This is a genomic window from Niveibacterium sp. 24ML (genome assembly GCF_026586805.1).
Lineage (GTDB): Bacteria > Pseudomonadota > Gammaproteobacteria > Burkholderiales > Rhodocyclaceae > Niveibacterium.
Window position 1 is genome coordinate 1 of record NZ_JAPFHA010000014.1, and the last position, 57,362, is coordinate 57,362.

General features: G+C 62.5%; 53 protein-coding genes and 2 tRNA genes (1 of these 55 running past the window's edge). 18 read left to right on the top strand and 37 right to left on the bottom strand.

The features are described from left to right. The 8 genes from OPU71_RS12790 to OPU71_RS12825 form a co-directional block, all read right to left on the bottom strand. A tRNA-Glu gene (locus tag OPU71_RS12790) sits at positions 1-73 on the bottom strand. A 30-nt stretch (positions 74-103) separates the two neighbouring features. Next, a tRNA-Ala gene (locus tag OPU71_RS12795) sits at positions 104-179 on the bottom strand. A gap of 101 nt (positions 180-280) precedes the next feature. After that, complete coding sequence (locus OPU71_RS12800; RefSeq protein WP_267728385.1) at positions 281-1,687, bottom strand: FAD-binding oxidoreductase; 1,407 nt, start codon at positions 1,685-1,687, stop codon at positions 281-283. Positions 1,688-1,732: 45 nt separating this feature from the next. Further along, positions 1,733-3,076 (bottom strand): 30S ribosomal protein S12 methylthiotransferase RimO, encoded by a 1,344-nt coding sequence (gene rimO, locus OPU71_RS12805; protein ID WP_267728387.1) that lies wholly within the window; start codon positions 3,074-3,076, stop codon positions 1,733-1,735. Positions 3,077-3,191: 115 nt separating this feature from the next. Next, positions 3,192-3,776 (bottom strand): polyhydroxyalkanoate synthesis repressor PhaR, encoded by a 585-nt coding sequence (gene phaR / locus OPU71_RS12810; protein ID WP_267728388.1) that lies wholly within the window; start codon positions 3,774-3,776, stop codon positions 3,192-3,194. 120 nt (positions 3,777-3,896) lie between these two features. Then, positions 3,897-4,637: a beta-ketoacyl-ACP reductase gene (locus OPU71_RS12815; RefSeq protein WP_267728389.1), complete on the bottom strand. Its 741-nt coding sequence runs from the start codon at positions 4,635-4,637 to the stop codon at positions 3,897-3,899. A 90-nt stretch (positions 4,638-4,727) separates the two neighbouring features. Then, positions 4,728-5,468, bottom strand: a complete 741-nt coding sequence (phbB, locus tag OPU71_RS12820; protein ID WP_267728390.1) for an acetoacetyl-CoA reductase — start codon at positions 5,466-5,468, stop codon at positions 4,728-4,730. Between the two features lie 205 nt (positions 5,469-5,673). After that, entirely contained in the window at positions 5,674-7,413 is a 1,740-nt protein-coding gene (locus OPU71_RS12825) for a PHA/PHB synthase family protein (RefSeq protein ID WP_267728391.1), read from the bottom strand. 151 nt (positions 7,414-7,564) lie between these two features. Between OPU71_RS12825 and OPU71_RS12830 the strand changes: the two genes are divergently transcribed. Then, positions 7,565-7,777 (top strand): hypothetical protein, encoded by a 213-nt coding sequence (locus tag OPU71_RS12830; RefSeq protein ID WP_267728392.1) that lies wholly within the window; start codon positions 7,565-7,567, stop codon positions 7,775-7,777. On the opposite strand, the gene pgeF is transcribed toward OPU71_RS12830, so the two are convergent. Continuing rightward, positions 7,746-8,489, bottom strand: a complete 744-nt coding sequence (pgeF, locus tag OPU71_RS12835; protein ID WP_267728393.1) for a peptidoglycan editing factor PgeF — start codon at positions 8,487-8,489, stop codon at positions 7,746-7,748. The genes OPU71_RS12830 and pgeF overlap by 32 nt on opposite strands. After that, entirely contained in the window at positions 8,486-9,388 is a 903-nt protein-coding gene (locus OPU71_RS12840) for an RluA family pseudouridine synthase (protein WP_420712382.1), read from the bottom strand. The genes pgeF and OPU71_RS12840 overlap by 4 nt, the downstream gene beginning before the upstream one ends. A 76-nt stretch (positions 9,389-9,464) precedes the next feature. On the opposite strand from OPU71_RS12840, the gene OPU71_RS12845 reads away from it, so the two are divergent. Further along, positions 9,465-10,283 carry an outer membrane protein assembly factor BamD gene (locus OPU71_RS12845; protein WP_267728394.1) on the top strand — a complete coding sequence of 273 codons (819 nt, stop codon included), beginning with the start codon at positions 9,465-9,467 and terminating at the stop codon, positions 10,281-10,283. Between the two features lie 12 nt (positions 10,284-10,295). Then, complete coding sequence (locus tag OPU71_RS12850; RefSeq protein WP_267728396.1) at positions 10,296-10,811, top strand: DUF2946 family protein; 516 nt, start codon at positions 10,296-10,298, stop codon at positions 10,809-10,811. A 12-nt stretch (positions 10,812-10,823) separates the two neighbouring features. Here the strand turns inward: OPU71_RS12850 and OPU71_RS12855 are convergent, their stop codons facing one another. Both OPU71_RS12855 and OPU71_RS12860 read right to left on the bottom strand, forming a co-directional pair. Further along, positions 10,824-12,608 carry a M61 family metallopeptidase gene (locus tag OPU71_RS12855; RefSeq protein ID WP_267728397.1) on the bottom strand — a complete coding sequence of 595 codons (1,785 nt, stop codon included), beginning with the start codon at positions 12,606-12,608 and terminating at the stop codon, positions 10,824-10,826. A gap of 1 nt (position 12,609) precedes the next feature. Beyond that, positions 12,610-14,604, bottom strand: a complete 1,995-nt coding sequence (locus tag OPU71_RS12860; RefSeq protein WP_267728398.1) for a M3 family metallopeptidase — start codon at positions 14,602-14,604, stop codon at positions 12,610-12,612. A gap of 200 nt (positions 14,605-14,804) precedes the next feature. Between OPU71_RS12860 and aat the strand changes: the two genes are divergently transcribed. Together aat and OPU71_RS12870 are read left to right on the top strand one after the other, a co-directional pair. Further along, positions 14,805-15,527 (top strand): leucyl/phenylalanyl-tRNA--protein transferase, encoded by a 723-nt coding sequence (gene aat / locus OPU71_RS12865; protein WP_267728399.1) that lies wholly within the window; start codon positions 14,805-14,807, stop codon positions 15,525-15,527. Continuing rightward, complete coding sequence (locus OPU71_RS12870) at positions 15,524-16,270, top strand: arginyltransferase (protein WP_420712380.1); 747 nt, start codon at positions 15,524-15,526, stop codon at positions 16,268-16,270. Before aat ends, OPU71_RS12870 begins: the two co-directional genes overlap by 4 nt. A 9-nt stretch (positions 16,271-16,279) precedes the next feature. On the opposite strand, the gene OPU71_RS12875 is transcribed toward OPU71_RS12870, so the two are convergent. The 8 genes from OPU71_RS12875 to OPU71_RS12910 form a co-directional block, all read right to left on the bottom strand. Continuing rightward, complete coding sequence (locus OPU71_RS12875) at positions 16,280-17,347, bottom strand: lysophospholipid acyltransferase family protein (RefSeq protein ID WP_267728400.1); 1,068 nt, start codon at positions 17,345-17,347, stop codon at positions 16,280-16,282. Between the two features lie 29 nt (positions 17,348-17,376). Beyond that, entirely contained in the window at positions 17,377-18,450 is a 1,074-nt protein-coding gene (locus OPU71_RS12880) for a THxN family PEP-CTERM protein (RefSeq protein WP_267728401.1), read from the bottom strand. Between the two features lie 35 nt (positions 18,451-18,485). Next, entirely contained in the window at positions 18,486-20,510 is a 2,025-nt protein-coding gene (locus tag OPU71_RS12885; protein ID WP_267728402.1) for an ABC transporter ATP-binding protein, read from the bottom strand. Beyond that, the gene (locus tag OPU71_RS12890) at positions 20,507-21,964 is read right to left on the bottom strand and encodes an ABC transporter permease (protein ID WP_267728403.1); all 1,458 of its coding nucleotides are present in this window, start codon (positions 21,962-21,964) and stop codon (positions 20,507-20,509) included. Before OPU71_RS12890 ends, OPU71_RS12885 begins: the two co-directional genes overlap by 4 nt. Then, positions 21,961-22,938 (bottom strand): ABC transporter permease, encoded by a 978-nt coding sequence (locus OPU71_RS12895; protein WP_267728404.1) that lies wholly within the window; start codon positions 22,936-22,938, stop codon positions 21,961-21,963. Before OPU71_RS12895 ends, OPU71_RS12890 begins: the two co-directional genes overlap by 4 nt. Next, a complete protein-coding gene (locus OPU71_RS12900) occupies positions 22,935-25,139 on the bottom strand; it encodes an ABC transporter substrate-binding protein (RefSeq protein WP_267728405.1) in 2,205 nt (734 codons plus the stop codon). The genes OPU71_RS12895 and OPU71_RS12900 overlap by 4 nt, the downstream gene beginning before the upstream one ends. Positions 25,140-25,691: 552 nt before the next feature. Next, positions 25,692-26,171, bottom strand: coding sequence for an FKBP-type peptidyl-prolyl cis-trans isomerase (locus tag OPU71_RS12905; protein ID WP_267728406.1), 480 nt, complete (start codon positions 26,169-26,171; stop codon positions 25,692-25,694). Next, complete coding sequence (locus tag OPU71_RS12910) at positions 26,171-26,590, bottom strand: peroxiredoxin (protein ID WP_267728407.1); 420 nt, start codon at positions 26,588-26,590, stop codon at positions 26,171-26,173. Before OPU71_RS12910 ends, OPU71_RS12905 begins: the two co-directional genes overlap by 1 nt. Before the next feature lie 202 nt (positions 26,591-26,792). On the opposite strand from OPU71_RS12910, the gene OPU71_RS12915 reads away from it, so the two are divergent. The 6 genes from OPU71_RS12915 to panC all read left to right on the top strand — a co-directional run bounded on the left by OPU71_RS12915 (position 26,793) and on the right by panC (position 31,787). Continuing rightward, the gene (locus OPU71_RS12915; RefSeq protein ID WP_267728408.1) at positions 26,793-27,788 is read left to right on the top strand and encodes a zinc-dependent alcohol dehydrogenase family protein; all 996 of its coding nucleotides are present in this window, start codon (positions 26,793-26,795) and stop codon (positions 27,786-27,788) included. Between the two features lie 41 nt (positions 27,789-27,829). Beyond that, on the top strand, positions 27,830-28,432 hold the full coding sequence (gene lexA / locus OPU71_RS12920) for a transcriptional repressor LexA (RefSeq protein WP_267728410.1): 603 nt from the start codon (positions 27,830-27,832) through the stop codon (positions 28,430-28,432). Then, a complete protein-coding gene (locus OPU71_RS12925; protein ID WP_267728411.1) occupies positions 28,432-29,016 on the top strand; it encodes a hypothetical protein in 585 nt (194 codons plus the stop codon). Before lexA ends, OPU71_RS12925 begins: the two co-directional genes overlap by 1 nt. A 94-nt stretch (positions 29,017-29,110) precedes the next feature. Beyond that, positions 29,111-30,280: a M20 aminoacylase family protein gene (locus tag OPU71_RS12930; RefSeq protein WP_267728412.1), complete on the top strand. Its 1,170-nt coding sequence runs from the start codon at positions 29,111-29,113 to the stop codon at positions 30,278-30,280. Beyond that, entirely contained in the window at positions 30,277-30,906 is a 630-nt protein-coding gene (locus tag OPU71_RS12935) for a LysE family translocator (protein ID WP_267728413.1), read from the top strand. Before OPU71_RS12930 ends, OPU71_RS12935 begins: the two co-directional genes overlap by 4 nt. A gap of 56 nt (positions 30,907-30,962) precedes the next feature. Next, a complete protein-coding gene (panC, locus tag OPU71_RS12940) occupies positions 30,963-31,787 on the top strand; it encodes a pantoate--beta-alanine ligase (protein ID WP_267728414.1) in 825 nt (274 codons plus the stop codon). A gap of 451 nt (positions 31,788-32,238) precedes the next feature. Here panC and ppa read toward each other — a convergent pair whose 3' ends face one another. Further along, positions 32,239-32,769: an inorganic diphosphatase gene (gene ppa, locus OPU71_RS12945; RefSeq protein WP_267728415.1), complete on the bottom strand. Its 531-nt coding sequence runs from the start codon at positions 32,767-32,769 to the stop codon at positions 32,239-32,241. A 250-nt stretch (positions 32,770-33,019) separates the two neighbouring features. Between ppa and OPU71_RS12950 the strand changes: the two genes are divergently transcribed. Next, positions 33,020-35,077, top strand: coding sequence for a sodium-translocating pyrophosphatase (locus OPU71_RS12950; protein WP_267728416.1), 2,058 nt, complete (start codon positions 33,020-33,022; stop codon positions 35,075-35,077). A 77-nt stretch (positions 35,078-35,154) separates the two neighbouring features. Here OPU71_RS12950 and OPU71_RS12955 read toward each other — a convergent pair whose 3' ends face one another. The 4 genes from OPU71_RS12955 to hemN form a co-directional block, all read right to left on the bottom strand. Then, a complete protein-coding gene (locus OPU71_RS12955; RefSeq protein WP_267728487.1) occupies positions 35,155-35,349 on the bottom strand; it encodes a heavy-metal-associated domain-containing protein in 195 nt (64 codons plus the stop codon). 17 nt (positions 35,350-35,366) lie between these two features. Continuing rightward, complete coding sequence (locus OPU71_RS12960) at positions 35,367-35,792, bottom strand: universal stress protein (RefSeq protein ID WP_267728417.1); 426 nt, start codon at positions 35,790-35,792, stop codon at positions 35,367-35,369. A 14-nt stretch (positions 35,793-35,806) separates the two neighbouring features. Beyond that, a complete protein-coding gene (locus tag OPU71_RS12965) occupies positions 35,807-36,514 on the bottom strand; it encodes a sulfite exporter TauE/SafE family protein (RefSeq protein ID WP_267728418.1) in 708 nt (235 codons plus the stop codon). Positions 36,515-36,586: 72 nt separating this feature from the next. Further along, positions 36,587-37,981, bottom strand: coding sequence for an oxygen-independent coproporphyrinogen III oxidase (gene hemN / locus OPU71_RS12970; protein ID WP_267728419.1), 1,395 nt, complete (start codon positions 37,979-37,981; stop codon positions 36,587-36,589). A gap of 93 nt (positions 37,982-38,074) precedes the next feature. On the opposite strand from hemN, the gene fnr reads away from it, so the two are divergent. Next, entirely contained in the window at positions 38,075-38,815 is a 741-nt protein-coding gene (gene fnr, locus OPU71_RS12975; protein WP_267728420.1) for a fumarate/nitrate reduction transcriptional regulator Fnr, read from the top strand. A 3-nt stretch (positions 38,816-38,818) separates the two neighbouring features. Here the strand turns inward: fnr and OPU71_RS12980 are convergent, their stop codons facing one another. Together OPU71_RS12980 and OPU71_RS12985 are read right to left on the bottom strand one after the other, a co-directional pair. Continuing rightward, complete coding sequence (locus OPU71_RS12980; RefSeq protein WP_267728422.1) at positions 38,819-39,073, bottom strand: SirB2 family protein; 255 nt, start codon at positions 39,071-39,073, stop codon at positions 38,819-38,821. Positions 39,074-39,214: 141 nt separating this feature from the next. Continuing rightward, positions 39,215-40,948: a PHA/PHB synthase family protein gene (locus tag OPU71_RS12985; protein ID WP_267728423.1), complete on the bottom strand. Its 1,734-nt coding sequence runs from the start codon at positions 40,946-40,948 to the stop codon at positions 39,215-39,217. A gap of 154 nt (positions 40,949-41,102) precedes the next feature. Here OPU71_RS12985 and OPU71_RS12990 point away from each other — a divergent pair, with 154 nt between their 5' ends. Then, positions 41,103-41,546, top strand: coding sequence for a universal stress protein (locus OPU71_RS12990; protein ID WP_267728424.1), 444 nt, complete (start codon positions 41,103-41,105; stop codon positions 41,544-41,546). 49 nt (positions 41,547-41,595) lie between these two features. Here the strand turns inward: OPU71_RS12990 and OPU71_RS12995 are convergent, their stop codons facing one another. The 9 genes from OPU71_RS12995 to OPU71_RS13035 form a co-directional block, all read right to left on the bottom strand. Continuing rightward, positions 41,596-41,841 carry a hypothetical protein gene (locus OPU71_RS12995; protein WP_267728425.1) on the bottom strand — a complete coding sequence of 82 codons (246 nt, stop codon included), beginning with the start codon at positions 41,839-41,841 and terminating at the stop codon, positions 41,596-41,598. A gap of 158 nt (positions 41,842-41,999) precedes the next feature. Next, positions 42,000-42,500, bottom strand: coding sequence for a FixH family protein (locus OPU71_RS13000; protein WP_267728426.1), 501 nt, complete (start codon positions 42,498-42,500; stop codon positions 42,000-42,002). Between the two features lie 11 nt (positions 42,501-42,511). Beyond that, the gene (gene ccoG, locus OPU71_RS13005; protein WP_267728427.1) at positions 42,512-43,972 is read right to left on the bottom strand and encodes a cytochrome c oxidase accessory protein CcoG; all 1,461 of its coding nucleotides are present in this window, start codon (positions 43,970-43,972) and stop codon (positions 42,512-42,514) included. 116 nt (positions 43,973-44,088) lie between these two features. Then, entirely contained in the window at positions 44,089-45,000 is a 912-nt protein-coding gene (gene ccoP / locus OPU71_RS13010) for a cytochrome-c oxidase, cbb3-type subunit III (protein ID WP_267728428.1), read from the bottom strand. Positions 45,001-45,006: 6 nt separating this feature from the next. Continuing rightward, positions 45,007-45,186, bottom strand: coding sequence for a cbb3-type cytochrome oxidase subunit 3 (locus tag OPU71_RS13015; protein WP_267728430.1), 180 nt, complete (start codon positions 45,184-45,186; stop codon positions 45,007-45,009). 15 nt (positions 45,187-45,201) lie between these two features. After that, entirely contained in the window at positions 45,202-45,807 is a 606-nt protein-coding gene (gene ccoO / locus OPU71_RS13020) for a cytochrome-c oxidase, cbb3-type subunit II (RefSeq protein WP_420712383.1), read from the bottom strand. Positions 45,808-45,830: 23 nt separating this feature from the next. After that, positions 45,831-47,252, bottom strand: a complete 1,422-nt coding sequence (ccoN, locus tag OPU71_RS13025) for a cytochrome-c oxidase, cbb3-type subunit I (RefSeq protein ID WP_267728433.1) — start codon at positions 47,250-47,252, stop codon at positions 45,831-45,833. Between the two features lie 336 nt (positions 47,253-47,588). Next, positions 47,589-47,801, bottom strand: a complete 213-nt coding sequence (gene ccoS / locus OPU71_RS13030) for a cbb3-type cytochrome oxidase assembly protein CcoS (protein WP_267728435.1) — start codon at positions 47,799-47,801, stop codon at positions 47,589-47,591. A 1-nt stretch (position 47,802) separates the two neighbouring features. Next, on the bottom strand, positions 47,803-50,274 hold the full coding sequence (locus OPU71_RS13035; protein WP_267728436.1) for a heavy metal translocating P-type ATPase: 2,472 nt from the start codon (positions 50,272-50,274) through the stop codon (positions 47,803-47,805). A 120-nt stretch (positions 50,275-50,394) separates the two neighbouring features. Between OPU71_RS13035 and OPU71_RS13040 the strand changes: the two genes are divergently transcribed. The 3 genes from OPU71_RS13040 to OPU71_RS13050 are packed head-to-tail and all read left to right on the top strand — an operon-like array spanning position 50,395 to position 53,722. Continuing rightward, the gene (locus OPU71_RS13040; protein WP_267728437.1) at positions 50,395-50,928 is read left to right on the top strand and encodes a MarR family winged helix-turn-helix transcriptional regulator; all 534 of its coding nucleotides are present in this window, start codon (positions 50,395-50,397) and stop codon (positions 50,926-50,928) included. Beyond that, positions 50,925-52,178: an HlyD family efflux transporter periplasmic adaptor subunit gene (locus OPU71_RS13045; RefSeq protein WP_267728438.1), complete on the top strand. Its 1,254-nt coding sequence runs from the start codon at positions 50,925-50,927 to the stop codon at positions 52,176-52,178. Before OPU71_RS13040 ends, OPU71_RS13045 begins: the two co-directional genes overlap by 4 nt. Then, positions 52,175-53,722, top strand: a complete 1,548-nt coding sequence (locus OPU71_RS13050) for a DHA2 family efflux MFS transporter permease subunit (RefSeq protein ID WP_267728439.1) — start codon at positions 52,175-52,177, stop codon at positions 53,720-53,722. The genes OPU71_RS13045 and OPU71_RS13050 overlap by 4 nt, the downstream gene beginning before the upstream one ends. 12 nt (positions 53,723-53,734) lie before the next feature. On the opposite strand, the gene OPU71_RS13055 is transcribed toward OPU71_RS13050, so the two are convergent. Next, positions 53,735-54,484 (bottom strand): SDR family NAD(P)-dependent oxidoreductase, encoded by a 750-nt coding sequence (locus tag OPU71_RS13055; RefSeq protein WP_267728488.1) that lies wholly within the window; start codon positions 54,482-54,484, stop codon positions 53,735-53,737. Positions 54,485-54,657: 173 nt separating this feature from the next. Here OPU71_RS13055 and OPU71_RS13060 point away from each other — a divergent pair, with 173 nt between their 5' ends. After that, a protein-coding gene (locus OPU71_RS13060) for a PAS domain S-box protein (protein WP_267728440.1) crosses the window boundary here: on the top strand, positions 54,658-57,362 show its 5' portion. It continues 2,392 nt past the right edge of the window; only the first 2,705 of its 5,097 coding nucleotides appear in the window; it begins with the start codon at positions 54,658-54,660; its stop codon lies beyond the right edge, outside the window.

A 57,362-nucleotide genomic window follows, 5' to 3' on the forward strand; every position in this document is an offset into this window, starting at 1 on the left:
CGTCCCCACGGGGATTCGAACCCCGGTTATCGCCGTGAAAGGGCGGTGTCCTAGGCCTCTAGACGATGGGGACCCGGTACAACTTCTACTTTCGCAGCTTGTTTGGTGGAGGTAAGCGGGATCGAACCGCTGACCTCTTGCATGCCATGCAAGCGCTCTCCCAGCTGAGCTATACCCCCGCCGCGAAAGAGATGAGATATTAGACTACCCTTCCCGCTCCGTCAACCCCGTTTTTCACTCGCTGATCGGCCAACCGCGCCGGCGCATTCGCACTGCAGGCTCAGATGACCTTGCCCGGATTCATGAGGCCAGCCGGATCGAGCGCGCGCTTGATCCGCCGCATCAGATCAAGTTCAACATCGGATTTGTATCGGCGGATCTCTTCGCGCTTGAGCTGCCCGATGCCATGCTCGGCCGAAATGGAACCGCCCAGCGCATGCGCCAGGTCATGCACGATCCGCGTGACATCCTGCCGCACCGCCAAGAGCGCCGCGTTGTCGCCCTGATCGGGTTTGGAGCAGTTGTAGTGCAGATTGCCGTCGCCAACATGCCCGAACGCAACAATCCGGATGCCGGGAAACGCCTGGCGCAACGCACCATCTGCCGAGGCGAGAAACTCGGGAATGCGACTCACCGGTACCGACACATCATGCTTGACGCTGACACCCTCGTGGCGCTGGGCTTCCGAGGCGTTTTCACGTAACGACCACATTGCAACACGCTGCGTCTCAGACATGGCAATCGCCGCATCGAGAACCCGTCCGGATTCGATCGCATCGGCCAACACACGCTCAAGCAAAGATTCGAGGCCTGCTTCGGGCTGCGCGTCGGTCAGCTCGATCAGCAGTGACCACGGCGGCACCTCGCGCAAGGGATTTTGCGCCCCGGGGATGTGGCGCAGAACCAGCTCGAAGGTCTCGCGGCTCATCAGCTCGAAAGCACTCAGGCGCTCGCCGCAGCGCGCGCGGCATTCACCCAGCAAGGCGACTGCGGCATCCGCGCTTGGCAGCGCGATCCAGGCAGTGCACACACTCCGAGGTTGGGGGAAGAGTTTGAGCACCGCCCCCGTGATGACCCCGAGGGTGCCCTCTGCGCCAAGGAAGAGCTGCTTGAGGTCGTAGCCGGTGTTGTCCTTTCGCAACCCGCGCAAGCCATTCCAGACGCTGCCATCTGCGAGCACAACCTCCAGGCCCAGCGTCAGCTCGCGCGCATTGCCGTAGCGCAGGACCTGCACACCGCCGGCATTGGTCGAGAGATTGCCGCCGATCTGGCAGGAGCCTTCCGACGCAAGCGCCAGGGGAAAAAGGCGCCCTGCCGCCTGAGCGGCGGCCTGCACCTGCGCAAGCGTGCAGCCAGCCTCGACCGTGATGGTGTCGTTGGCAAGATCCAGCGCGCGGACACGATTCATCCGCCGCAGCGCCAATACAACTGCACAGCCGCTTTCATCGGGTGTCGCAGCGCCGCAGAGGCTGGTATTGCCGCCTTGCGGCACGACGGGCACGCCGAACTCGGCACAGACACGAAGCACCCCCGCCACTTCATCGGTGCTACCCGGCAGCACGACGGCAAGCGCGCGGCCGTGATAGCGACCGCGCCAGTCGTTCAGGTAGGGCACCTGATCGACCGGGTCAACAAGCACATGGCGCGCGCCAAGCGCTTCAATCAGGCGATCGAGGATGGGTTTCATGGTCACCAATGCAGAACGCCCCGGTACGGGGCGTTCGGAGCGGAATCAATCTGTAATGAGTTGCGCGTAAAGGTCGTGCACATCGACATCGGTGACCCGGACCTTGGCAAACTCGCCCACCTCCAGGTCGACACCGTCCGGAATGATCACGAGGCCGTCGATATCCGGCGCATCCGCCATCGAACGGGCAACGGCGCCATCTTCATCCACTTCATCAACCAGCACCGTGATCTCGCGATCGAGCATGCGCTCGAGACGCTGCGTCGAGATGTCCTCCTGATGCTGCATCAGGCGGTCGCGACGCTCCTCGCGAACTTCGTCCGGCACCTGGCCCGGCAAGGCGTTCGCAGTGGCGCCCTCGACCGGGGAATACGAGAAGCAGCCCACGCGGTCGAGCTGCGCCTCGGAGAGCCAGTCAAGCAGTTCGTTGAAGTCCTCTTCGGTCTCGCCCGGGAAGCCGGCGATGAAGGTGCTGCGGATCGTCAGATCGGGGCAGATCTCGCGCCAGCGACGAATCCGCTCAAGGGTGTTCTCGGCACTCGCTGGCCGCTTCATGGCCTTGAGCACCCGCTGGCTGGCGTGCTGGAACGGAATATCCAGATACGGCAGGATCTTCCCTTCGGCCATCAAAGGGATGATGTCGTCGACATGGGGGTACGGATAGACGTAGTGCAAACGCACCCACACCCCAAGATCGCCAAGCGCGTTGCAAAGGTCGTACATCTTTGTCTTGAGCGGGCGCCCACCCCAGAAGCCGGTGCGGTACTTCACGTCGACGCCGTAGGCGCTGGTGTCCTGGGAGACGACGAGGATCTCCTTGACCCCCGCATCGACCAGCGCCTCAGCTTCCTTCATGACCTCGCCAATCGGTCGTGACACCAGATCGCCGCGCATCGACGGGATGATGCAGAAGCTGCAGCGGTGATTGCAGCCTTCCGAGATCTTCAAATACGCATAGTGTTGCGGCGTCAGTCTGATCCCCTGCGGCGGAACCAGATCGATGAACGGATCATGCGGTTTGGGCAGGTGCTGATGCACCACACCCATCACTTCTTCGGTTGCATGCGGACCGGTGACAGCCAATACCTTGGGATGCACCTGCTCGACGATGCCCTGCCCGGCCGAATCCTTCTTGGCGCCAAGGCAGCCGGTGACGATCACGCGGCCGTTTTCGTTGAGCGCCTCGCCGATCGCGTCGAGCGATTCTTCAACGGCAGCATCGATGAAGCCGCAGGTGTTCACGATGACCAGATCCGCACCGTCGTAACTGCCCGAGATGTCGTAACCCTCGGCGCGAAGCCGGGTGAGGATGTTCTCGGAATCGACCGTCGCCTTGGGGCAGCCGAGTGATACGAAGCCAACGGTGGGCGTGTGGGATTTGCTTTTCATGTTCGGGGCCTAACCGGAAGTCTGCTGCTTGCCGCCCCAGCAATGACTACGGCCCCCCGCGCGCAGCAACCCGCGCATCGAGAGGCCGTTGGGCGGCTCGCGAAAGGGCGGAAGTTTAGCCCTTCGGCGGCGTCTTGTCCTGATCACCGGGCACCGGCTGGCCGGGGGGCGTGAAGTTCGGAAACTGGAAGCCGGAGAAGAGATTGCGGGTCTGGCTTTCGACCTGCTCTTGCATCTGGCTGAACATCTTTTTGCTCTGATCGATGTAGGCACCCATCATGCTGTGCAGCGCCGGCCCCTGGAAATTGAGGAACTGGGTCCACAGATCACGACTCATCGGGTTGTTTTCGCCATAGATCGACTTGGCGTGCTCCTGCAGCTTTGCCTGCAGGTCGGTGAATGCGTGGATGTTGTTTTCCAGGTACTTGCCCATCATCCCCTGCATCGCATTACCGTAGAAACGGATCATTTGCGAGAGCAGATCAACGGTGAACATCGGCGCACCGCCGGACTCTTCTTCGAGAATGATCTGCAACAGGATGCTGCGGGTGAGGTCTTCGCCGGTTTTGGCGTCAACGACCTGAAAACCTTCCTGCGTGACGACCAGCTCCTTCACATCCGCGAGGGTGATGTAGGAGCTGGTGCGGGTGTCGTACAAGCGTCGATTCGGGTATTTCTTGATAAGCCTGAGCTGGGTCATGGCGGTCTCCTCCCTGGTTTTTCGAATCGGTCTTTTTATTGTGCGCCGTAGTGTATAGCACTGCACAACGAAAAAGGGCTCCGCCTTTCGGGGAGCCCTTTTGGTTCGCTGTGCAGCGCGTCAAACCATGTGCAGACCGCCGTTGATGTTGATCGTGGAACCGGTGATGTAACCCGCCATATCCGATGCCAGGAAAGAGCACAGATCGCCGATTTCCTCCGGGGTACCCAGACGGCCGACCGGAATCGTCGCAACGATCTGATCGCGCACTTCCTGCTTGATCGCCATGACCATTTCGGTGCCGATGTAACCCGGGGCGATTGCGTTGACCGTTACACCCTTCTTTGCGACTTCCTGGGCGATCGCTTTCGTGAAACCCAGGATGCCGGCCTTGGCTGCGGAATAGTTCGCTTGACCGAACTGCCCCTTGACGCCGTTGACCGACGAAATGTTGATCACCCTCCCCCAGCCCCGCTCGGCCATCCCCGCGAGGATCGGGTGAGTCACGTTGAACACGCTGTCCAGGTTGGTGGACATCACCGCATCCCACTGCCCCTTGTCCATCTTGCGGAACATCGAATCGCGGGTGATGCCGGCGTTATTCACAAGCACATCGATCGGGCCAAATTCAGCTTCGATCTTGCGAACCATTGCCACGCATTGCTCGTAATCAGCCACATCCGCGTCGGCCGGCTCGAAGTCGAAACCTTCGGCGCGCGTCTTCGCGAGCCATTCATCCCTGCCCGGAAGCCCGGGCAAGCAGTTGGCGATCACTTTGAAGCCGTTCTTGTGCAGCGACTTGCAAATGGCTGTGCCGAGCCCACCCATACCCCCGGTCACCAGGGCGACTTTCCTAGACATGATTGCTTCCTTTGCCTCGGTTATAGAACCTGTTTCGTCGATGCGGCACAGAGGCCGCGCCGCATCGACGTCTGCGTGCGTGCAGACGGGTCAGAACATGTGCTGACCACCGTTGATCGAGATGTTCGCGCCGGTCAGAAAGGCCGCTTCGTCCGAAGCGAGATAGGCCACCAGACCCGCGATTTCTTCCGGCTTGCCCAGGCGGCTGACCGGAATCTGCGGCAGGATCTTCGAATCCAGGATCTCCTGCGGAATCGCTGTCACCATCTTCGTGCCGATGTAGCCCGGGCTGATGGTGTTGACCGTGACGCCACTCTTGGATACCTCAAGCGCCAAAGCCTTGGTAAAGCCGTGCATGCCGGCCTTGGCGGCCGAGTAGTTGGTCTGGCCGAATGCGCCTTTCTGGCCGTTGACCGACGACACGTTGATCACTCGGCCCCACTTGCGCTCGACCATGCCGTCCATGACCTGCTTGGTCATGTTGAAGACGCTGTCGAGGTTGGTGCGGATCACCGCATCCCAGTCTGCCTTCGTCATTTTCTTGAAGGTCATGTCGCGGGTGATGCCGGCGTTGTTGACGAGTACATCCACCGGGCCGATGTCCTTGGTCACGGCGGCAACGCACGCCTTCGCAGACTCGAAATCCGACACATCGCACGGATAGGCCTTGAAGCCGTAGCCCATGTTGTTCATCGTCTGAATCCAGTCATGCGCCTTCGAATTGCCCGGCGAATGCGTCGTCACCACGTGATAGCCCAGCGCAGCCATCTTGATGCAGATCGCCTCCCCCAAGCCGCCCATGCCACCGGTAATCAGTGCAACTCGAACCATTGTTCCTCTCCTGTCTGTGATGGGGCGACCCAGCACAACGGCGCACAGCGCCGCGCCCACAACAGCCCGGTGACGACGCGATCATCACCCTGCCGGATGGCGCGGCCGGCGGACGATGTCCGTGACGACCACTTGCGGGCTGGTTTTGGCTCGCAACCCGATGCACCCCGCTCTTGCGCATCGGGCGGTCTGCTGCAAACCCGTCTCAGGCGGGTTCTTTTACGTACCGGCCTGGGGCCGGCTCGATTTCCTTGTACTTGCGATCTCCGGCCCGCTTGGGCGCAGGCACTTCATCGCCGCTGCGCGCCTTGAGCCATTCGATCCAGTGTGGCCACCAGCTGCCGCGCTGCTCGCTCGCCGTGGCGAACCACTCCTCGGCCACCGCGGTCGGATTGTCACCAACCCAGAAGCTGCGTTTGTTCTTGGCCGCGGGGTTGATGACGCCGGCGATGTGTCCGCTGGCACCCAAAACGAAGGTCGACTCGCCGCCCAGCAAGCGCCGCCCGTGGTAGGACGAACGCCAGGGCACGATGTGATCTTCACGCGTGGCAAAGATGTAATGCGGACACGCGACCCTGCCCAGATCGACCGCCTCACCGCACATCGAAAGACGCCCGGGCGTGCGCAAGTTGTTTTCCAGGTACATGTTGCGCAGGTACCAGGCCGCAAAGGGGCCGGGAAGGTTTGTGCTGTCCGAGTTCCAGTAAAGCAGATCGAACGCGGGCGGCAGGTTGCCCTTGAGGTACTTGTCGACCACGTAGTTCCAGATCAGGTCATTCGGGCGCAGCACTGAAAACACGCTGGACAGTTCACGCCCTGCCAGCAAGCCACCCTTGCCAATGGTGTTTTCACGCGTGGCAACGCTGGCTTCATCGACAAAGCAGGCCAGATCGCCCGCCTCTTCAAAATCGAGCAGTGTCGTCAGAAGCGTCAAGCTCTCGACCGGCACTTCACCGCGCGCAGCCGCAACCGCCAGCGCGCTGGCGGTCAGCGTTCCGCCGACGCAGAACCCGAGGATGTTCGGCTTCTCGCACTTGGATATGTCCTGCACCGCTTCAATTGCACGGAGCACGCCCTGCTCGATGTAGTCGTCCCAGGTGAGGCGCCCCTGCGCATCCTTCGGGTTGCGCCAGGACACGAGGAAGGTCGTCATGCCCTGCGACACCGCGTACTGAACGAAAGAGTTCTCCGGCTGCAGATCCAGGATGTAGTACTTGTTGATGCAGGGAGGCACGATCAGCAGCGGCCGCTGGCGAACCTTGGCGGTTTGGGGCGAATACTGGATCAGCTGGACGAGTTCGTTCTCGAACACGACAGCACCGGGCGTAACCGCAAGGTTGCGGCCCACTTCAAACGCACTCTCGTCAGTCATGGTGATACGGCCCTTTTCCAGGTCCGCCACCATGTTGAGAATGCCGCGGGTAATGCTCTCGCCCTTGCTTTCAACGGCCTTCTGGATGAACTCCGGGTTGGTCGCAGCGTAGTTTGCCGGGCTCATCGCCTCAACATACTGGCGCACCAGAAACTGCAAACGGCTGCGCGCATGACGGTCGGCCACCGGCAAAGCATCTGCCGCACGGGTCAGGAAGTCGGCATTGATCAGGTAAGCCTGCCGCATGTAATCGAATACCGGGCTCTGCCCCCAGACCGATGCGGAAAAGCGCCGATCGGCATTGAGTGCCACCAGTGGCTCGTAGGCTTCGTCAGGCTTGCGCGCCAGCATGCCCGCCCACAACTTCGCGTGCTGCTCAGCCAATTCCTGCTGGAGCTTTGCCAAGGGCTGGGTGTCTTCGGCTGCTGCGTCGAGCGGGGCGATCTTGATGCCGGCCTGCTTGAGCGCTTCTTGCTGGCGCGAGACAAAATCGAACATGCCCTGCATCATGCCCTGCCCGGCCTTGAGCCAGACGGCCGGGTCAAAGCCAGGCTGTTGATTTGAAACCGTCATTGCATTCTCCAAATCAGGTGAGCACCGAAGGGCTTAGCGGCTCAGGCAGCTAGGCGTGGCGCGGCTTTCCGCCGATTTTTGCACTGCACAAAACACAAGGTCAAGCGCGCAATGGTCGCGCTTGCGCCCGATCAAACCGGATGACGAACTCATGTACATCGTTGCAATTGCCTGGATCTACGTCGCGCTGATGGCGGCTGCCGGGGCGCAATCAATCATTGGCGGCATCCTGACTTTTCTTGGTTTCACATTGCCGCTCGCACTCCTGCTCTGGATCACCGGGTCAGGCGCACGACGCCGCAAACGTGAGGCGATCGAACGCGCCGAAGCCGCTAACCCGGAGCACCCGGATCAAGCCAGATGAACGCCCCCATGCGCCCGCAAACGCCATCGCGGCGGTAGGAGTAAAAGCGTTCCGGATCACTCACGGTGCACACCCCGCCCCCCGAAACCGCCCCCGCCGCCAAACCCGCGCGCAGCAAACGGGCACGTGCAAGCGCAAAGATATCAGCCAGCCATCGATCCCCCAGCCCGGTACGGAAGTGCATCGCATCGCGCGCATCGTGCGCGACGAAGGCATCACGCACCTCCGGCCCCACTTCAAACTGCACAGGCCCGATCGCCGGCCCGAGCCAGGCAAGCACCTCCCCGGGCGGCACCTGCATCGCCGCCAGCGTGGATTCGAGCACGCCGCCAAGCAGGCCGCGCCAGCCGGCATGGGCTGCCGCAACCACCCGCCCACGGCGGTCGCAGAACAGCACCGGCAAACAGTCCGCCACCATGACGACGCAGACCGCCCCCTCTGCGACACTGACAGAAGCATCCGCGCATCGCCCGTCAGCCGCATCCGCCCTGACCACCTGAATGCCATGAACCTGCTCCAGCCACGCCGGCTCGGCTGGTAGCAAGGCGCGCACCAGCGAACGATTGCGCATCACATCGTCGGCACGGTCGCCGACATGCGTACCCAGGTTGAGTTGATCGTAGGGCGCATGGCTGACGCCACCCTTGCGAGTGCTGAAGAACGCGTGCACCGCAGGCGGCGCGGGCCAATCGGGCCGTATCAGCGGGATCATTGCGGCCCCGCTGCACGCAAAGCCGAGATGAGCCCTGCCATGTCCGCCGGCAGCGGTGACTCCCAGGCCATCGCCTCACCGGTGCGCGGGTGGATCAATCCGAGCCGCCACGCATGCAGCGCCTGCCGCCCGAAGGCCGGCTCGCCGCGACTGCCGCCATACAAGGTATCGCCGACCAGGGGATGCCCGAGGTGCGCCATGTGCACCCTGATCTGATGCGTGCGCCCGGTTTCAAGACTGCATTCGACCAGCGAGCAACGCGCAAATCGTTCGCGCACCTGCACCTGGGTCCGCGCTTCACGCCCGCTACCGACAACGGCCATGCGCGTGCGCTGCGTCGGGTGCCTGCCGATCGGCTCATCCACGTGAAGATCGCGCGCAACAACGCCACGAACCAGCGCGAAGTACTGTCGCTTGACGGTTCGCGCCTGGAGCTGGCGAACCAGATCGGTCTGCGCCAGCTCATTGCGGGCCACGACCATCAGCCCGCTGGTGTCTTTGTCCAGCCGGTGCACGATGCCGGCGCGCGCCAGGGTACGGGCGTCTTCCGCATGGTGCAGCAAGGCATTGAGCAAGGTGCCGCTCCAGTTTCCGCTGCCCGGGTGCACCACGAGACCGGCGGGCTTGTTGATCACCAGGATGTCGGGGTCTTCGAACACGATATCCAGCGGAATCGCCTCCGCCGCCTGGGCCACCACCTCTTCGGGCGCCGACTCGGTCAACTCGAGCCGCTCAAGTCCGCGCATCTTGCGTTTGGGGTCGGTGACCAGTTCGCCGTCAACCGTCAGGCGCCCTTCGCGAATCCAGCCCTGCAGGCGATTGCGCGAGTGCTCCGGTATCAGCCTTGCAAGCACTTGGTCAATGCGGTTTCCAGCCTCGCCATAGGGCACCACCAGCAAGCGCAGCGGCTCATCAACAAGGTCGAACTCAGGGCTTCCGCTATAATCAGCGCTTTGTTTATCCACGGGTGCTTTGATGCCGTTTTTGCGAGCGCGTAGTGTAGCCGCAAGCCTGCTGCTTCTGGTTTCGGTCGCCGGTTGCTCGACCATGAGTTCCTGGTTCGATTCTGACAAGGGCGGCAAGATCGACCAGCGCCCGGCCGAAGAAATCTACGCCGAGGCGATGAGCCTGCTTGAAGGCAGCTCATACCCGAAGGCTGTCGGCCTTTTCGAACAGCTCGAAGCCAAGTACCCCTACGGCCGCTACGCCCAACAGGCCCAGCTGAACATTGCCTACGCTTGGTACAAGGCGCAGGAGCCGGCGCAGGCACTCGCGGCAGTTGAACGCTTCATCAAGCTGCATCCGAACCATGCGAACGTCGACTACGCCTACTACCTGAAGGGACTGATTACCTTCAACGACGACGAAGGCGTGATGGGCGTGATCGCGATGCAGGATCTCTCGGAGCGCGATCCGCGAGCGATGCTCGATTCTTTCGATTCGTTCAAGGAGCTGGTCACCCGCTTCCCGAACAGCAAGTACGCGGAAGACGCACGCGTGCGCATGGCCTATCTGGTCAATGCGATTGCAAAGCACGAGATCTATGTCGCGCGCTATTACCAGAAGCGAAGCGCCTACCTGGCAGCCGCCAATCGCGCGCAAACCACGATCAAGAACTTCCCCAACTCGCCCTCGGTGGAAGAAGCGCTGGCGATCATGATCTACAGCTACGACCAGCTCAACATGAAGGATCTGGCGGACGACACCCGCCGCGTGCTGGTGCTCAACTATCCGCAAAGTCCCTACAACAAGGATCCGAGCCCCGCCAAGCGCCCCTGGTGGCGGATCTGGTAAGGCACAGGCGGGATGGATGCGGCGGTCATCCGGTCGCTCGCCCGCTGGCCGGATGTACCCGCCTGCCATGGCTGGCTCTCACTCGATAGGCAAGGTCGCTGGCGCCTGCAAGGCGAGATCGTCACCCACGCCGGCTTTGCCGAATTCATCGGCAGAAACTACCTGAACGACGCGGCGGGCCGCTGGTTCTTCCAGAACGGCCCGCAACGGGTCTTCGTTGATCTGGACTACACGCCGTGGGTATTCAGGCTGTCACCAGCCCTGCCCTCGTTCGTCAGCCACACTGGCCTGCCGGCCACAGAGATGGCTGTGTGGATTGACGAGGCCGGCCTGGCCCTGCTCGAAACCGACCTCGGCATTGGCGTACTCGCCAGTCAGGATCTCTCCCGACTGGCCGAGGCCTTCACGCTTGATGAAACGCTGCAACGCGGCAGCCTGAGCTTCGGCGGCCGCGAATTACCTGTCGCGCCGATTGCCTCAGGCGAGGTTGCCGGTCGATTCGGGTTCGACCCGCAGCCACGCCCCTGATTCAGGCCAGACTCAAGCCTGACCGAGCCAGTCCCCGAGCAGCTTGCGCGCAGCGGGCGCCGGTTTGGCCGACACGCTCAGCGCAGCCTTGGTCTGCGACGCCGGCGCCAAGGTGAGCGTTACGTCGAACAGTTCATCGCGACGGAACAAATGCATGCGCACAACGTCGCCAGCGCGCATCCGGCCAAGCCGAGCCTCCAGCCCACCGGCCTTTACCCGCAAACCGTTGAGCGCAACCAGCAAGTCGCCGGCAGAGATCCCGGCCCGATGCGCGGCACCACCCGAGAACACCTGCGCGAACTTCACCGATTCGCCATCGGCCACCAGTTTGGCATCGACGCTCGGGGTTTCGCTCTCGGCTGTCCAACCAAGCGTGATGCCGAAGGGCTTGAAGAGCTTCTCAAGCGGCAAGTCCTCACAGCCTTCGGTCGCCTGGCGCAGCAGGCGCGACACATCCACCCCGGTCGCTTCACGGATCAAGCCAGGCAGCGCATCCTCTGCAAGGCCGGACCCATCGCCGTATCGCGACCACAGCAAGCGCATCAGGTCGTCCAGCGACTTGGCGCCGGCGCTCTTGGCGCGAATGGCCAGATCCAGCGCCAACGCAACCAGCGAACCCTTCGCGTAGTAGCTGACGATCGCGTTAGGCGCGTTCTCGTCCTGCCGGTAGTACTTGATCCAGGCATCGAAAGACGAGTCCGCCACCGATTGCACCTGGCGGCCGCTGCCGCGGCGAACTGCGCCCAGCGTCTTGGCCAGCAAGCCGAGGTAGGCATCGCGGCTGATCAAGCCGGCGCGCACCAGGGCCAGGTCGTCGTAGTAGGACGTGAAGCCCTCAAAGAGCCACAGCAGGCGGGTGTAGTTCTCCTGCTGCAAATCGTAGGGCACGAATGCTGCGGGTTTGATCCGCTTGACGTGCCAGGCATGCAGGTACTCGTGACTGCAGAGGCCCAGAAAGCCCCGGTAAGCCTCGCTCGTATCCTTCATGCCGACGAAGGGCAGATCATTGCGCGAGGCGAGCAGCGCGGTCGAATCGCGGTGTTCAAGGCCGCCGTAGCCCTCCCCCACCACGGTCAGCATGAACACATAGCGCCCGAAAGGCGGTGGCGCATCGCCGAACAAGGCACACTGGGCCTCGCAGGCACGCGCCACATCCTGCGCCAAGCGTGACATGTCACAGTCGTGCTGGCCGTTGATCGCAAAGTCATGCGGCACACCGCGCACATCAAAGCTCACCCAGCTCAGGGGCCCCATCTCGACCGGGTGGTCAATCAGGGCATCGTAGTCCGGCGCCTCGTACCAGCCGAAACCGCGCCGCTTGGCGCCGCCCTTGCCGGCGGCCTCGGGCAGGCTTGTCGCGACGGTCCAGTCGCGCACGCCCGCGGGGGCATCAATCCGCACACGATGCGGCAGCGATTCACGCCCAGCCACGCGCAGGAACACCTGCGTACCGTTGAAGAACCCGTGCGAAGCATCCAGGTGCGCGCAGCGGACCGAGAGATCCCATGCGTACACCGCGTAACGCAACACCGCCCGCCTCGCCCCCGCCGGCACGCGCCCGAGCACCCATGTGTGCTTGTCAGTCTTCTCGATGCCGACGGGCGCCCCGTCACAGTCGGCCTTCAGCCAGACGATGTTGCGCGCGAACTCGCGCACCATGTAGCTGCCGGGAATCCAGGCCGGCAAGACAAACTGCATGCCCGCCACCGGCGCATCGACTTCCAGCGACACTTCAAAAATGTGAGCAGCCGGATCAGCCGGCGTGATCGTGTAACGCACACTCTGCACGGCAGCCATGTCAGCGCTTTCCGGCGATACGCGAGAAGAACGCGCGGTTGTCGGGCTTGCGGCCAAGGAACTGTTCCACCAGCTCAGCCGGCGGCACTTCTCCGCCACGCTCAAGAATGGTCTGCCGATAGCGCATGCCAACCTTCGGGTTCATCGCGTCCTTGCCAAACGCGGTCAGCATGTCGAGCCCGATCGCCATCGACCACATGTAACCGTAGTAGCCCGCGGCATAGCCCCCAAGCAGATGGCCAAAGCTGGCGGGCGGCATCGTGCCATCGACAGTGCCCAGCGGTGTTTGCGCTTCGAGGGTGCGCCACACGGCCAGAGCCTCACCCGGCTGCGGGCCCGCGAGTGCCATGTCGAAGCGGGCGTAGAAGTTCTGCCGCGCGAACCAGAAGCCTTTGCCAAAATGGCTTGCGGCCTGCAGGCGGGCGATCAGCTTGGCGTCGATCGGCTTGCAGCTTGCGCAGGCCATGCTGAAGCGCCGCGTCACCTCCGGCCGCCACGGCCATTCCTGGAACATCATCGAAGGCGATTCAACGTAGTCCCGCCGCACCGCGGTCCCCGCTTCCATGGCATAGCGCGTCTGCGACAGCACGCCGTGGAGGATGTGGCCAAACTCGTGGAAAAGCGTCTCCACTTCATCCTGGTTGAAGCCGTCGCGCGAGAAGTTGCTCACCATCACCGAGACCGGCGTCGAGCCGGCCGCAAGGCTGACCGGGCGTACCGGAAACGCCGCAGCGTGCTTGTACTTGCCATCGCGGGGGAACAGATCGAGGTAGAAGCTCGACAGGTACTGCCCGGTCCGCCCGTCGATCACGTCGTACGCGCGCACATCGTCATGCCAGCGCGGCAACTGGGCATTGGGGCGGAACTTGAGCCCGTAGAGATGGCTGCTGACATCGAGCAGCCATGCGACGGTGGGCTCGGTCGGGAAATGCTTGCGCACCTCGGACGGATCAACCGAGAAGCGCTCGCGCTTGAGCAGGTTGTCGTAGAAATCGACATCCCAACGCGCCAGTGATGCATCGGCCTGCCCGGTGGCTTTGCGCTTGGCATCGCGCAGCAATGCGATGTCGGCCAACTCGATTTCCTTGGTCGCGTTTTGCATGTCGGCGAGGAATCGATCAACGCTTGCGGGCGATCCGGCCATGCTGGTGCGCAGTTGCCAGGCGGCAAAGCTAGGCTGGTCGAACAAGGCTGCCAGCTCCTTACGCAGGGCATTCACCTCGTTCAGGATGGCCAGATTCCGTTCGCCGCCGCGGCGCTGAAACTCGATGAAGAAGCGCTTCCGGGTCTCTTCGCTGCGCGCATTGACGAGAACCGCGTCGCGGTCCGGATAGTCGAGGCCGACCAGGTAGTTGCCATTGGAATCCTTGGCGAGCCTTTCTAGGTAACTCGCCGGCACGCCTTCGAGTGCTTGGGCAGAATAGGCAAGCTGGGTGCTCGCATCGCGAACGTTGCGATTGAATTCCTGCGAGAGCAGATCGATGCGCGCAAAGATCTCGCGCAGGCGGGCCCGGCGCTCCGGCGCAAGACCGATGCCGCGGCTCTCGAAGTCTTCAAGGATGCGTGAGAGCGCATTGCGTTCAATCGCATCGTTGCCTTGTGCGGCCTTCACGACACGGAACAGTGCCTCACTTTGCAGGTATTCGCTGTCAAAGGCGGATAGCTTCAGCGTACACGCCTCGGCGGCGGCACGCGTGGCCTTGTCGGGATGCGTCTCCGCCGCCAGGCCCAGCGGGCCGGCGATCGCGTAAGCGTCGAGAATGAAGCGGTTCCAGCCCGCGAGCAGCGTCGTCGCGGACACCTTGCCCGGCGGAATCGCCTCTAGCGCCGCCACATGAGCGCGCAGCGATTGCAGTGTCGCCTCGCAACGCGCCGGGATCTGCTCCCCTGCCGGGATGTCAAATGCCCCCCGCAGCTGTGCCGGCGCTGCGGCTGAAGCCGAGACCGCCATACCCGCCCCCAGTGCCAGCAACAGGCCACCCAATACGATTCGCATTCAAGACTCCTGGTTCCGTGACGCGGTTTCACCTGCGCCAGCCGTAGTTTTTGCAGCCTGTCATGATGCAGGGTCGACACCCTTTGCATCCTTCGCAGCCGCGGCAGCCGCATGCAAATTGGCGACGCATCGCGGCGAGCGCTGCGCGTGATCGCGCACCGCCTATACTCATGCCGTCCAACTGCACAGACGCCTGCGGCATGATCGATTGGCTTGATGACGCAACCCCGAGCTTCCCGCCGCTCGAATGCGCGATGCGCGACCCGAACGGCCTGCTGGCCGCTGGCGGCAGGCTGGAGCCGGAATGGCTGCTGGCCGCTTACCGGCGCGGCATCTTCCCGTGGTATTCGGGCGACGACCCGATCCTGTGGTGGAGCCCCGATCCACGCATGGTGCTGGCGCCCTCGGCATTCAAGATATCCCGCTCGTTGCAACGCACCCTGCGACGGCGGGCCTTCGAAGTCCGTTGCGATACCGCCTTCTCTGCCGTCATGGCCGCCTGCGCCGCACCACGCGAGCCAGGCGCGGGCACCTGGATCACACCAGAAATGCACGCCGCGTACTGCAGGATGCATGAACTTGGCTGGGCGCACAGCGTCGAAAGCTGGATTGGCGAGGAACTGGTCGGGGGCTTGTACGGCATGGCAATCGGGCAGGTGTTCTTTGGCGAATCGATGTTTGCGCGGCGTACCGACGCATCGAAGGTGGCGCTTGCCCACCTGGTCAAGGATCTTGAACGGCGCGGTTTCACGGTGATAGATTGCCAGATGAACACCGCGCACCTGGCGTCACTCGGCGCCACGGAAATCGCGCGAAACGCGTTCGTCCACCTGCTTGAGCAACATGCCGTCACGCAGCAGGCTCCGGCTCGGTGGGCCGCAACGCGAATGCAGGACATAGACTGGGGATACGCGCGACCATGACGCTGCTAAAGGATCTTCCCTACGCGTTCTTGCAGTTCTACGCAACGGCGCCCTACGCCTGTTCTTACCTGCCCGACCGGATCGCACGCTCGCAAGTGGCCACGCCTGGCCACATGATCGACACCCCGCTTTACAGCGACCTTCTGCGCAATGGCTTTCGCCGCAGCGGCGTGTTCACCTACCGCCCGCACTGCGATACCTGCCACGCCTGCGTGCCGGTACGGGTGCCGGTGGAACGCTTCGCGCCCGCCCGTAGCCAGCGCCGCGCATTCGCGCGCAATGCCGGTCTCACCGCGGCAGAACACCCGCTGATCTTCAACGACGAGCACTACCAGCTCTACCAACGCTATCAGGCCTCGCGCCATGCAGGCGGCGGGATGGATCAGGACAGCCGCGAGCAGTACTCGCACTTCCTGCTGCAAAGCCACATCGACACCCGCTTGATCGAATTCCGCGACGGCGATGTGCTGCGCATGGTGAGCATCGTCGACTGCCTCACCGACGGCCTGTCGAGCGTCTACACCTTCTATGAGCCCGAACTCGAATCCGCAAGCCTTGGGACATACGCGGTGCTCTGGCAAATCGAAGCCTGCCGACGCGGCGGACTACCCTATCTCTACCTGGGCTACTGGATTCGCGAAAGCCGCAAGATGAACTACAAAGCGCGTTTTCGCCCGCTGGAAGGACGCGTCGAAGGGCTCTGGCGCGAACTCACCGCGCATGACTTCGAAACGCTTGGCTAGCGTCTGCGCTCAGTAGATGGGCGGCGCGCCCGCAGGGCGCGTCTTGAAGCGCTTGTGCAGCCACAAGTACTGGTCAGGGTGGCGCTTCACCGCGGCCTCATGGAAGCCGCACCAGGCTTCGGCATCGGCTTGCTTATCCACGCCAAAGCCCTCCAGCACCGGAGAGAACGCAATCTCGTAGCGGCCGTCGGGCAGGCGCAGATGGCTGACACAAATCACCTTGGCGCCCGATTCCCGCGCGATCCCGCTCGGCGCGCTGATCACGCCTGCCGGCACCCCGCAGAAGGGCACAAACAAGTCACAGTACTTTCCAAAGTCCTGATCGCAGGCATACCAGACCTCGCCCCCATCGCGCAGGAAGTTCAGCATCTGCCGCGTCTGTCGCTTTGTGAACGCGCCGGTGATGCCATGGCGCCGACGGCCACGCTCGATCATTCCATCGATCACCGGATTGTCGTTCGGCCGGTACATGTAACCCGGTTTCTTCAGGTAATGGGCGATCAGGGGCAGCGCAAAATCGAAAATGCTGTAGTGTGCCCCGATCAGCAGGATGCCCTTCCCCTCCGCCTGGGCAGCGCGCAGATGCTCCAGACCCAGCACCACCGATTTTTCGTAACCCGGCTTCATGTCACGCCACCAGGCGTGCAGGGTTTCAAGCGCTCCGCGCAAGCAGGCAACGAAGTTCTCCTCGGCAAGCGCGCGACGTTCCGTGGGCGCCAAGTGAGGAAAACAGACTTCGAGGTTGCGTAGCGCGACTTTCCGCCGACCGCCCCAGACGCGAAAGGTCAATCGCCCAAGCCAGGCGCCCACATGCTGCTTCGCCCCCAGCGGCAGAAACGACAGCAGATAAAGCACGAACACACCACACCATGCCGGCCAGAATTTTGGGTGCCACAAAGCACGGGGGCTGCTCTTTTTCGCCACAGTCAGGTCCACGGAAGTTTGCTCAAACCGGCGCGCCGCACTGCAACGCAACGGGAGCAGAAGTCTGTTGCCTGACGCCGCGCGGGTCAAGCCGGCGGCCAGGACAATTGGCAGCCCGCTGCCGCCAGCACGGCAAACGAAAACAGCGGGCATTTGCCCGCTGTTTTCATCTGCGCGACCGCTCAGGCGATTTGCCGACGGCTGAAGGCAAGCAAGGCCATCGCTGCACCGAGGAGGCCCAAGGACGCCGGTTCCGGCGTTTCGAACGGCTTGTCGGTGATCTCGAAATGCACATCGAAGGTGTTCGTCTGGCTCTCAACGGTCGTAAAGCCGATACAGCCGTTTGCAACACCCACTGCGCCGCACGCCGCATCACTCAGCAGATCCACGCCTTCAATCTTCAGCTTGGCGTTATAGAAACCACTGCCCGCGTACTCGAAGGTCTGATTGAAGGTCTTGTCCAGCGGATTGAAACCGGCACCCGCCACGTCGATAACGAAGATGTCGTTACACGGTGTCGGGCTCTGCACTTCGCAAGACCCATCGTTATCGGTTTCAAGGAAGTGGATCGCGAACATCAAGGCCGGCGCATCAAATGCCGGCAGATCTGGCACCAGCGGATCGAGCTTCAAGATGTTGAACAGCGTGGCACTGCGCAATGACGGCGCATAGATCGGGAAGTTGTTGTGCACGACACTCACCGTCTGCACCGAAGCCCCGTTGGTGGCGAGCTGGCCGCTGACCGAACCATTTGTCGCAGCACCGACCGACAGCGACGAGCTCCCCCCCGGGCCCGCCGGCGTGCCCCAGGTCAGCCGCGAATAGACATTACCAATGGTCGAAAAGTCATAGGTGCCGCCGGTTTGCAGATTGATCAAACCGTTCTCGCCACTCAGGCGCGAATTGGCCGCGCTGCCGGTAATACCGGCGGTGCTGTTGTTCGTATCGCGATAGGCAATGAAGCCTGAATCCGTTGTAAAGCCCCAATTCGAGATTGGCGCTGCGAATGCAGGCGCGGAAGCGAGACACAGCCCTGCAAGGGCCATTCCGCCCAACAACTGGTGTTTTCGTTCCATGACACCCTCCCGTTTTGAACTACCGAATCCCCACCCAAGGTGAAGCATCAGGCGTTCCACAAGTCCAAGCTCATGAATATCCAGTAGCTTTTTATGACAACAAGGCACACGGCGTAAAACAGTAAAAAACACCGACGCGCGCTGCCGGTTTGTGACGGCCAGAATGCAGAAAGGCGCCACCAGGCGCCTTTCTGACTGCTCAACCGCTTTGCCCTTTACTGCGCAAAGTGGCAGCTCACGACCCGCGTTTCCGAGACCTTGCGGGCCTCGGGATAGGCCTGCTTGCACACATCGCTTGCCTGGGGGCAGCGCGGGTGGAAATGGCAACCCTGCGGCGGATTCGAGGGCGAGGGCAGATCGCCTTTCACCGGCTTGACCGACGCATCGCCAGCCTCCGCATGGATGTCGGCGCGCGGCACAGCGGCCAGCAGGGCCTGGGTGTAGGGATGGCGCGGCGATTTGAGCACCTCCTCCGCACTGCCCTGCTCCACGATGCGGCCCAGATACATCACGGCCACATCGTGCGCGAGGTACTCCACCACGCCGATGTTGTGGGTGATGAAGAGGAAGGCGAGCCCAAGCTCCGACTGCAACTCCTGCAGCAGATTGAGGATCTGCGCCTGCACCGACACATCCAGCGCCGACGTCGGCTCATCGCAGACGATCAGTTGCGGCGACACGGCAAGCGCCCGCGCCACCGCAATCCGCTGACGCTGGCCACCGGAGAACTCGTGCGGATAACGATCGGCCATCTCCGGCCGCAGCCCCACCTGCTGCATGATCTGCAGGATGCGGTCGCGCCGCGCCGCCAGATCACCGCCGATGCCCAGCGCAGCCATGCCTTCGTCGATGATCTCGGCGACACGCAGACGCGGGTTGAGCGAACCGAACGGGTCTTGGAACACCATCTGCATCTTCGAGCGCATGGCCCGCAGCGCGGCGCCATCCAGCGCGCCGATGTCGGCACCGCCCAGCGCGGCGCTGCCGCCGGTCGGTTCGATCAAACGCAGGATCGCCTTGCCGGCGGTGGTTTTGCCGCAACCCGACTCGCCCACCAGGGCCAGCGTGCGGCCCGCTTTGAGCGTCAGGCTCACGCCGTCGACCGCCTTGACATGGCCCACCGTGCGCTGGAAGACACCGCGCTTGATCGGGAAGTGCACCTGCAGCGCCTTCACCTCAAGCAAGGTGTCACCGCTGCGGGTTTCAGGCTTGGCCTCCTGCACCTTGGCGCCGGATTTGTTCGCGTTGCGGCCCTGCTCGGCAGCGTCGTAGAGGTGGCAGCGAACGCGCTGACCATCCCCCAGATCGTGCCACGCGGGCAGTTCGCCACGGCAGCGGTCCCACGCGTGCTGACAGCGCTCGGCAAAGCGGCAGCCGACGAAATCGGTGGTGAGCGGCGGAACCGAGCCGGGGATCGTCGCCAGCTTGCCCGCACTGCGGTGCCCTTCCGGCAGCGCTTCGAACAACTTCACCGAATACGGGTGCGCCGGTTTGGTGAAGAAACGCTCGCGCGGCGCTTCTTCGATCAGGTGGCCGGCGTACATCACGCCGATGCGATGCGCCATCTTGGCCACCACGCCGAGGTCGTGCGTGATCAGCATCAGCGCCATCTGCTGCTCGCGCTGCAGATCGGCCATCAGGTCGAGCACCTGCGCCTGGATCGTCACGTCGAGCGCGGTGGTCGGTTCGTCGGCGATCAGGAGCTTCGGCTTGCCGGCGAGCGCCATCGCAATCATCACGCGCTGCTTCATGCCACCAGAGAACTGGAACGGGTACTCGCTCAGGCGCCGTTCCGGGTCGGGGATACCGACCTGCTTCATCAGCGCGACCGCCTCGGTGCGCGCGGCCTCGCCCTTGAGGCCACGGTGGATGTCGAGCACCTCGCCGATCTGCTGGCCGACCGTGAGCACCGCGTTGAGACTGGTGCCCGGCTCCTGGAAGATCATCGCCATGTCGCCGCCGCGCACCTTGCGCATCTGCGCTTCGGTGAGGCCGCACAGGTCGCGCTCGCCCATCTGCACCGCCCCACCGGCAATGCGCCCGCCCGGTGGCAGCAAGCGCATCAGCGAGAGCGCAGTCATCGATTTGCCGCAGCCCGATTCGCCCAGCAGCGCAAAGGTTTCGCCGGCGCGAATGTCGAAGCTCACGCGATCGAGCGCGCGCACCAGGCCACGCTCGCTGTCGATGTGCATCGACAGCTCACGCAGCGATAGCACGGTCTTGTTCTGGTTCTGGCTCATTTGGCGGCTCCCAAGCGGAGGCGGCGACGCAGCGGCGTCAGGGCTCGGGGGTCGAAGGCATCGCGCACGGCATCGGCGAAAAGGTTGGCGGCCAGTACCAGGCTCACCATGAAGACGAAGGCGCTGGTGATCGACCACCAGATCGCCGGCTCACGCGCCAGCTCGCCGCGTGCCTTGTTGATCATGTTGCCAAAGCTAAAGGTGGTGGGGTCGACGCCCACGCCCACGTAGGAGAGCACCGCCTCGGCCAGCACCAACGCCGAGAACTCGATCACCACCGTGATCAGCACGATGTGGAAGGCGTTAGGCAGGATGTGGCGCAGCATGATGCGAAGGTTCGATACGCCAAAACAGCGCGCGGCCTGCACATAGTCCAGCTCGCGCAGCTTGAAGGTTTCGGCGCGCAGCAAGCGGCACAGCGTGGTCCAGGAAATCGCGCCGATGATCACGCACAGCGACACCAGCCGGGCATCCGCCCGCGCGGCGGCGGTGTCGAAGAGGTCGGAACGGCCCTCGATCACCATCTGCATCATCAGCGCGGCCGCGGCGATCAGCAGCACGTAGGGGATCGAGCTGATGACGGTGTAGATGTACTGGATCGCGTCATCCACCCAGCCGCCGTAGTAGCCGGCGGCAATCCCGAGGCCGATGCCCAGCGGCAGCACCACCAGCGTGGCGAGGGTGCCGATCATCAGCGCGGTGCGCATCGCCTTGAAGGTCTGGTAGAGCACGTCGTTGCCGGTGGCATCGGTGCCGAACACATGGTAGGGGCCCGACAAGGTGAACAGCGCGCTGCCAAACAGCAGCACCACGAGCAAGGCCCAGGCAAAGCCATCCCAGGCAATGGCGGTGCGGCCGCGCAGGATCGCAATCGCCGCAGTCTTGAGATCCATGCCCTGCCGTTTGCCAACGCCGCGCGCAAGCACTGCCAGGGCCAGCAGCCAGAGCGCGGCGCCAATCGCAAAGGCCTTCACAAGACGCCCGGCGATATCGGCTGCACGCTCGTTCTCGGGGTCTTGCAGGTGTGCGGCGCCGTACTTGAGCCGCGGGTAGTCACGCTTCTGCGTGCCGTCCGGCTGCTCCATGACCTGCTTTTCATAGAGGTAGGCGGCAAAGGGCTCGGAGTAGGACTTTTCCGAGGTCTCGCGCATGTCGGCCAGCACCACATCAAGCAATGAGCGAACCTCGACCGAGTAGACCACCTTGGCGCCCGCGGCGGGATCGCCCTTCTGCTCCAGCGCCGGGCGGAAGTGCACCGAATCGATGATCGCCACCGCGAGGTAGCACAGCAGGATCACCAGGGAAGCCATGGCACTGGGGCGCGAGAACACGCCACGCCAGGCGCGGCGCAGGTGTTCGCGACGCATCGCGAAACTCACGCCGGCCACCAGCGCAGCGATCAGGACGGCAAAAAGGACGTCCGACCACAGGACGACGAACTGGAAGTCTTTCATTGGAGTCGCACCCGCGGATCGACAAGCGTGTAGGAGATGTCGGTCAGGATCAGGCCGAGGATGTAGAGCAAGGCCCCGATGAACACCATGGCGCGGACAATTGCGAAGTCCTGCGCAAGGATGGCCTGGATCGTGTAGCTGCCCAGCCCCGGAATACCGAAGAAGGATTCAGACAGCAGGCTGCCGAGGAACAGCGAAGGAATCACCACCACGGCACCCGTCAGGATCGGGATCATGCCGTTCTTGAGTACGTGGCGGAACAACACCGCTGATTCCGACAAGCCCTTGGCGCGTGCGGTACGCACGTAGTCCTTGCCAATCTCTTCGAGGAAGATCGCGCGGTACCAGCGCACGTTGGCGCCGAGCCCGGCGATCACGCCGACGACCACCGGCAGGGCAAGGAAGCGCACCGAATCAAGCCCGCTCTGGAAACCGGAAATCGGCACCAGGCTCCACAGGCGCGCCACGATGTACTGGCCGCCGATGATGTAGAACAGACCGGATATCGACATCAGCACCACGCAAAGCACCACGCCAGAAAAGTCGATCCAGGTGGCGCGGAAGAAGGCGAGCATCAGGGCAAAGCTGATCGCGACAAACAGCCCCAGCAGGAACACCGGCAAAGCCAGCGCCAGCGACGGGCCCATACGGGTCTTGAGTTCGCGATTGATGTCGCGCCCTTCGTCGGACTTGCCGAAATCAAGCACGAACATGCGCGCAGATTTGGTGACGAAGATCGTGTCGGTGAACTTCGCCGAGCCGTCCGCCGCACTGTTCCAGAACAGCGGTTTGTCGTAGCCGCGATCGGCCTTCCACTTCTCGATCGCCTCCTGCGTGACACGCTTGGCGCCCAGATGAGCGCGCGCCATGTCGTCAGGACTGCTGACCACAAAGAACAGCGCGAACAGCAGCAGATTCACCCCGATGAGGGTCGGCAGCGCCCACAAGAGGCGCCGGATCAGATAGGCGATCATTGTTGGGCCTCCGGCAAGGCGCGGGCGTTTTCATGGCGGCGGTAATGGCGAATGCCGAAGGCGACCAGCGCCGCCAGCGCCGCGAGCACCGCGAACAGCGGCCAGATCGTCGGGCGGTTCCATTCCGCCCGCAGCTTGTCACGCAGTTCCACATCCACCTTCTGGTACTTGCGGATGTCCTTGATGATCTTGCCCGGCTTGGTATTGCCAAACCACGGGTGATTCAGTTCGAAGGACTCGTCATGCCAGGCAGCAAACCAGGGCGCGTCGCGGCGCACGATCTCGACCATGCGATCAATGATCGGCTGGCGATCGGCCGTGACATCCATGCCCTTGAACTGTTCGTAGAGCGCGTCGAACTCGGCGTTGGAATAGTTCGTGGTGTTCTCGCCCTGATACTTGACCTTGCCCTGCTTGGTCAGGAACAGGAAGAAGAAGTTTTCCGGATCGGGGAAGTCGGCGTTCCAGCCCCACCAGTACATTTGCACATTGCCTTCGCGATGCTTCTGCTGGAAGCGGTTGAAGTCAGTCAGCCGCGCAACAAGCTGGATATCGATGCGCTTGAACTGTTTGATGAGCAGTTCAAGACGCTCCCGCTTGAATGAATCGGGCGCATCGAAGTAGATGATCAGGGGCTCGCCGGTCTTGACGTCGCGCCCTTCGGGATAGCCGGCCTCGACCAGCAGCTTCTTGGCCACATCGATCGACTTGCGCTTGGGCCGGCCATTCACCCAGTCGTACTGGTAGGGGTTGATGCCGTCCTTGCCGGGCTTGACGCCAGGCAGGCCCGGCGGAATCGGGCCCTGCGCGGCAATGCCCAGGCCATTGCCGATGATGGCGCGATACTCTTCGATATCCAGAGCGATGCCGATTGCCTGACGCACCTTGCGTGCGCGTTCCTTATCCTCGGCCGACTGGCCGCCATCGCCCACCACCGGGTCAAGCATGTTGATCGCGAAGTGCTGCACCGAAGGCTCCACCTCGGTCAGCATGGTGATGCCTTTGGCCTTCATCGAGTCGGTCAGTTGCAGACCGCCGCTCTGGAACTGCAAAGCCGAATCAAAGCTCGCAAGGCCCGCGAATTTGGTCGAAGCGTACTGGTCGAAGTAACCCTGCATGAACTTGTTCCAGAACGGAATCGCCTCCCGCTCATAGATGAACTTCACCGAGTCGACCAGCGGCAGCTTCTTGCCGCAGTCGTCGAGCAGGCCGCGCGCCTTGTCAGCGGGCTCGCCTTCGCAAGGATAGGTGTCGTGCCGGTAGTTCGGATTCTTGTCGAGCACGATCAGCCGGTTGGGCTCATTGCGCGTCATCATGAAGGGCCCGGTTCCCACCGGCCACATGTCCAGCGTCAGCTCGCGCTTGGCCATGCCCGGCTGGGCAAAGAAGCGCTCGGCCTCCCAGGGCATCGGGACCACAAAGGTCATTGCCAACCAGTAGATGAACTGCGGGTACTTGCCCTTGGTGCGGATGCGCAGCGTCAGCGGATCAGGCGTCTGAACGCCGGCGAGCGAGTACTCGCGCAGATCGATCCAGCCGTCCGGGTTGATCTTGCCGGCCTTGGCATCGGCGGCAAGCTGGTGGTCCAGTTCGTCGAGCCCGATGATGACCTTGAAGACTTCGGCCGCCGGTGCGTACAGCTTGGGGCGCACCATGCGCTTGAGTTGATAAGCGTAGTCCTCGGAGCTTAGCGGACGCGTACCGGTGAACTCGAAATCCGTAATCTGCTGACGCGCGCCGAGCTTCTCGTCATCCAGATCGAAGTAGCGGTAGGCGCCCTTCTCGTCTTTGGCGAAGGCCGGGTGCGGCTGATAGACGATGCCCGGCTTTAGCTTGATCTCATAAACCGACTCGGCAATGTCTTCCGCCTTCGCCGTTGCGCTCAGAACCGAACCATCCTTGCCAAGGTAGGTCACCGTCGGCATCGCCGCCGCCACGTTGGGCTCCAGCGTGTAGGGCCGCTTCAGGTAGTGGTAGTGAAAGAGCGGCTCGTAGATCTGATAGGTGTAGTAGGCCTCACCCTCGTTGTACGACGAGGCGGGGTCAAAATGCTTGGGGCGTTCATTGAAGAACTCGTAGATGATCTTCTTGCCCTTGTCGGCACTCGGATACGGGTTGTTGAGCACATCCCCGCACGCCGAAAGCAACAAGGCGCCAATCGCAGCCGCAGTGGCAGCCGCCATTTGTCGCATGGTCTTCATGGACGAATCAGCCCTTGGAAAATTTGTCTTGTGTCGTCGTCCGCAGGGCTGCAACAGCTTTTCGGACGTACCGATTCACGCCGCCCGAAAACCGGGCACCACTCGTGCGGACGCGCCGCACACCACCTTCCAGACTTGCACATGCACAATCGTGTTCGAGTCGCGAAAGGCAAACTCAAAGCAGGTTCTGTGCCGAAAACCACCCAACGCTAGTACAAACCCTCAGCTCAGCCTGCATTTGCGCAACAAAATCAATAAACTGAATCGCAGAGCGCAACAAAATCAACACAGACCCCACCCAAGCGCTCCGCGATTGCCCGCCGCGCAAAACCGGTGCCTGCCTTGGCGCATCGCGGCACCGCGCACTCAACTCGATCAGTTGCCAGTGCTGCGCCCAAATGGTGCGTGACAATAAGACCCCCTATCGGGCCGGACTTCACTGGTTGCGCCGGAATCTTGCCAATCAGCGTCACAAAACAGAAACGGCACCGAGGCGATGCCTAGGTGCCGTTTCAGGAATCCGGTCTGCACCAGCTTGTGGCGCAGCGCAGATCAGTGGTGATGACCCTCGGGCCCATGCACATGCCCGTGCGAAATCTCTTCCGCCGTCGCCATGCGCACTTCAGCCACCGTCAGATCGAACACCAGCGCGGTACCCGCCAGGGGGTGGTTGCCATCGACCACGACCTTGCCTTCGGCAATGTCGGTAACGCGGAAGAGCATGTCTTCCTCGCCGTCTTCGCCCACGCGCTCGAAAGCCATGCCGACTTCGATGTTGTCCGGGAACAGGTCTGCCGGCTCGATCATGACGAGGCTCTCGTCGTAATCGCCGAAAGCTTCTTCGGGCTGCAGCTTGATCACCAGCTTGTCACCCAAAGACTTGCCGTGAAGGGCCTCTTCCAGGTGCGGGAAGATCGCGTCGTAGCCACCATGCAGGTACACGAGCGGGTTCTTGCCGTCGTCAACCAGGTTGCCGTCCGGGTCATGAACGGTGTAGTTGAGGGTCACGACTGCGTTCTTTACGATTTCCATTAGCGGTTCCTTGCGATTTCTCTAACGAGCTTGAGTACTTCGGCTGCGTGCCCACGTAGCTGAACGTCATCGATGAGGTGACGCACAACACCGGCGCGGTCGATCAGGACGGTTGTTCGGCGAACGGTGTCGCGCTCACTCCCCTCACGTCGGTGCAGCACCCCATAAAGACGGCACACTTCCAGGTCCGGATCGGACAGCAGGCGGATCGAGATCCCATGCTCATCGCGAAACGCGGCGTGCGTCAGGCAATCGTCCGGGCTGATTCCGACAACGACTGCGCCAGCCTTGGCGAAGTCCTCTTCGTGATCGCTGAACTCAAGCGCCTGACGCGTACAGGCAGGTGTTCCATCACGCGGATAAAAACACAACACAACGGCTGCATGCGACAAGGCATCGCGCAGTTCGAAGGGCTCCATGTCTGCGTCAGGCAGCGCAAAATGCGGCGCAACGCAGCCCGGCGCCAGTGCATCCCCACCCGGGTGTGGCCGGCATTCTACCGGAAGTCGATCATCCCCGACGCCGCACTCCATGCCGAACCTCCCGCGCCATGCATCTGCAAGTCCATTAGGATTAGATCAAGCCACGCCGCACCACAAGCACCGTTTGTCGGGAGGTCTCATGGTCCGCACCTATCGCGCAATGCTGTCGTCGCAATCAGGCAAACCGCTGATCGAAACCGAACGCCAGGTGCCGCAGCCAGCATACGGCCAAGTGCTGCTGCGCGTGGAGGCCTGTGGCGTTTGCCGCACCGACCTGCACCTTGTCGATGGCGAACTGCCGCAGGCGAGCCTCCCGATCGTGCCCGGGCATGAAATCGTTGCGCGCGTCGAAGCCCTGGGTCCCGGCGTGGGCGGATTCAGCCGCGGTCAGCGCGTCGGCGTCCCGTGGCTGGGCTGGACCTGCGGGCGCTGCAGCTACTGCTTGAGCGGCCACGAGAACCTTTGCGACGCGGCGCGATTTACCGGATGCCAGATCGACGGCGGCTACGCCGAGTACTGCGTGGCCGACGCACGCTACTGCTTCGCGCTGCCTGAAGGTGCCGATGCCGCCACCCTCGCCCCGTTGCTGTGCGCCGGGCTCATCGGCTACCGCGCCCTTGCCATGGCGGGCGACGCGCGACGCATCGGCCTGTACGGCTTTGGCGCCGCAGCACACATCGTCACGCAGGTGGCCCGCCAGCAGGGTCGCGAGGTCTTTGCATTCACCCGCGCCAGCGACACGCAAAGCCAGGCGTTCGCCCTGCGGCTCGGTGCCACCTGGGCTGGCGCCTCCACCGAATCCGCGCCCGCACCGCTTGATGCGGCGCTGATCTTTGCTCCGGTCGGCGCCCTTGTCCCGCTGGCGCTGCAATCCACGCGCAAAGGCGGGCGCGTCATCTGTGCAGGCATCCACATGAGCGACATTCCCGGCTTCCCGTATTCGCAACTCTGGGGCGAACGGCAGATCCGCTCTGTCGCCAACCTCACCCGCCGCGACGGCAGCGAATTCCTCGATCTGATCGCACGCCATCCGGTCCATACCGAGGTCACGACCTTCCCGCTCGCCCAGGCAAATCAGGCGCTTTCAAGCTTGCGTGCAGGCGCGCTTCAGGGCGCGGCAGTGCTGATCCCCTGAACGGCCTTGCGCCCCAAACGTTTCTGTACAAAAATACAGTCATGACCCAAGCATCAGAACTGACGGCGCGCCAAGCCGAAATCCTCGACCTCATTCGTCGCACCGTGCGCGACGAAGGGCGTCCGCCGACGCGCATCGAAATCTGCGAGGCCTTCGGATTCCGCTCACCCAACGCGGCCGAAGAACACCTCAAGGCGCTGGTGCGAAAAGGCGCGATCTCGATGGAAGAAGGTCGCGCACGCGGCATTCGCCTGCTTGAAGAAACCGGGCTTCCGCTGATCGGCCGTGTTGCCGCCGGCAGCCCGATCCTGGCAAGCGAGAACTGCGAAAAGCGCCTCGACATCGATCCGTCGATGTTCTCGCCGTCTGCCGACTACCTGCTGCGCGTCAAAGGGCTGTCGATGCGTGACGCAGGCATTCTCGACGGTGACCTGATCGCCGTTCACCGCACAGCCGACGCGCGCAACGGGCAAATCGTGGTCGCCCGGCTTGGCGATGAAGTGACCGTCAAACGCCTTGAAAAGCGTGGCAGCCGCATTCGCCTGCTGGCGGAAAACGCCGACTTCGCGCCGATTGAACCCGAGGGCGAGGAGTTCGCGCTCGAAGGTGTCGTCGTCGGGCTGATCCGCAACGGCGTGCACTGATGTCGTACCCCGCAAGGACCCCTGCCACCCGCGCACAACTGGTGGCGCGCAGCAATCGCCTGCTCATCTGGGCAGTTGTGCTGGCGGCGCCGTCCGTCGCGCTCGGGCTCAAGGTCGGCGCAGTTTGGGCGAGCGTCGCCCAACTTGCTGGCGCTTCTTTCATGCTTGCGGCCACCCTGTTCGGGCTGGCGCTGATCGTGCTTCCGCTGGGCTGCATGGTTTGCCTCATCAGCGCCCTGTTCATGCGTGTCGAGAGCCTTCTTCGCCCCCCCTACGACACGCATCCGACGCTGGCCGACAAGCTGTGCGTTGCCGGCGCCGTCCTTGCCAGCCTTTTGCCCGCCGCTTGGCCGGCATCAAAAGTGGCGCGAGCGCTGACGACCGGGCAGATCACGATTCGCCAGCCGATTGAGCACAGCTTCTCCGCCAGCAGCGATGCCCTCGCGTACTGGGAGAACATTGGCTACTGGACGCTCGCGGCCATTGCGCTCGCTGGCCTTGCCGCATACTTCTGGCGTTCGCGCTGGCGTATTCATCAAGCCAATCAATCGTCACCGCGCGAAACACCCGCAAGCGCACGCTGAATCGCACCCGCCTGCCGCCTCGCCCGCGCCGCCGCGTGCGTTGCAGCCCTGCTAGACTTGAGAGCCCGGCAGAGCACAACGAAGAGGCGCAGAGATGAACATCATCGACGACATCCGCGCACGTCAGACCGACCTGGCACGCATCCGGCGCGACATTCACGCCCACCCTGAGCTTGCGTTCGACGAGCATCGCACTAGCGAAATCGTCGCCAAGCACCTGGAATCGCTTGGCATCGAAACGCATCGTGGCATCGGTCGCACCGGCGTCGTGGGCGTAATCCGCGCAGGCAGCAGCACGCGCGCGATTGGCCTGCGCGCTGACATGGACGCGCTACCGATCACCGAGCGCAACACCTTTGACCATCGCTCGCGGCACGCAGGCCGCATGCACGCCTGTGGACACGACGGGCACACCACAATGCTTCTGGGCGCGGCCGAATACCTGAGCAAGCACCGCAACTTCGACGGCACGGTTGTTCTGATCTTTCAGCCGGCCGAAGAAGGCGAAGGCGGCGCGCCCGCGATGCTTGCCGATGGCATGCTTGAGCGATTTCCGTGCGACATGATCTTCGGCATGCACAACTGGCCAGGCCTGCCGGTCGGCAGCTTTGGCGTGTTCCCCGGCCCGGTCATGGCCAGCTCAGATCAGTGGGAGATCGACATCATCGGTCGTGGCGCCCACGCGGCCATGCCGCAGCAGGGGCTTGACCCCATCGTGGCAGGCGCGGCACTGGTGCAATCGCTCCAACACCTGATTACCCGCACGCGCGATCCGCTTGAGCCCGCGGTCTTGTCAGTGACCCAATTCCACGCGGGTGAGGCCTACAACGCCATCCCGGATCGCGCCAGCCTGATGGGTACGGTGCGGGCCCTCTCGCATGAAGAGCGTGATCGCCTTGAGGCCGCCATCGGCCGCGTTGCCGAAGGCATTGGTGCCGCGCACGGCGTGCAGACCGCCTATCGCTACCGCCGCGGCTACCCGCCGACGATCAACGCCCCCGCGCCAACCGAACTTTGCGCACAGGCAGCCCGCATCGTGGCTGGTGAGTCAGGGGTGCTCGACGGACTTCGCCCCAGCATGGGCGCAGAAGACTTTGCCTACTTCGCCCAGGCCCGCCCGGGCTGTTATGTGTGGATTGGCAACGGCCCCGGCACGGGTGGCTGCACCCTGCACAACCCGCACTACGACTTCAACGACGAAGCGCTGCCGATTGGCGCCAGCTACTGGGTAAAGCTGGTCGAGACCGCGCTGCCAAAACCGTGACCGCCCACCAGATCGCCTTGTTCCTTGGGGCTGCCCTGCTGCTTGCCCTGGCGCCCGGCCCGGACAACCTCGGCGTGCTGGCGCTGGGCATCTCGCGCGGCAAGTCCATCGCGCTGGGCTTTGCGCTCGGCTGTGCCGCCGGCTGCCTGAATCACACACTCCTGGCAGTGATTGGCGTCTCCGCCCTGATTGCGGCGTCGCCGCTGGCGTTCAAGGCCATGCAGCTGCTTGGCGCCGCCTACCTTGTCTGGATCGGAATCCAGGCACTGCGCTCGCGCGGCACCGGCATCAGCCAGACCAACGCGCCGCAGACCGGCGCCAGCTTCGCTTCATCGTTCCGGCAAGGCCTCATCGCCAACGCCATCAATCCGAAAGTGGGCCTTTTCTTTCTTTCCTTCTTGCCCCAGTTCGTTCGGCCCGACGGCTGGCCCGCCCATTGGCAACTTGCATGCTTGGGCGCCCTCTTCGCGCTGGTCGCCGCGCTGGTGTTTGGCGCCATCGCCCTGGCGGCAGATCCGATCGGCGTCTGGCTGCGCCGGCGCGAACGCCTGGGGCTCTGGCTTGATCGCGCCTCCGGGGGGCTCTTCGTCGGCCTCGGCATCCTCACGGCGGCGGGAATCCGCTGATTGCCTGCTGCGGCAGGCTGAGGCAGACTCCCGCCCCTCGCATTCGGAAACACCTCATGCAAGTCCATCGCTCGATTCAAAGCCTGCGCGCGGCACTCAAGAACGCACGCCGTATCGCGTTTGCGCCCACCATGGGCAATCTGCACGCAGGCCATGTCAGCCTGATGGAACAGGCGCGCCACCACAGCGAAACCGTGGTGTCCAGCATCTTCGTGAATCGGCTCCAGTTCGGCCCCAACGAAGACTTCGACAAGTACCCGCGGACCTTCGAGGCCGACTGCGCACAACTTGACGCCGCCGGGGTTGCCCACCTGTTTGCGCCCGACGAGGCGGAGCTCTACCCCGCGCCGCAGCAGTACTTCATCTCACCTGCACAGGCGCAGGACTCGATCCTCGAAGGCGCCTGCCGCCCAGGGCACTTCCGCGGTGTTGCAACCGTCGTCGCGAAGCTCTTCAACATCGTCCAGCCCCACGTCGCACTGTTCGGCAAGAAGGACTACCAGCAGCTGATGGTGATCCGCAACATGGTGCGCGAGCTGGCAATGCCGATCGAGATCATTGGTTGCGAGACGATCCGCGCAAGCGACGGGCTCGCGCTGTCTTCCCGCAATGGCTACCTGAGCCCCGACGAACGCGCCGAAGCGCCCCGCCTGCACCGGCAACTCGCCGCCATCGCCGAAGCCGTGCGCGCCGGGCGCCAGGATTTCAGCGCGCTCGAAGTCGCCGCCGTTTCGCACCTGCGCGAGGCAGGCTGGGCGCCAGACTATGTCGCCATTCGCCGCCAGCAGGATCTGCAAGCAGCCGACGCACGCAGCCCCTTGGTCGTCCTCGCCGCAGCAAGGCTCGGCACCACACGCCTGATTGACAACCTGGAAATCTGACGCTTGCCGCCCACGGCATCCGCCCACCAGACGTATCACCCGGCGCTCGATTGCCGGACGAACATCACTCAAGCCTAAAGATGGACGGCGGCGGCACTGAATCCCGCCGCGAAGCATCCGTGTATGTCCGGCGAACCCATCTGAGCCAGCATCCGACGGCGTGAAAGATAGTGTCCACCAACAGAACAGGCGGACATCATGCAAGAGCGTCGGAGTCGGTCCCGCCCAGCACATAGCGCAGCATTCAAGGCCAAGACCGGTACTGAAAGAGAGACGCGGGTGGCGGGCAAGCCAGCGCCCAAGCGCCGCCTCGCGACCCGCACAAGTCGCTGAACCAAAGAAAAGGCCGTCCCTCGGGACGGCCTACAAGGAGAGAGTCGATGCGTGGGAACCACCCCACGATACTTATAACGACCGCCCTCCTCCTGAACTTTAGGGCTTTGGCGAAGAATCAGCCCTGCGCGCCCTTCTCAATGCCGGCCATGATTTCGCCGATCGCATCTTCCAGGCCACCCCAGCCCATGACCTTGACCCACTTGCCCGGCTCCAGATCCTTGTAGTGCTCGAAGAAGTGCACGATCTGGCTGCGCAGCAGTTCGGGCAGATCATCAAGGCTCTTGACGCGGTCATACAGCGAGGTCGTCTTCGAAACCGGCACCGCCACCAGCTTGGCGTCTTCGCCGCCCTCGTCCTGCATCTTGAGCATGCCCAACGCGCGGCAACGCACAACAATGCCCGGCAGCAGCGGGAACGGGGTCACGACAAGCACATCAACCGGGTCGCCATCGCCGGCGATCGTGCAGGGGATATAGCCGTAGTTGCAGGGATAGTGCATCGAAGTACCCATGAAACGGTCGACAAACATCGCACCGGTTTCCTTGTCGACTTCGTACTTGATCGGGTCGGCGTGCGCCGGAATTTCGATGATGACGTTGAATTCGCCCGGGGCCTTGCTGCCCGGCGTGACGTTATGAAGGCTCATGTCGGTCTCTCTGTTTGTGGTTTAAGAACGCGCAGAGCCGAATTTTATCACCCGAAGCTTACGACTTGCTGCACCGCACCCAAGACACCGGGTTTGCGCTGGATCAGACCAGCCCGTAAGCACATTGCCATCGCCAACTTCGCTCCATTAGGATGCCGCAGCGCCCGCGATCGCACCGACTTCGACACGGACGCCAAGAGAGTCGCTTCAGGCAGTAGAAAACCTTCTAAAAACCAAAGGAGTTGCCCATATGTCGACGACCATGGCGCTGTATCTCGCCTTGGCCTGTGGCCTTGCAGCCGTCTTGTACGGCTTCATTTCTCGCAGCTGGATTCTTTCGCAGGACCCCGGTAACGCCCGCATGCAGGAAATTGCGAGCGCAATCCAGCAAGGGGCTGCGGCTTACCTCGCAAGGCAATATCGGACAATCGCCATCGTTGGCGTCGTCCTCGCAATTCTGATCGCCGTATTCCTCGACCTCACCACCGCCGGCGGATTTGTGCTGGGCGCATTCCTGTCTGGCGCTTGCGGCTTCATCGGCATGAACGTATCGGTTCGCGCCAACGTCCGCACCGCGCAGGCAGCCACCAAGGGCATCGGCCCGGCGCTTGACGTGGCCTTCCGCGGCGGCGCCATCACCGGCATGCTGGTGGTTGGACTCGGCCTGCTGGGTGTCGGCCTGTTCTTCCTCTTCCTGAGCAAAGGCGCGACGGTGGCCGATTCGGCAACGCTCAAACCGCTGCTCGGTTTCGCGTTCGGCTCCTCGCTGATCTCGATCTTTGCGCGTCTGGGTGGCGGCATCTTCACCAAGGGCGCGGACGTTGGTGCCGACCTCGTCGGCAAAGTCGAAGCCGGCATCCCGGAAGACGACCCCCGCAACCCCGCCGTGATTGCCGACAACGTTGGCGACAACGTCGGTGACTGTGCCGGCATGGCGGCCGACCTGTTCGAAACCTACGCCGTGACGCTGATCGCAACAATGGCGCTGGGCGCACTGATGGTTTCCGGCGCTCCGCTGAATGCCGTGATCTACCCGCTGCTGCTGGGCGGCGTGTCGATCATCGCGTCGATCATCGGCTGCAGCTTCGTCAAGGCGAGCCCGGGCATGAAGAACGTGATGCCGGCGCTCTACCGTGGCCTGGCGGTGGCGGGCGTCCTGTCGCTGGTGGCGTTCTACTTCGTCACCACGATGCTCTTTCCGCAACCGGTGCAGATGACTGGCGGCGCAATGATCAGCGCCAACGCGCTGTTCGGCGCATGCATCGTCGGCCTGGTACTGACCGCAGCCATGGTGTGGATTACCGAGTACTACACCGGCACCGATTACAAGCCGGTTCAGCACATTGCGCAGGCTTCGACCACTGGCCACGGCACCAACATCATTGCTGGCCTGGGCGTCTCGATGAAGTCAACCGCATGGCCGGTCATCTTCGTCTGTATCGCCATATTCGTTGCCTACTACCTTGCCGGCCTGTTCGGCATTGCAGTTGCTGCCACCTCAATGCTCAGCATGGCCGGCATCGTCGTGGCGCTGGATGCCTACGGCCCGATCACCGACAACGCGGGCGGCATTGCAGAAATGGCGGAGTTGCCCGACAGCGTGCGTGACATCACCGACCCACTTGATGCCGTTGGCAACACGACCAAGGCAGTCACCAAGGGCTATGCCATCGGTTCAGCCGGCCTGGCTGCACTGGTGCTGTTCGCCGACTACACGCACGGCCTCGAAGCACGTGGCATGCATGTGACCTTCGACCTGTCGAACCACATGGTCATCATCGGCCTCTTCATCGGTGGCCTGATCCCCTATCTCTTCGGCGCCATGGCGATGGAAGCGGTTGGCCGTGCAGCCGGCAGCGTGGTTGAAGAAGTGCGCCGCCAGTTCCGCGAGATCCCGGGCATCATGGAAGGCACCGGCAAGCCGGAGTACGGCCGCGCAGTCGACATGCTGACCAGCGCTGCAATCAAGGAAATGATTGTGCCGTCGCTGCTTCCGGTGGTCGTGCCGATCCTGGTTGGCATGCTGCTCGGCCCGGCTGCACTCGGAGGCCTGCTGATGGGCACGATCGTGACGGGTCTCTTCGTAGCGATCTCGATGTGTACTGGCGGCGGCGCTTGGGACAACGCGAAGAAGTACATCGAAGATGGCCACTTCGGCGGCAAGGGTTCTGACGCGCACAAGTCTGCGGTCACCGGCGACACCGTTGGCGACCCGTACAAGGACACGGCAGGCCCCGCAGTGAACCCGCTGATCAAGATCATCAACATCGTGGCACTGCTGATCGTGCCGCTGCTGCCGATGGTCTGATACCGACCAAACGAAACGGCCGCTCAGCGAGCGGCCGTGGTATTCAAAGCGGGCGCCTACGGGCGCCCCTTGCTTTTTCAGCCCGCCTCGAACCCGGCGGCCTCGACCGCTTGTCTGAATGCATCAAGGCCGGTGCGCTGCGCATCAAACGAGATGGTCGCAGCGGACTGCTCAAGCGAAACACTGGCATGTTCAACGCCGTCGATCGCCCGCAGCACGCGCTCAACGGAGCCCACGCACCCCTGGCAACTCATGCCGCCCACCTTCAACACGACTGTTTCCAATTGACCTACCTCGCAACCATCACCGGACAATGCGCCAACTGAACGACGCGTGCGGCAACCGTACCTAGCAGCATTTTTTCAATCACGTTATGACCACGTGCGCCCAGCCAGATCCAGTCGCACCCGCGATCCGACGCAAAGGCCACGATCGTCTCAGCGGGCATTCCAACCAAGACCTGCTGCTCGAACTCAAGCCCTGCCGCCTTGAGCCGGCTGGCCGCCGGCGCCAGCGCAATGCACCCCTCTTCGCTGTAATAACGATCCAGCGCGCTGGTCTCGATATGGCGGGTCGCAAACGTCATCGGCACGGCATTGTGCACCGTCACCAGCACGATTTCCGGCGCTTGCGCAAAGGCTCGACTAGCCCGGATCAACGCATCGACGGCCGCCAAAGACGCCGCAGAGCCATCACTTGCCAACAGTATCTTCATTCTGCTTTCTCGACTCACACATGACAGACAACGCCTTGCCAGAGCTTTCCACCCAGAGTGCTGGCATTGGCCAAACCAAATACCCCAAACCCAATCACGATCAGCCCCGCCAGCCCCCTGATCCAGCCCCGCTGCAACCAGTTGCGAATCCTTGCCGCGAAGAGCCCCGCCACCATGAGATTGGGCAAAGTGCCAAGCCCGAAGGCAAGCATCAGCATGCCCCCCCGCGCAGCGGAGCCTGAAACCAAGGCTGTCGCGAGGATGCTGTACACAAGCCCGCAGGGAACGAATCCCCAGACCAAACCCAACGGGAATGCCGCCGCCGCACTTCGCGCAGGAACAAAGCGTGCGCCAAATGGCCGGATCCACCTCCAGAGCGAATTTCCCAGACCTTCGATCGGCGCCAAGGGGCGAGTGATCCCGACAAGATAGAGCCCCAGCAGCACCAACAAAGCATTGGCTAACACATAAAAGGCCATCTGCACAGGAAGCAAGCGGTTCAGCAAGAAGCCGGTGGCTCCAATGGCCCCAAGCACCGCGCCAAAAAGCGAGTAGCTGGAAATGCGCCCGAGGTTATACGCGAGGTGAATGGGCCAGATACGCTTCACCGCCCCGGGCAGGTTTACCGTAAGGGCCGCTACCAGCCCGCCGCACATGCCGACACAATGGGTGCCGCCCAGCAGACCAATCAGAAACGCAGCAAAGTATCCAGCGTCAGGCATCAGGATCGAGACCGGCGGGAGACCGGGACTCGGAGGATTCAAAAGCGCAGTTTACACGCACGGCCCAATGCGTCAGATCACCTTGGAGTATCGGGCGGCTTCACGACTCTGGCGCAAGTGCGCATCGAAGACCATTACCAGCACCCGCGCCAGCATTCTGCCGGGGGTCGTGATAACGATCGCGCGATCCTCAACAACACAGAGCCCATCACGCTGACGCTCACGCAGTTCAGCGATCTCATCGGCGAAGTAGCTCGCAAAGTCGATCGCCCAGACTTCTTCAAATGCATCGAAATCAAGCACAAAGTGACACATCAGACTCTGGATCACCGCATAACGAAGTTGGTCGTCCAGCGTCATCTCGTAACCACGAACGACTGGCAGTTCGTCACGATCAAGTGCCTCGTAATAGGCTTCGAGCGTCTTGGCGTTTTGTGCATAGGCCGGCCCGACCTTGCCGATCGCGGACACGCCAAACCCCAGCAGATCGCAGTCAGAGTGGGTGGAATAGCCCTGGAAGTTGCGATAAAGACGGCCTTTGCGTTGGGCGGCCGCCATCTCATCGTCGGGCTTTGCGAAATGATCCATCCCGATGAAGACATAGCCCGCCGCGGTGAGCTTCTCGATCGCCATGCCCAGAATCTCGAGCTTTTCGTCGGCGGCAGGCAGATCGGTCGCATTGATGCGGCGCTGGGGCATGAAGCGGGTGGGCAGGTGGGCATAGTTGTATAGCGCCAACCTGTCAGGTGCGAGCGCAAGAACCTGATCAAGCGTGCGGCTCACCCGCTCAACATTCTGGAACGGCAATCCGTAGATCAGATCAACCGAAACCGAGCGGAAACCATTCGCGCGCGCGGCATCAATGACTGAGGCCGTCTCTGCCACCGACTGAATCCGGTTGACCGCCGCCTGCACCGTCGGGTCAAAGTCCTGGACCCCGACACTCATCCGGTTGAAGCCCTCCTGGCCAAGCAAGGCCACCGTATCAGCCGAAACCCGCCGCGGATCAACCTCAATCGAGTACTCTCCACCGGGCTTCAGCGTGAAATAGCGGCGGATCGACAGGAACAAACGCCGGATTTCATCGTCAGAGAGAAATGTAGGCGTGCCCCCACCCCAGTGCATCTGCGCGACCTCGCGACTACCAACCAGTAGCGAGGATGCGAGGGCCATCTCTTTATCGAGATAGGCCAAGTAGCGCTCAGCCCGACTGCGGTCCTTCGTGACGATCTTGTTGCAGGCGCAATAGAAGCAAACCGTATCGCAGAACGGAATGTGGAAATATAATGAGAGGGGTTTTGTCAGGCCGCCTTGCGCACGCAGACCAAGATGCCGCGCCAGATCGGTCCGGCCGAAGCCAACATTAAACCGGTCGGCGGTCGGGTAAGACGTGTAGCGCGGGCCGGAAACGTCAAAACGCTGGATGAGGTGGCGATCGAAAACCGGCGCCTGCTCATTCTGAATCATGTTTTTGTTGATCTCTCTGTGATGCCGGAAGGTGTCATGAACTTGGTTGGAGTCGTTTGATTGTCATCAACTCGCCCAGTTGGAGCCCCAGCTTTGGAAAAACCCGCCACGATTCCGCTGACGGCTGTCAATCTTCGTACCGCTTGCACCCAGTGCAATCTGAAAGAACTTTGCCTGCCTGTCGGACTCGACGACATTGATCTTGAGCGGATTGACGGACTGATCACCGCCCGCAAGAAGGTCAAGCGCCAGCAGCATCTGTATCGTGCCGGTGAGCCCTTCGAAGCGATCTATGCGATCAGGACGGGCTTCTTCAAGACCGATATCCTGACCGAAGACGGTCGCGATCAAGTGACCGGCTTTCAGATGGCTGGCGAGATCCTTGGTCTCGACGGCATTTCCACCGATCGCCATGTTTGCAATGCGGTTGCGCTGGAAGACTCCGACGTCTGCATGATTCCGTTCGAGCGCCTTGAGGAACTGTCACGTCGCATCGAGCCCCTGCAACGCCAGTTCCACAAATTCATGAGCCGCGAAATCGTCCGCGAGCAAGGCATCATGATGTTGCTCGGTTCAATGCGTGCTGAAGAACGCCTTGCCGCCTTTCTGATCAATCTCTCTCAGCGGATGCGGCTGCGCGGGTATTCAGGCACCGAGTTCCATCTGCGCATGACGCGCGAGGAGATCGGTTCCTACCTGGGACTGAAACTCGAAACGGTCAGCCGTGCGTTCTCGAAGTTCCAAGATGAGGGCCTGATCAGCGTGCATCAGAAGCACATTCACATTCTGGACGCCGACGGCTTGCGGCGCTTGATCGGGCGCGCGAACGTCTGAGTTTCAGCCCAAAGGCAAAGCTGACCACGTCACAGCTGCCAGGACAATGTAGGTGACAACGCAAAGGGCGGCCGCAAACGCGACCGCCTTTTGCTTTTTCGTCCGGCTACGGCGAAGCGCGACCGATCCCAGTCCGATGTAGGCGATCAGCGCGCCGATTTTTGCTGCCAACCAAGCATCGCGAAGCGGCGACACATTGAGAATGACCGCGAGCGCAATGGCCGAGCCCAACAAAGCTGAGTCAATGAAATGCGGCACGCTCCTCACCCATCAGGCGTTTCCCCATGCGGCATCGCACAGCACGCCAAGCCCGCGCGCGGCAAACCCGGCAATCGAGACGGTTGCGCATCCGACATGCAGCGTTTTCAGAAGCATGTAGCTTGTCACCAGCGCGCGACGTCAGCGTTCGAGCACATAGGCACCCGGTGCCGGCGCCAAGGAAGGGAAGTCCGGCGAGGCGACCGGCGGCGCCGGCACCAGATCGCCGCAGCGCGCGGACAACCATTCGGTCCAGTCCTCCCACCAGCTTCCGGCCTTGTGGGCTGCGCGTTCACGCCATTCATGCGGTGAATCTGTTCGATGCGCGGCATCGATCCAGTATTCGCGCTTCGGGGGCTGCACCGGCGGATTGACGATCCCGAGGATGTGACCACTCGACGAGAGGACAAAGCGCTTCTCTCCGCGAACAAAATTCACCACGCGGAAGGCCTGCCGCCACGGCGCGATGTGGTCGTCTTCCGCAGAAACGGCATACAGCGGCTGGGTGATTCGCCCCAGGTCAAGCTTTTCTCCGGCGACTGTGAGTGCATCGGGCTTGATCAGGCGATTGTGCAGGTACAACTCTTTCAGATACCAAGCGTGCATCGCGTAGGGCATGCGCGTCGTATCCATGTTCCAGTAGAGCACGTCAAACGATGGTGGTTTCTGGCCCAGCAGATAGCCTTGCACCACGTATTGCCATATCAGCGGATTGGCGCGCAGCAACCGGAACGAGGTTGCCATGTCCTTGCCATCAAGGTAGCCGCGCTGCTCCATTGCCCGCGTCAGGTAGCGCACGCTCCCTTCGTCCACAAAGACTTCAACGTCGCCAGGCTTAGCGAAGTCAACTAGCGTGGTGAATAGTGTCCAATGCGCGACCGGCATCGCGTCGGGGCCAAATCGACGATTCGCCCAAGCCATGTAGGTGGACAGAGCTGTTCCGCCGATACAGTAGCCAACTGCGTGCACTTGCTCGGCACCCGACATGGCCCGCGCGGTCTGCACGGCCACATCGACGCCCTCCAGCAGGTAGTCATCGAAGCGAACATCCCGCATGCTCGCGTCAGGGTTCTTCCAGCTGGTAATGAACACATCAAAGCCCTGATCAAGCAGGTACTTGACCATGCTTTTCTTCGGGGTCAGGTCGAGTACGTAGAACTTGTTGATCCACGGCGTAATGATGACGATCGGCATCTTTCGCACTGACTCGGCCGTGGGAGTGTAGTGAATCAACTCCAGCAGACGAGTTCGCGCGACGACCTCGCCCGCAGTCTGCCCAAGGTTCTTGCCTACTTTGAAGTCCCCCGGATCGGCCATCCGGATGTCGCGCGCTCGCAAATCGTCGACAAAATTCTGCCACCCAGCGCGCAAGGACTCGCCGTGGGATTCCAGTGCCGCGCGCTGCGCGACCGGGTTCAGGGCGAAGTAGTTGGTCGGGGCGACCGCATTGAGCCATTGTCGCCACCAGAACGCGGCGCGTCGCCGCTCGGTACCAGAGAGTCCGGGTGATGCGTACAACATGTCTTGCGTATGCCGCGTCGCAAGCAAGTAGCACTGCTTCAAGGCATTCCACTGAGGACTCTGAGTCCAGACTGGGTCGGCAAAACGCAGGTCATCCTCCTGCGGCTTGACCACATCGGCCACCTTCGCCCCCATCAGTCGAGCGGTCATGTTCCAGGTCAGCGCCCATGAATCGCTGACGACCTGCGCATAGCGCTCAGCGAATTCTTGCGGATGCATCCACCACGCGAGTTGGGCGTGCATCACCGGCGCGATCACCCCCAAGGGATCGACACTCGCCGAAACCTGCTCGCGCAAGCCCGCCAACGTTGCCGACGTCACGTTCGAATGGCCAAGCCCGGATTCGCTGCGCATCACACTCCCCCCGTTTAGACGAGCCTCACTGTTTCATGTTAGCGATCGACTTCCGATTGATTCAGCGCGCGGCCACGCCCGATTGACAGGGGTCAACGCTCACGCAAGGCCGCCGCCTAACATGAGTTCTCGGCTCACTTTCCGGAGGCAGGAAATGTTCAAACACATACTGGTTCCAACGGATGGGTCTGATCTTTCGAGCAGCACGGTCGCGCGAGCGATCGAGTTTGCGAAAGAGGCCGGCGCCCGGATCACCTTTTTCTTTGCGCAACAGGAATATCCGATTCCGCTCTACGGTGAAGGCGCATTGCTGATTCCGATTGCGCCGGATCAGTTTGTAGAAGCGACCAAACGTGAATCCGAACGGATCCTCGCCGAAGCACGCCAAGCGGCAGAGTCAGCCGGTGTCACCGCAGACTGCGATACCACAGTCAGTGACTTGCCTTACGAAGCCATTATTGAAGCAGCGAAGCGGCACCAGTGCGATCTCATCTTCATGGCCTCGCACGGGCGCAAGGGTGTTGCCGGCTTTCTCCTGGGGAGCGAAACGCAGAAAGTGCTCACGCACACGACAGTGCCGGTTCTGGTGTATCGGTAGCAATCTCGCCGCACGCTGGCGGCGACCGCGCACCGCCCCGAATTCAGCGTCAAATGCGGGGCGGCAGATGGTTGATATCTGCCGCGCTACGCTGATAGAAAAGACACGCAGCACACGCGGCGGCGCAAAGGGCCCAGAAACAGAAGAAACCGATCGAATAGGTGGCCAGGGGCGAAAAGCTGACAGCCGCTCCGAACAGGTAAAACTCGGCCGGGTTGATGACCGTAAAGAAGACCACTTCGGCGACGGCCGCAACCCAGAACGAGGGCCAGAGAACGAGTATCAGCTTTTGCATCGCACTCCCCTTTGCCAAACCGCACTCTGATCAACCGGGGCCGAAACCAAGACTCCGGTTGCGCAACAGGGTAACGCTTGCACACACCCTGTTGCCGATTCACGCCTTCTCAGAAGAGACGGCGACGCCGCGATTTCTGCGCCTGAATACCCGCACTGTCAATCCCCTGCGGTGAGCTCAATTGCAGCGCCTGTCTGGCCCGTCGATCCGGACAAGCGCCAGGTTCGGGGCTCATCCTCAACGACGAAGGCCCAACGCCCGTTCGCCAGAGGATGCATGACACCGCGGTACTCGTTGCCGTGCCGCTCAAGTCGGATGACTTGGTCTTGACCTGCGACGGTTGGATGCGCGATTCGCATCGACAAGACTGCTGGTAAGGCCACGCCGGGTTTTGCCGATAGGGACACACGAGCGCCGCCGCCTTCGATCACAAGCTCGCCCTGCAATCCTGCGTCTCGCGCCGCCTGCTGGCGCCCCAGCGTCCGGTTAATCGACAAACCTTCCTTGTAATAGTCATCGACCACCAGACCATCCGTATTGTGGGCGGCCAGATATAGGGTAATGAACCCCGCGACGACCACGCTCCCGGGCAACCCCATCAGGATCCAGGGCCAGGGTTCGCGGTACCAGGGGCGCGGCGCTTCAGGCGATTGCATCATGTTGTCTCGGCTCATGGCATCAGAAAAGTGGACTTCTCGCGAAGGACGATCTCCTGATCATCGCTTCGCAATTCAAAGAAAATCTTGTGAGCGCCTTTCGCGGCCGTATCTGCGGGCACTCGGACCTGAACGGTCACCGCTTGTGTCGCGGCAGGAGGCAATGTGATAGCACTGTGGCCAACCAGACGAATGCCCTCCAGCCCGCTGACCGAAAGCACCAGCTTTTGCTGTCGCTCTGAAACGCTCATCAACTGCAAGGTATAGGCATTCTCGATCAAGCCGTCTTCGACCTCTCGCGTCAGCACGGAGCGATCCCGGATCACATCAAGGCGCAACGGTTCACGCGCTGTCAGGCCCCAAACGAAAGCGATGCAGATCGCGCAGAGCACGCCACTGTAGATCAAGGTGCGCGGCCGCATCACATGGGCAAGGATCTCCTTGCGACCCCAGTGTTTCTTGACCGCATTCTCGGTGGAATAGCGGATCAAGCCCGGCGCGTATTGCATCTTTTCCATCACCTGATCGCAGGCATCAATGCACGCAGCGCAACCGATGCATTCGTACTGCAAGCCATCACGGATATCGATACCGGTGGGGCAAACCTGAACGCAGATGCCACAATCGACGCAATCGCCCAGTCCCTGCGCTGCATGATCAGCCCCCTTGCGACGCGCACCACGGGGATCGCCCCTTTCCTTGTCGTAAGTAATGACCAAGGTATCCGGATCAAACATGACCCCCTGGAAACGTGCATAGGGACACATGTACTTGCAAACCTGTTCGCGCATCACACCCGCCATCAGGTAGGTGAATCCGCCATAGAACGCAATCCAGAAGACCTCCCAGCCGCCAAGCCGCCAAGAAATGAACGCTGGAATCAACTCCTTGATCGGGGTGAAGTATCCGACAAAGGTGATGCCCGTCCACAGCGAAACTAGCCCCCAAGCCAGGTACTTGCTGGTCTTGAGGAAAGCCTTTCGGCTCCCCCAGCCGCCTTCGTCCAGTTTGATCTGCTGATTGCGCCCCCCCTCGATCTTCTGTTCGATCCAGATGAAGATCTGGGTGTAAACGGTTTGCGGACATGCGAATCCACACCAAAGCCGCCCCGCAATAGCGGTGAATAAGAACAAGGCGTAGGCGCAAATGATCAATAGGATCGCAAGAAAGAAGACGTCCTGCGGCGAAAAGACCAACGCGAAGATGTAGAACTTGCGGTTGGCAAGATCAAACAAGACTGCCTGCCGATCGTTCCACTCCAACCAGCAGAATCCATAAAAGACCAGTTGGGTGAACCAGACCAGAGCCCACCGCCACGTCGCGAATACACCTGTAACTGCCCGCGGATACACCTTCTTCCGGATTTCGTAGAGATCCTCCTCACCAGCGGGACCAACCTGCCGAATCGGGATGGTTTTGGCCTTGATCTTCGGCTTGGCGTGATGGCTTGCGCTAGTGGGATCGTGGTCGTTCATCAGATCTCGTCGTCTGCACAAAGGCAGCGCAGAAAAAAGTCACCCGAGCCGCGGCTCGGGTGTTTTGAGTGGATATGGGGCAACGCAAATCAACGCGCCCCGCGGCCCAGTCAGGACTACTGCGGCTTTACTGCCTCAGCATCCTTAAGACCGTAAACGTAAGCAGCCAACAGTTTGATCTTCTTTTCGCCAAGGAGTTCATTGAAGGCAGGCATACGACCATTGCGGCCCTTGCTGAGCGTTTCAATGATGGTTGCTTCTGAGGAGCCATACAGCCACACCTTATCGGTCAGGTTCAGCGCACCCATCGCCTGGTTACCTTTGCCTTCCGACCCGTGGCAGGCGACGCAGTTCTGCGCGAACACATCTTTCCCGCGCTGGGCACGGATCGAGTCGTGCGCCAGACCCGACAAGGAGCGCACGTAATTCGCAACATCCTTGATCGAATCCCCCCCTAACTGCGACCACGCTGGCATCGCAGCCTGTCGGCCATTGGTGACGGTTTCAACGATTTTCTCCGGCTCGCCTCCCCAAACCCAGTCCGAGTCGGTCAGGTTAGGGAAGCCCTTTGCACCTTTGGCGTCGGAACCGTGGCACTGCTGGCAGTACGTGAGGAATAGGCGCTTGCCCATTTCGCGCGCTTCCGGGTCAGCCGCAACCGCCTTGACATCCATCGGTGCGAAGCGCGAGAACTTCTCGTCAAACGCTTTGTCCGCCTTGGCTCGCTCCGCAACGTACTGGCCCTGCGCACTCCAGCCAAACTTGCCACCGAACGAACCAAACCCCGGAAACAGCAAAAAGTAGCCGATCGCAAAAAAGATCGTGATCCAGAACAGGTACATCCACCAGCGCGGGAGCGGGTTGTTCCACTCCTGCAGGTCTTCGTCCCATACATGGCCGTGCAACTCAACCGGGCCTGACTGCTTCTTGGTCATGTTCTGCGACAGAATGAAGGCGCAGAACAGCAGGCTCAGCACGACCAGCACAGTGACGTAGTAGCCCCAGAACGGGGAAATGAAATCACTCATGATGCGTCATCCTTTGTTGGCGTCCGAAGCGGCAACATCCTTGTCGCCATCTTCGTCATCAAACGGAAGTTGGGCGGCCTCCTCAAAACGATGCTTGGAGTGTCCGCTAAAAGCCCACCAGCAGATCCCGATGAACAGGATGAAGCTGACAAGGGTCGAAAGCGAGTGAATGGTTATGGCATCCATAAGACCGCCCCTCCGTTACTTCACACTCTTGAGCGCGGTGCCCAGACCCTGGAGGTAGGCAACCAAGGCTTGCATCTCGGTCACACCCTCAAGCTGCTTACGCGCACCTGCGATTTCCGCATCGGTATACGGCACGCCAACCATGCGCAATGCAGTCATCTTCTTCTCGATGTCGTCTGATTTGGCCGGGCGATCAAGCCAGGTAAACGCAGGCATGTTCGATTCCGGCACCACGTCGCGGGGGTTGCGCAGGTGAACCTCATGCCATTCATCGGAGTAACGGCCGCCGACGCGCGCCAGATCCGGACCGGTGCGCTTGGAGCCCCACTGGAACGGATGATCGTAGACAAACTCCCCCGCGACCGAATAGTGACCGTAACGCTCGGTCTCGGCGCGGAACGGGCGGATCATCTGCGAGTGGCAGTTGTAGCAGCCTTCGCGAATATAGATGTCACGCCCGACCAGGCGAACCGGATCGTAAGGCTTGACGCCCTCGACCGGAGTGGTGGTCGACTTCTGGAAGAACAGCGGAACAATCTCCACCAAGCCCCCGACGCTGACCGTCAGGATCGTGAGGACGATGAGCCAGCCGAGGTTCTTTTCGACCAGTTCGTGATTCATAGCCATGATTCAGATCTCCCGGCTCAGTGAGCGGCCGCCGGTGCGAGCACCGGTGCGTTGTAGGCCTTCTGCCCCGAAATCGTGCGCACCATGTTGTAGAACATGATGAACATGCCTGCGAGGAAGAGGATGCCGCCAAGCAAACGAATCTGCCAGAACGGATAGCTCGCCTTGACGCTTTCGACAAACGCATAGGTGAGCGTGCCGTCAGCGTTGGTAGCACGCCACATGAGGCCCTGCATCACGCCCGCCACCCACATCGAGGCAATATAGAGCACCACGCCGATGGTCGACACCCAGAAGTGCAGGGTAATCAGCGGCGTGGAATACATCTCGCTGCGGCCCCAGAGCTTCGGAAGCAGGTAGTAGATCGAACCGATCGAGACCATAGCGACCCAGCCCAGAGCACCGGAGTGCACATGCCCAATCGTCCAGTCGGTGTAGTGAGACAGCGCGTTGACGGTCTTGATCGACATCATCGGACCCTCAAAGGTCGACATGCCGTAGAACGCCAACGAAGTGACCAGGAACTTGAGGATCGGGTCGTCGCGCAGCTTGTGCCAGGCACCAGACAGCGTCATCACGCCGTTGATCATGCCACCCCAGCTGGGTGCCAGAAGAATCAGCGAGAACGCCATGCCAAGTGACTGGGTCCAGTCAGGCAACGCGGTGTAGTGCAAGTGGTGAGGACCCGCCCACATGTAGGTGAAGATCAGCGCCCAGAAGTGCACCACCGACAAGCGATACGAGTAAACCGGACGGCCCGCTTGTTTCGGCACGAAGTAATACATCATCCCGAGGAAGCCTGCGGTCAGGAAGAAACCCACCGCATTGTGGCCATACCACCACTGCACCATCGCGTCCTGCACGCCCGCATAGGCAGAGTAGGACTTGAATAGCGAAACCGGCACTTCCGCCGAGTTCACCACGTGCAGCAGCGCCACCGTCAGAATGAAGCCGCCGTAAAACCAGTTGGCCACATAAATGTGGGACGTCTTGCGCTTGGCCACCGTGCCAAAGAACACGACTGCGTATGACACCCAAACCAGGGTGATCAGGATATCGATCGGCCACTCAAGCTCGGCGTACTCTTTCCCCGACGTAATACCCAGCGGAAGCGTGATCGCCGCAAGCACGATCACAAGCTGCCATCCCCAGAAGGTGAATGACGCCAGAGCCGGCGCGAACAAGGTTGTGTGGCAGGTACGCTGAACAACGTAATACGACGTTGCAAACAGCGCGCATCCACCGAACGCGAAGATCACGGCGTTCGTATGCAGTGGACGCAGTCGGCCGAAATGGAACCACTCGGCAAAATTAAGTTCCGGCCATACCAGTTGGGCAGCAATGATGACCCCAACGAGCATGCCGACGATCCCCCAGACCACGGTCATGACGGCAAACTGCCGCACGACTCCGTAGTTGTAAGTCGCTTGCGATTGCATCTTGGATTACCTCAGCAGCGGATTTTGAGAACGACGCGCCACCCCCCTGTGATACCTGCTACGGGCGCATCGTGCGATTGATGTTATTGGGAGTTCCCGCGTATTTTTTGACTACCATCAACTGGCAGCGGTGTTGCACTGCAAATTTTAACAGCGCGAACGCGGAGGGTCGACAAAAAAAGGGTGCGCCACAGCGCACCCCCAACCCCAACAGAGAGACATTGCCGAGAGTGGACAGTGAGGCCCGACATGCCTCAGCGCCCCGCTCTCTCAGTTGGCGACAGTATCCGCGCCCCCTGCCCGGAGGCATTGACTGAGGTCAAAGTCCCCCTGCTGCTAGTGTTGTTTTTGATGCAACGCATCAGTTTCTTGCGCTGTATCAGAGGGTGATTTCTCGGACTTGGGCGCTGAGTCGTCGTCCATCAGCACCCGGTAGCCTGGCCCTTCAAGGTCGTCGAACTGGCCAGCCCTGACCGACCACCAGAGGACAAGCCCGATCAGAAACACCAGGACAACCGAGAGCGGAATCAACAAGTAAAGGATTTCCACCTTAGCCCTCCCTGGGCTGACGGACGCGCGGCATTCTGCGCAAGCGCAAGGCATTCAATACCACGAGCAGCGAGCTGGCCGACATCCCGATACCCGCCATCCACGGGGTGACCCAGCCGCCCATCGCTGCGGGTATCGCAAGTACGTTGTATGCAAAGGACCAGGTCAGGTTCTGGCGGATCACGGCCAAGGTCCGAATGGCAGCCAGACGCCCGCGGATCAGCGGCTCAAGCGAATCGCCGAGCAAGACCAGATCCGCCTGCGTCCGCGCCAATTCAGTACCGCTGCCGACCGCGACCGAAACATGGGCTTGCGCCAGCACCGGGGCGTCGTTGATCCCGTCGCCCACCATTGCGACCGTGTGCCCGGCTTCCTGCCATTGGCGCACCGCGGCGTGTTTGTCCTCGGGCAGCAGCGCGCCCCTCGCATCATCGATCTTGAGTTCGTCGGCGATGGCCTTGACGGTCTCAACTGCATCGCCGCTCAGCATTGCGACTTGCCCCCCCTGCGAGCGAAGGCCGGCAATCAAGCTGGCGGCTTCCGAACGGCAGGTATCGGCAAGGATGAATTGGGCCAGCCATGCACCCGAGCCGCCCAGATACACGCTGACACTGCCGCCCCCCGAGGACATCCATGCAGGGCTTTGCCCAGCCAGCTCGGCGACGTAGGCGTAATTCCCGACACGCAAGGTTTCGCCTTCACAGCGGCCCTCGACCCCTCGCCCGGGTACCGAAGCAAGTTCGGTGACGAGCGGCAGCCTCGTGTCGCCGCTGGCACGTATCAAGGCGCGCCCGATCAGGTGCTCGGACGCCTGCTCAAGCGCCGCCGCAATGGCGAGCAGTTGCGCCCTGTCCGCCCCCGGCGCATGGCGCACCTCGGTCAGGATGAGGCGCCCTTGGGTCAGCGTGCCGGTCTTGTCGAAGGCAAACAGATCGGCACGCGCAAGGCTTTCGATCGCGTGGCCGCGCGTCACGAGCAGGCCAGCGCGCGCCAGCGCGTCGGTCGCGACCGTCAAGGCTACCGGCGTGGCAAGTGACAGCGCACACGGACAGCTGACCACCAGCACCGAGGCGAAAATCCAGATCGCGCGCGCAGGATCATTCAGCCACCAATAAAGCCCGGTCCCGCAGGCCAGCACAATCAGCACCAGGACGAAGCGGACCGCGAAGCGGTCAGCTTGCTCCACAATCTGCGGCCGCTCGGCTGCCGCGCGCTCCATCAGGCGCTTGATCGACGCAAGCCGCGTTTCCTCGCCCACATGCTCGGCACGTATGACCAGCGGACCGCCGCCGTTGACGCTGCCGCAGGCAACGCGATCGCCAACCCGCTTGGACACAGCTCGGCTCTCGCCAGTGAGCCAGGATTCATCGGCCTCGCTCTGCCCCTCGATCACCACGCCGTCGGCCGGAATCGCCTCGCCAGGTCGGATACGCAAGACGTCGCCTGCGGCAAGCGCGAGCACCGGCACGTCTTCGGTCTGGCTGGCAGGCCAGGCCAGGAATCGCGCCGCGAAGCTGGGCACGACCCGGCCGAGTTCTTCTGCGCCGCGCACGGCGCGCTGCCGCGCCAGCATTTCAAGGTAGCGGCCACACAGCAGGAAGAAGACGAACATCGTCACCGAGTCGAAGTACACCTCACCGCTGTGGGTGATGGTGGCCCAGAGACTGGCAAGAAACGCGGCCCCCACGCCCAGGGCGACCGGTACATCCATGCCAAGCCGACGCAGCTTCACATCACGCCACGCCCGCTGGAAGAACGGCGCTGCGGAATAGAGTACGACCGGGAGCGTCAGCGCCAGGCTGGCCCAACGCATCAAGAAAACCGCGTCAGGGGTGATGTCGCCCTCTCCGGCCACGTAGACCGGGTACGCATACATCATCACCTGCATCATGCCGAACCCGGCCACCAGCAGCCGCCAAAGCGCCACGCGGCGCTCCTTCAGCGCCAACTGCTCACTGCGTTGCGCATCGTAGGGGTGAGCGCGATACCCGATCTCGCCGATTGCAGCCAGCACCTGCGACAGCTTGGTGCGAGCCGGATCCCAGCGGACACGGGCGCGCCGGGTCGCGTAGTTCACCTGCACCGCCGTCACGCCAGGCTGGCGAGCCAGATGCTGTTCGTTCAGCCATACACACGCCGCGCAGGTAATGCCTTCGAGGATCAGATCCGCCTCGCGCTCATCAGCACCGACGTCGCGCACGAAACTCTTCTGGAATTCGGCGTGATCGAACAGGCCAAGCTGCTTCAACTCAGCCGGCATCGCCTCGCGGCGCGCTTCGGGCAAAGCATCGCGGTGGCGGTAGTAGTCGACAAGGCCGCCCGCCACGATCGCCTGCGCCACGGCCTCGCAGCCCGCACAACACATCGCCCGTGGGCTGCCGTCGATGAGCACATGAAGATCGACCCCGGGTGCGACCGGCAGCCCGCAGTGGTAGCACGTGGGCGACTTATCGACAGGGCGGGACTCGGACAAAGCTCAGCTCCAGGATCACGCGGCGACTGCCGCAGGGCCGCAAGCCTAGCAGATTGGCCCCCTTTCAATCCCGGCCCGGATCATGCCAAACTAGTTACCTACGTAAACAGTTTAGCCCTCATGATTCCATTCGATCACTACGAAGCACGCATCGACGCTGTTCGCGCGCTGCACCCCGACATGCCCTACGCCAACGTGATGCTGTTGCGGCTGGTGACTCACCTTGCGCGCGGCATCCAGGAGCATCTGGATCAGCTGCTCGCATCGCACGGGCTCACCAGCACGGCGTGGTCGGTGCTGATGTCGATCTACAGCGCGCCCGAGGCCACTGACAACCCTTCTCGCGTCAGTCAGGCGGTATGCCTCTCGCGGCCGCACATGACACGCCTGACCGACGAGCTGGTGGCCGGCGGTTGGGTCGAGCGCGTGCCCAGCACCACCGACCGCCGTTCGATCGAGATCCGCATGACTGCGGACGGCCTCGGACGGGTGCGTGCGCTGTTTCCCGAAGTGTGGGCGCTGTATGAAGACCTCACGCCAGCCGGCGGCCCGGAAGCGGTCAGCGCACTGGCCGATTGCCTTCGCGGCTGGACGCGCCTGATGGAACAACAGCGCAAAGACGGCGCCAATGCACAGATCGGAAGCCCGGAATGAGCCAGGCCAGCGCCACCACCGCAACCGGCTCGCACCGCAAACGCATCCTGATGCGTGTCGCGGGCGGCTTTATCGTGCTCGCCCTCGCAGCCCTTCTCTACTGGGCACTGGTCGGCCGTTTCAGTGAATCGACCGACAATGCCTATGTGGGCGGCAATCTGGTCCAGATTGCGCCGCAGGTGAGCGGCAGCGTGAGCGCAGTGCTCGCGGACGACACGGATTTCGTCCAAGCCGGCGATCCGCTGGTGCGCCTGGACGACGCCGATGCCCGAGTCGCGCTGTCCGCCGCCGAAGCGGCGCTGGCCGAGGCGGTACGCGGCGTGCGCGGCCTGTATGTGGGGGAGAACCAGTCGCGCGCGCAAGTCGATCAGCGGCGTGCCGACGTCGAACGTTTGCGCCATCAGGCCGACCAAGCCGAAATTGCCCTGCGACAAGCGCGCGACGAGTATGCGCGGCGTGAGAAGCTGCAACGCGACCAGTTCATTTCGCCCGAAGCATTGCAATCGGCACGCACCGCCCTGCAAGCAGCGGAAGCCGCCCACCTGGCGGCACGCTCGGCCGTCAGCGAGTCCGAATCGGGCCTGACGCAGGCGCGTGAGCAGAAAGCGGGCGCCCAGGCGCTGGTGGATAACACCTCGCTCGAGATGCACCCGCGTGTCGCAGCAGCTGCCGCCAAGGTGCGCGAGGCCTCTCTGGCACTGGCGCGCACCACCATTGTCGCGCCGGTCAGTGGCCATATTGCCAAGCGCACGGTGCAAGTGGGCGCGCGCGTCACCGCCGGTACGCCACTGATGACGATCGTGCCGCCGGACCAACTGTGGGTGGACGCCAACTTCAAGGAGACCGAGCTCGCCAACGTCCGGATCGGCCAGCCGGTGAGCTTGCGTGCCGATCTCTACGGCGGCGACATCCAGTTCAAGGGCAGCGTGGTCGGCCTCGCCGCCGGCACGGGTGGCGTATTCAGCGTGCTGCCGGCGCAAAACGCGTCCGGCAACTGGATCAAGATCGTGCAGCGCGTGCCGGTGCGTGTGGCGCTCGATCCGGCTGAACTCGCCGCACACCCGCTGCGTGTGGGCCTCTCGATGCGTGCCCGCATCGATACTCATGATCGTGGCGGCGCCGTGCTCGCAAAAGCCGCGCGAACTCACTCGCAGCAGCAAACCGAGGTATTCGCGGCACAGTCGCACGACGCCGACGCCCGCATCGCTCGCATCGTTGCAGCCAACCGCGCCAGCGAAGCACGCAAATGAGTCTGGACGGCCGCAGCGATCCGGCGCCGCTGAGCGTCGGGCAGCTGATCATGGCGACCATCGCGCTGAGTCTGGGGTCGTTCATGAACATCCTCGACCTGACAATCGCCAATGTCTCGGTGCCCACGATCGCCGGCGATCTGGGGGTGAGCTACACGCAGGCGACCTGGGTGATCACCTCCTACGCGGTATCGGAAGCGATCTTGCTGCCGATGACAGGTTGGCTTGCGATGCGTTTCGGGCAGGTGAAGATGTTCGTGGTGGCCACGCTGCTGTTCACGCTGACCTCGCTCTTCTGCGGCCTGGCCTTCAGCTTCCCCATGCTGGTGATGGCACGTATTGCGCAGGGCGCGTTCGGCGCGGCGATGATTCCGCTCTCACAAACGCTGATGGTCAGCATCTATCCGCCCAACCGTCGCGGCATGGCGATGGGCTTGTGGGCAATGACCACCATCCTCGCCCCGATCGTTGGCCCTCTGGCCGGCGGCTGGATCACCGAACATGCGTCGTGGCACTGGGTGTTCCTCATCAACCTGCCCTTCGGCATTCTGGTGGCAGGCATTTCCTGGACCCTGCTGCGCCAGCGCGAGACCGCGCGCGTTTCACTGCCGCTCGACCGTGTTGGCCTCGGCTTGCTGATCGTTGGTGTTGGTGCGCTGCAAATCCTGCTCGACCGCGGTAACGAGCTGGACTGGTTCGAGTCCCCAGAGATCATTGCCCTCGGCATCGTTTCAGCCGTGGCGCTGACCTTCCTCGTGGTGTGGGAACTGGGCGAGAAGCACCCGCTCGTCGACCTGCGCATGTTCCGCCACCGCAACTACTCGGTCGGTGTTGTCTGCATTACCGTCGGCATGGTGGCCTACTTCGGAGTTGTCGTCGTGCAGCCACTTTGGCTGCAAAGTGAAGTCGGCTACACGCCGCTGTGGGCCGGCAAGGTGATTGCGTTTTCCGGCGTGTTCGGCGTGCTGCTCGGGCCGCTGCTCGGCGCCAACCTGCATCGCACCGATGCACGCTATGTGGTCACTTTTGGCATGCTGGTCTTCGCGCTCAGCTCGGTTTGGAGTGCAAGCTTCACGCCCGACGTCGATTTCTGGAGCCTTGGCCTCGCGCGGCTCTTCATCGGCCTTGGCATCAGCTGTTTCTTCCTGCCGCTCTTCACGATCAGCCTCTCGGGGATTGCCCCGGCCGAGATGGCCGCAGCCTCTGGCTTGCAGAGCTTCATGCGCAACATTGGATCCAGCTTCGGCACCGCAGTGATGGTGTCGCTCTGGGATCACCGCACCACGCTCCACCACGCCCAGCTATCCGAGAACTTCAACCCCGGAAACCCGGCCGCAGACGCTTACCTGCGCCAATGGCAGAACCTGATGGGCGACCCCACTGCTGCGCTTGCGCAGGCGGACCGGGTGATCACCGGCCAGGCCCACCTGATGGCCACCAACGATCTGATGCTGCTCGCCGGTGCCATCATGGGCGCTCTGATCCTGGTGGCCTGGGTCGCCAAGCCCCCCTTCGGCGTGCGGGGCGGCGGGGGCGGGCACTGAGTCGGCGACGCACTACTTCGGCGCGAGCCGGATCGCACCATCCAGGCGGATTGTCTCGCCGTTCAGATAGACGTTTTCAACGATGTGCCGCGCAAGCGCCGCAAATTCGTCGGGGCGCCCGAGGCGCGGCGGATACGGCACGGCGGCGCCGAGCGCGTCCTGAACCTCCTGCGACATGCCGGCCATCATCGGCGTCTGCATCGTGCCCGGCGCAATCGTCACCACGCGGATGCCAAAGCGCGCCAGCTCACGCGCAATCGGCAAGGTCATGCCGGCGACAGCGGCTTTGGATGCCGCGTAGGCGGCCTGCCCGATCTGGCCGTCGAAGGCCGCCACCGACGCGGTCAGAACCAGCACCCCCCGCTCGCCATCGGCCAGTGGGTCCGTCCTGGCAATCGCATCGCCAGCGAGGCGCACAAGATTGAAGCTGCCGATCAGGTTGACCTCGATCACCTTGCGGAAAAGCGCGAGATCGTGCGGCCCGTCGCGGCCCAACACCCGCGCCGCCGGGGCGATGCCGGCGCAATGCACGGCGCCGCGCAAGGGGCCGAGGGCAGTAGCGCCCGCCAGCGCGGCCGCAAGCTGCTCGGGGTCACAGACATCGGCTTGCATGAACCCCGCGCAGCCGGCCGGCAGCACTTCCGGCGCACGCAGGTCTACGCCGAACACAAGCGCCCCCGCCGCCGCGAACGCATGGGCCACCGCAGCCCCCAGACCGGACGCAGCGCCGGTCACCAGAAACACATTGCGCTTGAGCTCCATCGAAAGCTGCTCCATCCAGATTGAAGTCTCCCAAGCGTAGCGGAGCGCGCGCTTCGGCGCTGTCGCCAGAAGGAAAATGCGCAGAGCCCGAAGCTGGCGTCGCGCGCTGCGCTGCGGCACCATGGCAGCCGCGCCAGGTACACCGCCGCGAGACTCCACACAGGAATGCTCCCATGACTGAACGCCGCGCCACACGACTCCCGAGCCTGGGTCGCCGACTGAGCCTTCAGATCGTGCTGCTGGTCGTGCTATCGGTCGTCTCGTTTGCGCTGGTGTTCTACTTTTTCCAGGCGCGGCCGATGCTGGTGGAGATCGCCACCGCCGACGCGGACCGCGCGGGCTCGCGCGTCGAGGAACGCATCCGCGACGGCATCGATTCGATCAGCAGAGTCGCCCAGACCGCCGCCGGCTGGGGAGACTCGCGCCTGATCAATGCCACCGATCAGTCCACCTTCAATCGCGTCATGAGCGAACTGCTCAAGCATCGCCAATTGGTCAACGGCGTGCATATCGCCAACGACCGCGGCGAAGAGATCCTGCTGCTCAAGACGCCGAACGGCTGGAAGAACCGGGTTTCGCAGGTCGACAAATGGGGCAATCGCCACCTCTGGATCGAGTTCGGCAAGAACCTTGAGCAACTGTCGGAAGACTGGGAAGTTTCGGACTACGACCCGCGCAATCGACCGTGGTTCACGAAAGCCATCGCGGCAGAGAAAGATCGGGTGGTGGTTTGGACCGACCCCTACCGCTTTCGCACCAGCGGCGACCCGGGCGTGACCGCATCTGTGCGCTGGCAGGACGAAGCCACCGGCGCGACGTATGTCTTCGCGATCGACATGGTGCTGACCGACTTTTCGCAACTGACCGAGAAGCTGCGGGTCGGCAAATCCGGCCGAGTGGCGGTGCTGATGAGTGACGGCAAGATCATCGGCGCGCCGGATCACCCGGCGACGGCAGATCCCCAGGCGGCTCGGAAGTTCGTGCTGCAACCGATCCAGGGCTCACCCTTCACCACCATCGCCGCCGCCTACGAACACTGGCGTCAAAGCGGCGCGAGCGAACTCAAGCTGGCGCGTTTTTCGCCCCCTGGCGCTCAGGGCACCTGGTTTGCCCGGGTCGTGCCGCTCTACGCCAGCGACCAGCGCTTCATCACCATTACGGTGGTGCCTGAAGACGACTTCATCGCCGTCGGCGCGCGCCTGTTCGTGCCGGCACTGTTGATTCTGGGCGGTCTCTGCGCGATCGGCTTCTTTGCCGCGCGGCGCCTGGCCGCCAATGTTGCACGCTCGCTCCGCGAGCTGTCGCTCGAAGCGGAGCGGATCGGCCGGCTTGAACTGGATAAACCGGTCAGCGTCAATGCCCGGGTGCGCGAAGTCGCACAGCTTGCCGGTGCGCAGGAGGCCATGCGCGGCTTGTTGCAGGCCTCGACACATGAGCTAGCGGAAGCCAACCGCACGCTGGAAGGCAAGGTCGAGCGCCGCACCGCCGAACTGGCCGACCGCGAGGCCTACTTCCGCGCCCTGGTGGACAACGCCGGCACCGGCATCATCAGTTGCAACGCCGGCGGCGTCATCACCCGCACCAATTCGGCCTTCACCGACTGGCTCGGCCTGCCCCACGCCGAAACCGCCGGCCGCGCCATCGAAACGCTGATCCACGAGGTGGACTTCGCGGAATTTGCCAGCGGCTTCACCCGGCTGTGCCAGGGGGAAACGGCGGTCTTCCGCGCCATCACCCGTTTCGTGGCCATCGGCGGGCAAGACCGCTGGGCCGAACTGGTGGCATCGTCGATCTTCGATGCCGAAGGGCAGTTCCGCGAGGCAGTGATCATGGCCTCGGACATCACCGAGCTGAAACATGCACAGCAAGGGGTGGAACAGCAGCTCGCCGTCACGCAGGCCCTGATGGACGCGATGCCCAACGCGGTGTTCTATAAAGACGCCGAATCACGCTTCATCGGCTGCAACCGCAACTACGAGCAGACTTTCGGCACGCGGCGCGCACAGTTCATCGGCAAGCGCGTGCTTGACCTGGACTACCTGCCTGAAGAAGACCGGCGCCAGTACCAGGCCGAAGACGCGCGGCTGATCGCGCAGATCGCCCACGCCCACCGCGAAGTGCCAATGCTCTTTGCCGACGGCCAGGTGCACGACACCCTGTACTCGATCACCGGCTTTGCCGACGCCGACGGCAAACCGGCCGGTCTGGTCGGTGTCATTGTCGACATCACCCCGATGAAGGCGGCCGAACGGGCCGCGCGGCGCGCCGAGGAAGCACTGCGCCAGAACCGGCAATTGCTCGAAGGGATCATCGAGAACAATCCGTCGATGATCTACTTCAAGGATACCGAGGGGCGCTACCAGGTTGTGAATGCGCGCTGGGAAGCGGCCGCCGGGGTGAGCCGCGAGCAGGCCATCGGGCACACCGATGCAGAGCTCTTCTCCGAGCACCTGGCCGCCCGATTCGGCGCAAGCGATCTTGAAACCCTTGCCGGAGGCCGGCTGATCGAACGCGAAGAGTCCGGCTTTGGCGGCAGCACGGTTCTGGCCGCGCGCTTTCCGCTTTACGGTGAAGGCGGCAGCCTGATCGGCGTTTGCGGGCTGGCCACCGACATCACCGAACGCAAGGCGCTCGAACGCGCCAACGAAGAAAACGCGGCGCAGCTTAAGTCCATGCTCGACGACAGCCCGGCGGGCGTTGGCATCGTCGGGCAGGACGGTCTCGCACGCTTTGCCAATCGCAAGCTCATCAGCCTGCTTGGCATGCCGGCGCAGAGCGGCGCGGGCTTTCGCACCATCGACCATTGGGCCCACCCGGCCGAGCGCGAGGCGATGCTCGCGCGGATTCGCCGTGGCGAGGAAGTGCGTGATCAGGAAAC

Coding starts and splice junctions, on each gene's coding strand:
- ccoP (WP_267728428.1), bottom strand. CDS start 45,000: ATGAGTGATTTCATTTCCCCGTTCTGGGGCTACTACGTCACTGTGCTG.
- phaR (WP_267728388.1), bottom strand. CDS start 3,776: ATGACCCAGCTCAGGCTTATCAAGAAATACCCGAATCGACGCTTGTAC.
- ppa (WP_267728415.1), bottom strand. CDS start 32,769: ATGAGCCTTCATAACGTCACGCCGGGCAGCAAGGCCCCGGGCGAATTC.
- OPU71_RS12895 (WP_267728404.1), bottom strand. CDS start 22,938: ATGATCGCCTATCTGATCCGGCGCCTCTTGTGGGCGCTGCCGACCCTC.
- OPU71_RS12915 (WP_267728408.1), top strand. CDS start 26,793: ATGGTCCGCACCTATCGCGCAATGCTGTCGTCGCAATCAGGCAAACCG.
- OPU71_RS12850 (WP_267728396.1), top strand. CDS start 10,296: ATGGATGCGGCGGTCATCCGGTCGCTCGCCCGCTGGCCGGATGTACCC.
- OPU71_RS12900 (WP_267728405.1), bottom strand. CDS start 25,139: ATGAAGACCATGCGACAAATGGCGGCTGCCACTGCGGCTGCGATTGGC.
- OPU71_RS12885 (WP_267728402.1), bottom strand. CDS start 20,510: ATGAGCCAGAACCAGAACAAGACCGTGCTATCGCTGCGTGAGCTGTCG.
- OPU71_RS12965 (WP_267728418.1), bottom strand. CDS start 36,514: ATGCCTGACGCTGGATACTTTGCTGCGTTTCTGATTGGTCTGCTGGGC.
- OPU71_RS12875 (WP_267728400.1), bottom strand. CDS start 17,347: ATGCCCGCTGTTTTCGTTTGCCGTGCTGGCGGCAGCGGGCTGCCAATT.
- OPU71_RS12995 (WP_267728425.1), bottom strand. CDS start 41,841: ATGCAAAAGCTGATACTCGTTCTCTGGCCCTCGTTCTGGGTTGCGGCC.
- OPU71_RS13000 (WP_267728426.1), bottom strand. CDS start 42,500: ATGATGCAATCGCCTGAAGCGCCGCGCCCCTGGTACCGCGAACCCTGG.
- lexA (WP_267728410.1), top strand. CDS start 27,830: ATGACCCAAGCATCAGAACTGACGGCGCGCCAAGCCGAAATCCTCGAC.
- OPU71_RS12830 (WP_267728392.1), top strand. CDS start 7,565: ATGTACATCGTTGCAATTGCCTGGATCTACGTCGCGCTGATGGCGGCT.
- OPU71_RS13015 (WP_267728430.1), bottom strand. CDS start 45,186: ATGGATGCCATAACCATTCACTCGCTTTCGACCCTTGTCAGCTTCATC.
- OPU71_RS13055 (WP_267728488.1), bottom strand. CDS start 54,484: ATGGAGCTCAAGCGCAATGTGTTTCTGGTGACCGGCGCTGCGTCCGGT.
- phbB (WP_267728390.1), bottom strand. CDS start 5,468: ATGGTTCGAGTTGCACTGATTACCGGTGGCATGGGCGGCTTGGGGGAG.
- OPU71_RS12910 (WP_267728407.1), bottom strand. CDS start 26,590: ATGGAGCCCTTCGAACTGCGCGATGCCTTGTCGCATGCAGCCGTTGTG.
- OPU71_RS12800 (WP_267728385.1), bottom strand. CDS start 1,687: ATGAAACCCATCCTCGATCGCCTGATTGAAGCGCTTGGCGCGCGCCAT.
- rimO (WP_267728387.1), bottom strand. CDS start 3,076: ATGAAAAGCAAATCCCACACGCCCACCGTTGGCTTCGTATCACTCGGC.
- OPU71_RS12905 (WP_267728406.1), bottom strand. CDS start 26,171: ATGGAAATCGTAAAGAACGCAGTCGTGACCCTCAACTACACCGTTCAT.
- OPU71_RS13040 (WP_267728437.1), top strand. CDS start 50,395: ATGATTCCATTCGATCACTACGAAGCACGCATCGACGCTGTTCGCGCG.
- OPU71_RS12845 (WP_267728394.1), top strand. CDS start 9,465: ATGCCGTTTTTGCGAGCGCGTAGTGTAGCCGCAAGCCTGCTGCTTCTG.
- ccoN (WP_267728433.1), bottom strand. CDS start 47,252: ATGCAATCGCAAGCGACTTACAACTACGGAGTCGTGCGGCAGTTTGCC.
- OPU71_RS12815 (WP_267728389.1), bottom strand. CDS start 4,637: ATGTCTAGGAAAGTCGCCCTGGTGACCGGGGGTATGGGTGGGCTCGGC.
- panC (WP_267728414.1), top strand. CDS start 30,963: ATGCAAGTCCATCGCTCGATTCAAAGCCTGCGCGCGGCACTCAAGAAC.
- OPU71_RS12825 (WP_267728391.1), bottom strand. CDS start 7,413: ATGACGGTTTCAAATCAACAGCCTGGCTTTGACCCGGCCGTCTGGCTC.
- OPU71_RS12990 (WP_267728424.1), top strand. CDS start 41,103: ATGTTCAAACACATACTGGTTCCAACGGATGGGTCTGATCTTTCGAGC.
- hemN (WP_267728419.1), bottom strand. CDS start 37,981: ATGATTCAGAATGAGCAGGCGCCGGTTTTCGATCGCCACCTCATCCAG.
- pgeF (WP_267728393.1), bottom strand. CDS start 8,489: ATGATCCCGCTGATACGGCCCGATTGGCCCGCGCCGCCTGCGGTGCAC.
- ccoG (WP_267728427.1), bottom strand. CDS start 43,972: ATGAACGACCACGATCCCACTAGCGCAAGCCATCACGCCAAGCCGAAG.
- OPU71_RS13050 (WP_267728439.1), top strand. CDS start 52,175: ATGAGTCTGGACGGCCGCAGCGATCCGGCGCCGCTGAGCGTCGGGCAG.
- OPU71_RS12860 (WP_267728398.1), bottom strand. CDS start 14,604: ATGCGAATCGTATTGGGTGGCCTGTTGCTGGCACTGGGGGCGGGTATG.
- OPU71_RS12890 (WP_267728403.1), bottom strand. CDS start 21,964: ATGAAAGACTTCCAGTTCGTCGTCCTGTGGTCGGACGTCCTTTTTGCC.
- OPU71_RS12950 (WP_267728416.1), top strand. CDS start 33,020: ATGTCGACGACCATGGCGCTGTATCTCGCCTTGGCCTGTGGCCTTGCA.
- OPU71_RS12855 (WP_267728397.1), bottom strand. CDS start 12,608: ATGGCTGCCGTGCAGAGTGTGCGTTACACGATCACGCCGGCTGATCCG.
- OPU71_RS12870 (WP_420712380.1), top strand. CDS start 15,524: ATGACGCTGCTAAAGGATCTTCCCTACGCGTTCTTGCAGTTCTACGCA.
- OPU71_RS12960 (WP_267728417.1), bottom strand. CDS start 35,792: ATGAAGATACTGTTGGCAAGTGATGGCTCTGCGGCGTCTTTGGCGGCC.
- aat (WP_267728399.1), top strand. CDS start 14,805: ATGATCGATTGGCTTGATGACGCAACCCCGAGCTTCCCGCCGCTCGAA.
- OPU71_RS12985 (WP_267728423.1), bottom strand. CDS start 40,948: ATGCGCAGCGAATCCGGGCTTGGCCATTCGAACGTGACGTCGGCAACG.
- OPU71_RS12925 (WP_267728411.1), top strand. CDS start 28,432: ATGTCGTACCCCGCAAGGACCCCTGCCACCCGCGCACAACTGGTGGCG.
- OPU71_RS12930 (WP_267728412.1), top strand. CDS start 29,111: ATGAACATCATCGACGACATCCGCGCACGTCAGACCGACCTGGCACGC.
- ccoO (WP_420712383.1), bottom strand. CDS start 45,807: ATGAATCACGAACTGGTCGAAAAGAACCTCGGCTGGCTCATCGTCCTC.
- OPU71_RS13045 (WP_267728438.1), top strand. CDS start 50,925: ATGAGCCAGGCCAGCGCCACCACCGCAACCGGCTCGCACCGCAAACGC.